Source organism: Nocardia sp. NPDC127579 (assembly GCF_042672005.1).
Classification (GTDB): domain Bacteria; phylum Actinomycetota; class Actinomycetes; order Mycobacteriales; family Mycobacteriaceae; genus Nocardia.
Map to the genome: position 1 here is coordinate 1 of NZ_JBHXVZ010000015.1, position 56,409 is coordinate 56,409.

The 56,409-nt window shown below is 67.2% G+C and carries 60 protein-coding genes and 1 pseudogene (1 of these 61 only partly in view); 38 read left to right on the top strand and 23 right to left on the bottom strand.

What is annotated here, in order from left to right:
• Positions 1–45: 45 nt before the first annotated feature.
• The 6 genes from ACFVMC_RS32155 to ACFVMC_RS32180 all read right to left on the bottom strand — a co-directional run bounded on the left by ACFVMC_RS32155 (position 46) and on the right by ACFVMC_RS32180 (position 5,068).
• Entirely contained in the window at positions 46–183 is a 138-nt protein-coding gene (locus ACFVMC_RS32155; RefSeq protein ID WP_379216598.1) for a hypothetical protein, read from the bottom strand.
• Positions 184–276: 93 nt separating this feature from the next.
• Positions 277–1,155, bottom strand: a complete 879-nt coding sequence (locus ACFVMC_RS32160; RefSeq protein WP_379216600.1) for a phosphoribulokinase — start codon at positions 1,153–1,155, stop codon at positions 277–279.
• 15 nt (positions 1,156–1,170) lie between these two features.
• A complete protein-coding gene (locus tag ACFVMC_RS32165; RefSeq protein WP_379216602.1) occupies positions 1,171–2,220 on the bottom strand; it encodes a class 1 fructose-bisphosphatase in 1,050 nt (349 codons plus the stop codon).
• Positions 2,147–3,133, bottom strand: a complete 987-nt coding sequence (locus ACFVMC_RS32170) for an AAA family ATPase (protein WP_379216604.1) — start codon at positions 3,131–3,133, stop codon at positions 2,147–2,149. Before ACFVMC_RS32170 ends, ACFVMC_RS32165 begins: the two co-directional genes overlap by 74 nt.
• A gap of 58 nt (positions 3,134–3,191) precedes the next feature.
• Positions 3,192–3,614 (bottom strand): ribulose bisphosphate carboxylase small subunit, encoded by a 423-nt coding sequence (locus tag ACFVMC_RS32175; protein WP_379216605.1) that lies wholly within the window; start codon positions 3,612–3,614, stop codon positions 3,192–3,194.
• Positions 3,615–3,625: 11 nt separating this feature from the next.
• Complete coding sequence (locus tag ACFVMC_RS32180) at positions 3,626–5,068, bottom strand: form I ribulose bisphosphate carboxylase large subunit (RefSeq protein WP_379216607.1); 1,443 nt, start codon at positions 5,066–5,068, stop codon at positions 3,626–3,628.
• A gap of 113 nt (positions 5,069–5,181) precedes the next feature.
• Here ACFVMC_RS32180 and ACFVMC_RS32185 point away from each other — a divergent pair, with 113 nt between their 5' ends.
• The 4 genes from ACFVMC_RS32185 (at position 5,182) to ACFVMC_RS32200 (ending at position 10,904) form a co-directional block, all read left to right on the top strand.
• Positions 5,182–6,051 carry a LysR family transcriptional regulator gene (locus tag ACFVMC_RS32185; protein ID WP_379216609.1) on the top strand — a complete coding sequence of 290 codons (870 nt, stop codon included), beginning with the start codon at positions 5,182–5,184 and terminating at the stop codon, positions 6,049–6,051.
• A gap of 21 nt (positions 6,052–6,072) precedes the next feature.
• The gene (locus ACFVMC_RS32190) at positions 6,073–6,660 is read left to right on the top strand and encodes a hypothetical protein (protein ID WP_379216611.1); all 588 of its coding nucleotides are present in this window, start codon (positions 6,073–6,075) and stop codon (positions 6,658–6,660) included.
• 114 nt (positions 6,661–6,774) lie between these two features.
• The gene (locus ACFVMC_RS32195; protein WP_379216612.1) at positions 6,775–7,137 is read left to right on the top strand and encodes a hypothetical protein; all 363 of its coding nucleotides are present in this window, start codon (positions 6,775–6,777) and stop codon (positions 7,135–7,137) included.
• A gap of 80 nt (positions 7,138–7,217) precedes the next feature.
• Positions 7,218–10,904: an AAA family ATPase gene (locus ACFVMC_RS32200; protein WP_379216718.1), complete on the top strand. Its 3,687-nt coding sequence runs from the start codon at positions 7,218–7,220 to the stop codon at positions 10,902–10,904.
• Positions 10,905–10,967: 63 nt separating this feature from the next.
• Here ACFVMC_RS32200 and ACFVMC_RS32205 read toward each other — a convergent pair whose 3' ends face one another.
• A complete protein-coding gene (locus ACFVMC_RS32205) occupies positions 10,968–12,542 on the bottom strand; it encodes an ADP-ribosyltransferase domain-containing protein (RefSeq protein WP_379216614.1) in 1,575 nt (524 codons plus the stop codon).
• Between the two features lie 102 nt (positions 12,543–12,644).
• Between ACFVMC_RS32205 and ACFVMC_RS32210 the strand changes: the two genes are divergently transcribed.
• The 6 genes from ACFVMC_RS32210 (at position 12,645) to ACFVMC_RS32235 (ending at position 16,052) form a co-directional block, all read left to right on the top strand.
• Entirely contained in the window at positions 12,645–13,301 is a 657-nt protein-coding gene (locus ACFVMC_RS32210) for a macro domain-containing protein (protein ID WP_379216616.1), read from the top strand.
• 110 nt (positions 13,302–13,411) lie between these two features.
• The gene (locus ACFVMC_RS32215; protein WP_379216618.1) at positions 13,412–13,870 is read left to right on the top strand and encodes a response regulator; all 459 of its coding nucleotides are present in this window, start codon (positions 13,412–13,414) and stop codon (positions 13,868–13,870) included.
• Positions 13,871–13,977: 107 nt separating this feature from the next.
• On the top strand, positions 13,978–14,103 hold the full coding sequence (locus ACFVMC_RS32220; RefSeq protein WP_379216620.1) for a hypothetical protein: 126 nt from the start codon (positions 13,978–13,980) through the stop codon (positions 14,101–14,103).
• A gap of 202 nt (positions 14,104–14,305) precedes the next feature.
• A complete protein-coding gene (locus tag ACFVMC_RS32225; RefSeq protein WP_379216622.1) occupies positions 14,306–14,944 on the top strand; it encodes an MspA family porin in 639 nt (212 codons plus the stop codon).
• A 25-nt stretch (positions 14,945–14,969) separates the two neighbouring features.
• Positions 14,970–15,626, top strand: a complete 657-nt coding sequence (locus ACFVMC_RS32230) for an MspA family porin (protein WP_379216624.1) — start codon at positions 14,970–14,972, stop codon at positions 15,624–15,626.
• Positions 15,627–15,698: 72 nt separating this feature from the next.
• On the top strand, positions 15,699–16,052 hold the full coding sequence (locus ACFVMC_RS32235; RefSeq protein WP_379216626.1) for a hypothetical protein: 354 nt from the start codon (positions 15,699–15,701) through the stop codon (positions 16,050–16,052).
• Between the two features lie 30 nt (positions 16,053–16,082).
• Here ACFVMC_RS32235 and ACFVMC_RS32240 read toward each other — a convergent pair whose 3' ends face one another.
• Complete coding sequence (locus tag ACFVMC_RS32240) at positions 16,083–16,685, bottom strand: CatB-related O-acetyltransferase (RefSeq protein WP_379216720.1); 603 nt, start codon at positions 16,683–16,685, stop codon at positions 16,083–16,085.
• A gap of 178 nt (positions 16,686–16,863) precedes the next feature.
• Positions 16,864–18,636 carry an ABC-F family ATP-binding cassette domain-containing protein gene (locus ACFVMC_RS32245; protein WP_379216628.1) on the bottom strand — a complete coding sequence of 591 codons (1,773 nt, stop codon included), beginning with the start codon at positions 18,634–18,636 and terminating at the stop codon, positions 16,864–16,866.
• 123 nt (positions 18,637–18,759) lie between these two features.
• Here ACFVMC_RS32245 and ACFVMC_RS32250 point away from each other — a divergent pair, with 123 nt between their 5' ends.
• Positions 18,760–19,404, top strand: coding sequence for a TetR/AcrR family transcriptional regulator (locus tag ACFVMC_RS32250; protein ID WP_379216629.1), 645 nt, complete (start codon positions 18,760–18,762; stop codon positions 19,402–19,404).
• Here ACFVMC_RS32250 and ACFVMC_RS32255 read toward each other — a convergent pair.
• Positions 19,382–19,732, bottom strand: coding sequence for a VOC family protein (locus ACFVMC_RS32255; protein WP_379216631.1), 351 nt, complete (start codon positions 19,730–19,732; stop codon positions 19,382–19,384). The genes ACFVMC_RS32250 and ACFVMC_RS32255 overlap by 23 nt on opposite strands.
• A 99-nt stretch (positions 19,733–19,831) precedes the next feature.
• Between ACFVMC_RS32255 and ACFVMC_RS32260 the strand changes: the two genes are divergently transcribed.
• The gene (locus ACFVMC_RS32260) at positions 19,832–20,974 is read left to right on the top strand and encodes a hypothetical protein (RefSeq protein WP_379216633.1); all 1,143 of its coding nucleotides are present in this window, start codon (positions 19,832–19,834) and stop codon (positions 20,972–20,974) included.
• A gap of 73 nt (positions 20,975–21,047) precedes the next feature.
• Here ACFVMC_RS32260 and ACFVMC_RS32265 read toward each other — a convergent pair whose 3' ends face one another.
• Positions 21,048–21,977, bottom strand: a complete 930-nt coding sequence (locus ACFVMC_RS32265; RefSeq protein ID WP_379216635.1) for a hypothetical protein — start codon at positions 21,975–21,977, stop codon at positions 21,048–21,050.
• Between the two features lie 90 nt (positions 21,978–22,067).
• A complete protein-coding gene (locus ACFVMC_RS32270) occupies positions 22,068–23,231 on the bottom strand; it encodes an FHA domain-containing protein (protein ID WP_379216637.1) in 1,164 nt (387 codons plus the stop codon).
• 165 nt (positions 23,232–23,396) lie between these two features.
• Between ACFVMC_RS32270 and ACFVMC_RS32275 the strand changes: the two genes are divergently transcribed.
• The 19 genes from ACFVMC_RS32275 to ACFVMC_RS32365 all read left to right on the top strand — a co-directional run bounded on the left by ACFVMC_RS32275 (position 23,397) and on the right by ACFVMC_RS32365 (position 44,095).
• Positions 23,397–23,807: a hypothetical protein gene (locus ACFVMC_RS32275; protein ID WP_379216639.1), complete on the top strand. Its 411-nt coding sequence runs from the start codon at positions 23,397–23,399 to the stop codon at positions 23,805–23,807.
• Between the two features lie 407 nt (positions 23,808–24,214).
• A complete protein-coding gene (locus tag ACFVMC_RS32280; protein ID WP_379216641.1) occupies positions 24,215–24,589 on the top strand; it encodes an NADH-quinone oxidoreductase subunit A in 375 nt (124 codons plus the stop codon).
• A 7-nt stretch (positions 24,590–24,596) separates the two neighbouring features.
• Entirely contained in the window at positions 24,597–25,151 is a 555-nt protein-coding gene (locus ACFVMC_RS32285) for a NuoB/complex I 20 kDa subunit family protein (protein WP_379216643.1), read from the top strand.
• Positions 25,148–25,909 (top strand): NADH-quinone oxidoreductase subunit C, encoded by a 762-nt coding sequence (locus ACFVMC_RS32290; protein ID WP_379216644.1) that lies wholly within the window; start codon positions 25,148–25,150, stop codon positions 25,907–25,909. Before ACFVMC_RS32285 ends, ACFVMC_RS32290 begins: the two co-directional genes overlap by 4 nt.
• 8 nt (positions 25,910–25,917) lie before the next feature.
• The gene (locus ACFVMC_RS32295) at positions 25,918–27,225 is read left to right on the top strand and encodes an NADH-quinone oxidoreductase subunit D (protein ID WP_379216722.1); all 1,308 of its coding nucleotides are present in this window, start codon (positions 25,918–25,920) and stop codon (positions 27,223–27,225) included.
• Positions 27,222–27,899, top strand: a complete 678-nt coding sequence (gene nuoE, locus ACFVMC_RS32300) for an NADH-quinone oxidoreductase subunit NuoE (protein WP_379216646.1) — start codon at positions 27,222–27,224, stop codon at positions 27,897–27,899. Before ACFVMC_RS32295 ends, nuoE begins: the two co-directional genes overlap by 4 nt.
• On the top strand, positions 27,896–29,218 hold the full coding sequence (nuoF, locus tag ACFVMC_RS32305; protein ID WP_379216647.1) for an NADH-quinone oxidoreductase subunit NuoF: 1,323 nt from the start codon (positions 27,896–27,898) through the stop codon (positions 29,216–29,218). The genes nuoE and nuoF overlap by 4 nt, the downstream gene beginning before the upstream one ends.
• Positions 29,215–31,764 (top strand): NADH-quinone oxidoreductase subunit G, encoded by a 2,550-nt coding sequence (locus ACFVMC_RS32310; protein ID WP_379216648.1) that lies wholly within the window; start codon positions 29,215–29,217, stop codon positions 31,762–31,764. The genes nuoF and ACFVMC_RS32310 overlap by 4 nt, the downstream gene beginning before the upstream one ends.
• Positions 31,757–33,526 (top strand): NADH-quinone oxidoreductase subunit NuoH, encoded by a 1,770-nt coding sequence (gene nuoH, locus ACFVMC_RS32315; protein ID WP_379216650.1) that lies wholly within the window; start codon positions 31,757–31,759, stop codon positions 33,524–33,526. The genes ACFVMC_RS32310 and nuoH overlap by 8 nt, the downstream gene beginning before the upstream one ends.
• Positions 33,523–34,344, top strand: coding sequence for an NADH-quinone oxidoreductase subunit J (locus ACFVMC_RS32320; protein WP_379216652.1), 822 nt, complete (start codon positions 33,523–33,525; stop codon positions 34,342–34,344). The genes nuoH and ACFVMC_RS32320 overlap by 4 nt, the downstream gene beginning before the upstream one ends.
• The gene (gene nuoK / locus ACFVMC_RS32325; protein ID WP_194813637.1) at positions 34,341–34,640 is read left to right on the top strand and encodes an NADH-quinone oxidoreductase subunit NuoK; all 300 of its coding nucleotides are present in this window, start codon (positions 34,341–34,343) and stop codon (positions 34,638–34,640) included. The genes ACFVMC_RS32320 and nuoK overlap by 4 nt, the downstream gene beginning before the upstream one ends.
• Before the next feature lies 1 nt (position 34,641).
• Positions 34,642–36,528, top strand: a complete 1,887-nt coding sequence (nuoL, locus tag ACFVMC_RS32330; RefSeq protein ID WP_379216654.1) for an NADH-quinone oxidoreductase subunit L — start codon at positions 34,642–34,644, stop codon at positions 36,526–36,528.
• Positions 36,529–36,568: 40 nt separating this feature from the next.
• Positions 36,569–38,188, top strand: coding sequence for an NADH-quinone oxidoreductase subunit M (locus ACFVMC_RS32335; protein WP_379216656.1), 1,620 nt, complete (start codon positions 36,569–36,571; stop codon positions 38,186–38,188).
• A complete protein-coding gene (gene nuoN / locus ACFVMC_RS32340) occupies positions 38,185–39,792 on the top strand; it encodes an NADH-quinone oxidoreductase subunit NuoN (protein WP_379216657.1) in 1,608 nt (535 codons plus the stop codon). Before ACFVMC_RS32335 ends, nuoN begins: the two co-directional genes overlap by 4 nt.
• A 137-nt stretch (positions 39,793–39,929) precedes the next feature.
• Positions 39,930–41,276 (top strand): hypothetical protein, encoded by a 1,347-nt coding sequence (locus ACFVMC_RS32345; protein WP_379216658.1) that lies wholly within the window; start codon positions 39,930–39,932, stop codon positions 41,274–41,276.
• Entirely contained in the window at positions 41,273–41,995 is a 723-nt protein-coding gene (locus ACFVMC_RS32350; RefSeq protein ID WP_379216660.1) for a TniB family NTP-binding protein, read from the top strand. The genes ACFVMC_RS32345 and ACFVMC_RS32350 overlap by 4 nt, the downstream gene beginning before the upstream one ends.
• Positions 41,979–42,206: a hypothetical protein gene (locus ACFVMC_RS32355; protein ID WP_379216661.1), complete on the top strand. Its 228-nt coding sequence runs from the start codon at positions 41,979–41,981 to the stop codon at positions 42,204–42,206. The genes ACFVMC_RS32350 and ACFVMC_RS32355 overlap by 17 nt, the downstream gene beginning before the upstream one ends.
• 53 nt (positions 42,207–42,259) lie before the next feature.
• The gene (locus ACFVMC_RS32360; RefSeq protein ID WP_379216663.1) at positions 42,260–42,910 is read left to right on the top strand and encodes a hypothetical protein; all 651 of its coding nucleotides are present in this window, start codon (positions 42,260–42,262) and stop codon (positions 42,908–42,910) included.
• Between the two features lie 354 nt (positions 42,911–43,264).
• On the top strand, positions 43,265–44,095 hold the full coding sequence (locus ACFVMC_RS32365; protein ID WP_379216664.1) for a hypothetical protein: 831 nt from the start codon (positions 43,265–43,267) through the stop codon (positions 44,093–44,095).
• 127 nt (positions 44,096–44,222) lie between these two features.
• Here ACFVMC_RS32365 and ACFVMC_RS32370 read toward each other — a convergent pair whose 3' ends face one another.
• The 6 genes from ACFVMC_RS32370 to ACFVMC_RS32395 all read right to left on the bottom strand — a co-directional run bounded on the left by ACFVMC_RS32370 (position 44,223) and on the right by ACFVMC_RS32395 (position 47,301).
• Positions 44,223–44,699 (bottom strand): hypothetical protein, encoded by a 477-nt coding sequence (locus ACFVMC_RS32370; RefSeq protein WP_379216666.1) that lies wholly within the window; start codon positions 44,697–44,699, stop codon positions 44,223–44,225.
• Positions 44,700–44,861: 162 nt separating this feature from the next.
• Positions 44,862–45,116 (bottom strand): hypothetical protein, encoded by a 255-nt coding sequence (locus ACFVMC_RS32375; RefSeq protein WP_379216668.1) that lies wholly within the window; start codon positions 45,114–45,116, stop codon positions 44,862–44,864.
• Between the two features lie 17 nt (positions 45,117–45,133).
• Positions 45,134–45,361 (bottom strand): hypothetical protein, encoded by a 228-nt coding sequence (locus ACFVMC_RS32380; protein ID WP_379216670.1) that lies wholly within the window; start codon positions 45,359–45,361, stop codon positions 45,134–45,136.
• Between the two features lie 13 nt (positions 45,362–45,374).
• The gene (locus tag ACFVMC_RS32385) at positions 45,375–46,661 is read right to left on the bottom strand and encodes a hypothetical protein (RefSeq protein ID WP_379216672.1); all 1,287 of its coding nucleotides are present in this window, start codon (positions 46,659–46,661) and stop codon (positions 45,375–45,377) included.
• Between the two features lie 5 nt (positions 46,662–46,666).
• Positions 46,667–46,966 carry a WXG100 family type VII secretion target gene (locus ACFVMC_RS32390; RefSeq protein WP_379216674.1) on the bottom strand — a complete coding sequence of 100 codons (300 nt, stop codon included), beginning with the start codon at positions 46,964–46,966 and terminating at the stop codon, positions 46,667–46,669.
• Entirely contained in the window at positions 46,963–47,301 is a 339-nt protein-coding gene (locus ACFVMC_RS32395) for an ESX-1 secretion-associated protein (protein ID WP_379216676.1), read from the bottom strand. Before ACFVMC_RS32395 ends, ACFVMC_RS32390 begins: the two co-directional genes overlap by 4 nt.
• 248 nt (positions 47,302–47,549) lie before the next feature.
• On the opposite strand from ACFVMC_RS32395, the gene ACFVMC_RS32400 reads away from it, so the two are divergent.
• From ACFVMC_RS32400 to ACFVMC_RS32410, 3 genes are all read left to right on the top strand, one after another.
• Entirely contained in the window at positions 47,550–48,095 is a 546-nt protein-coding gene (locus ACFVMC_RS32400) for a hypothetical protein (protein ID WP_379216678.1), read from the top strand.
• A gap of 761 nt (positions 48,096–48,856) precedes the next feature.
• Positions 48,857–49,375 (top strand): copper chaperone PCu(A)C, encoded by a 519-nt coding sequence (locus ACFVMC_RS32405; RefSeq protein ID WP_379216679.1) that lies wholly within the window; start codon positions 48,857–48,859, stop codon positions 49,373–49,375.
• Positions 49,368–50,555, top strand: coding sequence for a Dyp-type peroxidase (locus ACFVMC_RS32410; protein ID WP_379216680.1), 1,188 nt, complete (start codon positions 49,368–49,370; stop codon positions 50,553–50,555). The genes ACFVMC_RS32405 and ACFVMC_RS32410 overlap by 8 nt, the downstream gene beginning before the upstream one ends.
• Positions 50,556–50,618: 63 nt before the next feature.
• On the opposite strand, the gene ACFVMC_RS32415 is transcribed toward ACFVMC_RS32410, so the two are convergent.
• The 3 genes and pseudogenes from ACFVMC_RS32415 to ACFVMC_RS32425 form a co-directional block, all read right to left on the bottom strand.
• Positions 50,619–50,969: a hypothetical protein gene (locus tag ACFVMC_RS32415; RefSeq protein ID WP_379216682.1), complete on the bottom strand. Its 351-nt coding sequence runs from the start codon at positions 50,967–50,969 to the stop codon at positions 50,619–50,621.
• A gap of 272 nt (positions 50,970–51,241) precedes the next feature.
• Positions 51,242–51,811 (bottom strand): annotated as a pseudogene (locus ACFVMC_RS32420) (HdeD family acid-resistance protein); the annotation flags it as partial.
• A gap of 75 nt (positions 51,812–51,886) precedes the next feature.
• Complete coding sequence (locus ACFVMC_RS32425; protein WP_379216683.1) at positions 51,887–52,300, bottom strand: VOC family protein; 414 nt, start codon at positions 52,298–52,300, stop codon at positions 51,887–51,889.
• A 192-nt stretch (positions 52,301–52,492) separates the two neighbouring features.
• Between ACFVMC_RS32425 and ACFVMC_RS32430 the strand changes: the two genes are divergently transcribed.
• Positions 52,493–53,473 carry a glycosyltransferase family 9 protein gene (locus ACFVMC_RS32430; RefSeq protein ID WP_379216685.1) on the top strand — a complete coding sequence of 327 codons (981 nt, stop codon included), beginning with the start codon at positions 52,493–52,495 and terminating at the stop codon, positions 53,471–53,473.
• Here ACFVMC_RS32430 and ACFVMC_RS32435 read toward each other — a convergent pair.
• Entirely contained in the window at positions 53,470–53,799 is a 330-nt protein-coding gene (locus tag ACFVMC_RS32435; RefSeq protein ID WP_379216687.1) for an ArsR/SmtB family transcription factor, read from the bottom strand. The genes ACFVMC_RS32430 and ACFVMC_RS32435 overlap by 4 nt on opposite strands.
• Positions 53,800–54,027: 228 nt before the next feature.
• Here ACFVMC_RS32435 and ACFVMC_RS32440 point away from each other — a divergent pair, with 228 nt between their 5' ends.
• Entirely contained in the window at positions 54,028–54,696 is a 669-nt protein-coding gene (locus ACFVMC_RS32440) for a M23 family metallopeptidase (RefSeq protein WP_379216689.1), read from the top strand.
• A gap of 173 nt (positions 54,697–54,869) precedes the next feature.
• The gene (locus ACFVMC_RS32445; protein WP_379216690.1) at positions 54,870–55,907 is read left to right on the top strand and encodes a hypothetical protein; all 1,038 of its coding nucleotides are present in this window, start codon (positions 54,870–54,872) and stop codon (positions 55,905–55,907) included.
• Here the strand turns inward: ACFVMC_RS32445 and ACFVMC_RS32450 are convergent.
• A complete protein-coding gene (locus ACFVMC_RS32450; protein WP_379216691.1) occupies positions 55,879–56,205 on the bottom strand; it encodes a hypothetical protein in 327 nt (108 codons plus the stop codon). The two genes, ACFVMC_RS32445 and ACFVMC_RS32450, sit on opposite strands and share 29 nt — an antisense overlap.
• A 169-nt stretch (positions 56,206–56,374) precedes the next feature.
• Between ACFVMC_RS32450 and ACFVMC_RS32455 the strand changes: the two genes are divergently transcribed.
• Positions 56,375–56,409 carry the start of an RNA polymerase-binding protein RbpA gene (locus tag ACFVMC_RS32455; RefSeq protein ID WP_379216692.1) on the top strand. The gene runs 301 nt beyond the window's last position, so only the first 35 of its 336 coding nucleotides appear in the window; the start codon lies at positions 56,375–56,377; the stop codon falls past the right edge of the window.

The following is a 56,409-nucleotide window of genomic DNA, read 5'->3' on the forward strand; positions in this document are numbered from 1 at the left end:
AACACAACCCCGAAACTGGCACGCACCAGAAATCGTCGGCAGACATCATGCACTCAAATCGCCTGCGACGTAGGCATATTGAGTGCCGTCCAACACCCGGGCCAGCAGCCTGCGTGCTCCGAACACCGCGCCGCCGCTGAACACCAGCAGCACCGGCGCGAGTTTCACCAGAGTCCCGGCCACGGCGCCAATCATCACATCACCCGCTCAATTCACCGCACACTGCGGATCATTCTGCCCCGCGGCCGGCGGGGCCGGGTGTGCCCGGCCGGCGGATCAGTGGGATCGCTTGGGGCGCTTGTCCATCAGCCGCAGGATCAGCGGGGTGAAGATGAGCTGCATGGCCAGATCCATCTTCCCGCCCGGCACCACGATGCAGTTCGGCCGCGACATGAACGAATCGTGCAGCATCGACAGCAGGTACGGGAAGTCGATCACCTTCGGATCGGCGAACCGGATGACGACGAAACTCTCGTCCGCGGTCGGGATGGTCCGGGCGATGAACGGATTCGAGGTGTCCACCGTGGGGACGCGCTGGAAGTTGACATAGGTGTGGGAGAACTGCGGGCAGATGTATTTCACGTAGTCGGGCATGCGGCGCAGGATGGTGTCGATCACGGCCTCACTGGAATACCCGCGTTCGGTCTTGTCCCGGATCACCTTCTGGATCCACTCCAGATTGACGATCGGCACCACCCCCACCAGCAGATCCGCGTACCGCGCGACATTGACCGTCTCGGTGATCGCCGCGCCGTGCAGCCCCTCGTAGAACAGCAGATCGCTGCCCGGCGCCAGATCCTCCCAGGGGGTGAACGTGCCCGCGGGCTGCCCATAGGGTTTCGCCTCGTGCTCGTCGTGCAGATACTTGCGCACCGAGCCGACGCCGGTTTCGCCGTAGTCGCGGAACAGGGTTTCCAGCTCGGTCAGCAGATTCGCCTCCTCTCCGAAATGCGAGAAGGTGAAATTGCTGTTCTGCTCGGCCTCGGCCATGGCCAGCTTCATCTCGTTGCGATCGAAGCGGTGGAACGAATCACCCTCCACGATCGCCGCGTAGATACCCTCGCGCCGGAAGATCTCCTGGAAGGTGCGCGTGACACTGGTCGTGCCCGCACCGGAGGATCCGGTGATGGCGACGACGGGATGTTTGACCGACAAGGCGCCTCCTAGGTGCTACACGGGCTTGGCGCGGCCCGCGGGGCGGAACAGTGAGCGGGTACCGAACAGGGAGCTGTCGAACCGCGGCCCCTCCTCCGGTTCGCTGTGGTAGTGCTCGATGCGCTGGACTTCGTTGCGCGAACCGAAGATCAGCGGGACCCGCTGGTGCACGTCGGTGGGCGTCACCTCGCGCACCCGCGCGCCGCCGGTGGTGGCCCAGCCGCCGGCCTGTTCGACGATGAACGCGATCGGGTTCGCCCCGTACAGCAGCGCGACCCGGCCCGGCCGCTGCGGCGGCCGGGTGTCGTAGGGGTACAGGTAGACCCCGCCGCGGGTCAGGATGTGGAAGGTGTCCGCGACCAGCGAGGCCACCCAGCGCATGTTGAAGTCGCGGGCGCGCGGGCCGTCCACGCCGTCCAGGCATTCGTGTACATAGCGGCGCACCGGCCGCTCCCAGAACCGCTCGTTGGCGGCGTTGATCGCGAAACCCGTTGTCTCCTCCGGGATGCGCATGCGCGGATGGGTGAGCACGAAGGCGCCGATCTCACGCTCCAGGGTGAATCCGTCCACGCCGTTGCCGGTGGTCAGCACCAGCATGGTGGCCGGGCCGTAGAGGGTGAATCCGGCGCACACCTGCTGGGTGCCGGGTTGCAGAAAGTCGGCGTCGCACGGAACATCGCCGGCGTCCGGCGGGGCGCGCAGCACGCTGAAGATCGTGCCGACGGGCAGGTTCACATCGATATTGGACGAACCGTCCAGCGGGTCGAAGGCCAGCAGATACTTGCCGCGCCGCCGGGTCGGCACCGGGCGCACCGCGCTCATCTGCTCGGACAGCACGGCCGAAAGCTGGCCGGTCGACAGGGTTTCCGACACCATGATGTCGTGGGCGACCGCGTCCAGCGTGCTCCGCGAGCCCGCGATCGCGCCCCGGGTCACCTGATTGGCGATCAGTTTGGTGGCGGTGGCCACCACATTGACCAGCGCCGAGAACTCACCGGAGGATCCCGGATGGCGGTGCTCCTCCTCGATCGTGTAGCGGGTCAGGGTCTTCAATCGGTGCGGCATGGTTCGCTTCCTCCAGGCGCTCGCCGTCGAATACGCTGCTGCCGTAGACATCCCGGTCGGTCAGCGTCATGAGATCGGATCTGGTGAGCGGACGGTGGAGTTCGACCAGGCGCTTGGCCTGGCGCAGACGGCACCGATCCAGGGCGTTGCGGACGCTGCGGGCATTGGAGAACCGCGGACGCCGCATCCGGCGCGACAGATATTCCGCGAACGCGCTCTGCGCGGCGTCGTCGAAGCGGAAGTTCTGCTCGGCCACCATCAGCGCGGCGATGGCCAGCAGTTCGGCATGGGTGTAGTCGTCGAACTCCAGATGGTGCGCCACCCGCGAGGACAGGCCGGGATTGGCGGAGAAGAACCGCTCCATCCGATCCGGATACCCCGCGAAGATCACCACCAGGCTGGCCCTGTCGTTCTCCATTTCCTGGAGCAGGATCTCGATCACCTCCTGCCCGTAGTCGCGCTCGTTCTCGGGGCGGAACAGGTAGTAGGCCTCGTCGATGAACAGCACGCCGCCGGCGGCCTTGGCGATGGCCTCCTTGGTCTTGGGGGCGGTGTGCCCGATGAACTGGCCGACCAGATCGTCGCGGGTCACGGTGTGTACCTTCGGTTTCCGGATATAGCCGAGGGTGTGCAGCAGTTCCGCCATGCGCAGCGCGACGGTCGTCTTCCCGGTGCCGGGGCCGCCGGTGAAACTCATGTGCATGGTCGGGCGGGTGGAGTCGAGCCCGAAACGCTGCCGGGCCCGGTCGATCAGCAGCAGCGCCGCGATCTCACGCACCCGCCGCTTCACATTGGCCAGGCCGACCAGTTCCGCGTCCAGCCGGTGCAGGGTCGACTCCACATCGTCCCCGGCGATATCGCAGGACAGGTCCAACAGGGCGTCGTCGTCGAGGATCGGCGGTTCCTCCGGCACGGCCGGCACCGGCGCAGGCCCCGTGACGCTCGGCCGGTGCAGCCGGAAACCGTTGCCCTCAGGCGCCATACCGCGCGCCCTGTGGCTGCTCGGTCGCGTAGGGGCGCAGGCCGTAGCGCTGCCGCCGGTCCGCGCCCTCGGTGCGGGTCAGTTCGAAACCGGGCTCGTGTTCCGGGCGCTGCACCAGGAAACTCAGGGCCGTGGTCTGTCTGCCGTAGCGAGCGTCGTAGGCCAGGACCCGCACATAGTGCCGCGGGAAGGTGGCCCGGCAGGCGTCGATCTCGGCGAGCACGCCGTCGGGTTCGTCGAGATCGAACAGCGGCAGTCCCCACATCTGCCAGTAGGCGTTGCGCGGATGCGGATCGTCGGTGTACTCGATCGAGACCGGCCAGCTGTTGAGCAGGGCGTAGCGCACCTGCGCGGCGATCTCGGCGTCGCTGAGTTCCGGCAGATAGGAGAAGGTTCCGTGCCGCAGATACATGGCGGTGCCTTTCAGTGGGTTGCCGTGGGCACCGCGTCGGGTGCGTCGGTGGAGGTGTAGTCGAAGGTAACATCGCCCCAGGTGGCGAGCGCGACCTCGAGCGGGCGGCACCACTGCGCCGCGTTGCGCAGCACCTCGGGCCCCTCCTTCAACAGATCGCGGCCTTCGTTGCGGGCCTGCACCACCGCTTCCAGCGCCACCCGGTTGGCTTCCGCGCCCGCCGCGATGCCGAGCGGATGGCCGATGGTGCCGCCGCCGAACTGCAGGATCACGTCGTCGCCGAACAGATCGAGCAGTTGGTGCATCTGGCCCGCGTGGATGCCGCCGGAGGCGACCGGCATCACGCCGGGCAGGCTGGCCCAGTCCTGGTCGAAGAAGATGCCGTTGCCGAGGTTGGCGGGAATGTGGTTGTCGCGCAGGGTGTCGTAGAAGCCGCGGGTGGTGGCCGGGTCACCCTCGAGCTTGCCGACCACGGTGCCCGCGTGCAGATGATCCACCCCGATCAACCGGCACCATTTCGCCAGCACCCGGAAGCTCACGCCGTGTGTCTTCTGCCGGGTGAAAGTGGAGTGCCCGGCCCGGTGCAGGTGCAGCAGCACGCCGTTGCGCCGCGCCCAGTGCGACATCGACTGCATGGCGGTATAGCCCACGGTCAGATCCATCATGATGACGACGCTGCCGAGTTCCCTGGCGAATTCGGCCCGCTCGTACATCTGCTCCATGGTGGCGGCGGTGACATTGAGATAGTGCCCCTTGAGCTCGCCGGTATCGGCCATCGCCCGGTTCACGCCCTCCATCGCGTAGAGGAACCGGTCGCGCCAGCGCATGAACGGCTGGGAGTTGATGTTCTCGTCGTCCTTGGTGAAATCCAGCCCGCCCATGCACGCCTCGTAGACGACGCGGCCGTAGTTGCGGGCGGACAGACCCAGTTTCGGTTTCACCGTCGCCCCGAGCAGCGGGCGGCCGTACTTGTTGAGGTATTCGCGTTCCATGACGGTGCCGTGCGGCGGGCCCTGGAAGGTCTTCACGTAGGCGACCGGGATGCGCATGTCCTCCAGGCGCAGTGCGAGCAGTGGCTTGAAGCCGAAGACGTTGCCGATCACCGAGGAGGTCAGATTGGTGATCGAACCCTCCTCGAACAGATCCAGGTCGTAGGCGATGTAGGCGAAATATTCGCCCGGGCGGCCCGGTACCTCGTCGACGCGGTAGCACTTGGCCTGGTACTGGGTGTGCGCGGTGAGCCGGTCGGTCCAGACGACGGTCCAGGTGGCCGTGGAGGATTCGCCCGCCACCGCGGCCGCGGCCTCGATCGGGTCCACGCCGCGCTGCGGTGTCACCCGGAAGACGGCCAGGACATCGGTGTCGGAGGGTTGGTAATCGGGTGCGTAGTACCCCATCGACGCATACGACTGCACGCCCGGATCCCAGCGATCCCGTTCGGTGTTGTCCGCCATGAATCCTCCTGAGCTGGTGGGGAATTCCAGGATGCGGCCGTCGAAGATCACAAACAATTTGATTGTTTCTGCGAATACTCAATGCTTTCTTTAAGTTTGGTACCGTCGAGAGCATGGGCACGGTGAGCGCGACGCGGATGGAGACCTTCCTCGTCGTCGCCCGCCAGAGCAGTATCCGCAAGGCCGCCGGGCAGTTGCACGTCACCGAGGCGGCCGTGTCCGCGGCGGTCGCGCACATCGAGAAACAACTGGGCGCCAAGCTGATCGCCAAGACCGGACGCGGTATCGCGCTCACCGAAGCCGGCCGGGTGTACGCCGGATACTGCCGCAGCATCCTGGGGCTCATGCAGGAGGCACACGCCGCCGTCCAGCAGGCCGAGACCGGGCGGCTGCGGATCGGCGTGGTCGCCACCGCCGGCGAATACGTGCTGCTGCGCCCGCTGGCGTCGTTCCGGCGGCGCTATCCGGATGTGGAACTCAGTCTCTCCGTGCACCCGCGCGACGTGCTGTTCGTCGAATTGCAGCACCACGAAAGCGATCTGGTGATCGCGGGGCGGCCGCCGCGCGACGCCGGACTGGTCACGCGGGCCCGGCGGCCCAGCCGCCTGGTGGTGGTCGGCGCGCCGGACCGGCATCCACTGCGCAGCACCTGGCTGCTGCGCGGGCGCGGCTCCGGCACCCGCGACGCCACCCTCGAACTGCTCGCCCAGCTCGGCCTCGAACCGCCGACCCTCACCCTCGGCTCGCACGGCGCGGTGCTGGCCGCGGCACGAGAAGGCCTCGGCGTCACCCTGATCCACAGCGACGCGGTCGGCCAGGATCTCGAATCCGGCGCGCTCACCATCCTGCCGGTCGACGGCACCCCGCTCGATCGCCCCTGGCACGCCATCACCACCGGCACCCCCACCCCCACCACCCGCCTGTTCCTGGCGCACCTGCTCGATCAGGGGCAGGTCGGCGGGGACGCGTTCTACCCGCCCTAGCAGCTCGGGCATGATGCGGTGATGGGTGTCTACTGCGAAAGAATCGTCGACCTCGAGGCCACCGCCGCGGACGCGCCGCGCCTCGCGACCCGGATCATCGATTGGCTTGTCGCCGAACACATTCTGACCCGTGAGCTATCCCGCGACCGGATGTACAGCGACTACGCCGCCGAAGGCTATGTTCCCGGCCCGAACTGGCAGGCCATCACCGGCGCGGACTGGGGGAACGGCCCCGTGGCGATCGCTCTGGGCCGCAACATCTTCGTCGAAGGTCAGGGTAGCGACACCCCCGCCCACGCCACGTGCCCCGCCTGCCGGACCGATACCGTCGTCATCGACTACCCCGGCGGCTCCTGGGAACCCGACCGCGAGATCTGGGCGCCCTTCGCCGCCGCCCTGAGCACCTGGCGCACCACCGGCGCCGCCACCGCCACCTGTCCCACCTGCACCGCCGCCACCTCCGTCACCGACTGGCGCTGGTCCTCCGATTTCACCCTCTCCTGCCTCGCCTTCGAATTCTGGAACTGGCCGCCGCTGACGGATGCCTTCCACCAGGAACTCGCCGCCCGACTGGGCCACCCGCTCCGGCGTCAGGTGGTCAAGCTCTGACCCTTCGGGGGTTACCCGAATATCAACTGCCACAGTAGCTTTGAGCACGCAGCAGACTACATACCGATCGTCGGCTAATCTTGGGGTCGTTGTCCACCTGGGGAGGCTGCGATCGTGGAACCTTTCAGCATCATCGCAACAGCACTGCTTGCCGGGGCGGCCGCCGGCGGTCAGGATGCCGCCACGGCCGCCGTGCGTGATTCCTATAACGCATTGCGGAATCTGCTGCGGCGCAAGACCGCAGCCACTCCCGAGGCCGCGGCAGCAATCGAAGCCGCCGAAGCTGGAACCGATGCAGAACGGCTCGAAGCCGCGCTCGCCGACGCCGGATTGGACGACACCGACGAGTTGCGTTCGGCCGCCCAGGCACTCCTCGACCGGCTCCCGAACGAAGATCCTGCCGCGACTCGGATCGACCTGCGTGCAGCGAAAGGCGTCCAGGTCGGCGACAACAACACCCAGACCAACCACTGGTGACACCAAATCCGGGTGCGTGCGACACACCGGAACCCACCCCGGCTCCGGGCGTAGACGCGCGCAGTGCAGCCGGAATCCAGGTGGGGGACCACAACACTCAGGTCAACTACACCTTCCACGGCCACACCGTCAGCGACGGAGTCGCACCGCCACCGCTGCGGCGAGTATCCGGTGAGGTCGACTCGCCCTACCGGGGTCTGGGGCACTACGAAGAACGTGATGCCGCGTTCTTCCACGGCCGTGACACCGAAATCGCCACGATATTCCGCCGCCTCCACACTTGCCTGAAGGAACCGGGCCTCACCATGGTGTCGGGTGTGTCCGGTGCGGGTAAATCCTCGCTGCTCCGGGCCGGGGTGCTGGCGCGGCTGCGTGGCACTGGACTCGCCGAAATCCCGGGCTCCCGAGCCTGGCCCGCGCTGGTACTGACACCCGGGCAGGCGCCGCTCGCCGAACTTGCTTTGCGCGCAACCGAATTCCTGCAGACCGATGCTGCCACCCTCACCGCCACCTTGACCGCCGACCCCACCCACTTCGCACTCGCCGCTGCCCAGATCGCCCGCACCGCCGACCCGGACCACGGTCGGCTGGTGCTGATCGTCGACCAATTCGAGCAGATCTTCACCCGCTGCGCCGACGCCACCGAGCGCGCTGCCTTCGTCACCGCACTACACGCCGCGGCCACTACCCGCCATAGCGAACGCGCCGCGGCACTCGTCGTCCTTGCCGTGCGCGCGGACTTCGAGGCCCGGTGCGCGAGCGAGTTCCCGCTCCTCCAGGACGTCGTGCAAGACCGCTACCTGATCAATGCGATGAACGAACAGAAACTTCGCGTCGCGATCAGCCAGCCACCCCGCACTCTTGGCGCCGATATCGAAAGCGATCTGATCGACCTACTCATCAGCCAGGCGAGCGCGAGCGCGGGCGTGCTGCCGCTGCTGTCGCACGCCCTCGACCAATCCTGGCGGCACCGCTCCGGCGACGCCCTTACCCTAGCCGACTACGAACGCACCGGCGGCATCGAACGCGCAGTCGCCGACAGCGCCGAACGCGCCTACGCCAGCCACACCGAACGCCAAAAGGCTGCCGCCCGAGTGATTTTCGTCCGCCTGACCGCCACGGACAGCAACGGAACCGACGCCGCCGACCGCGCCACCCGCACCGAACTCGCCACCCTCGCCGACCCCGGCGATGTCGCAGCCGTCATCGACACCTTCGCCGCCGAACGCCTGCTCACCCTGGCCGAGAACACCGTCGAAATCAGCCACGAAACCCTGCTCACCGCATGGCCTCTGCTCCGCGACCACTGGCTGGAGGAAACCCGCGCGGATCGACGGGTCCTCACGCATCTGCGTGACGAAGCCGGAAAATGGTCCGACAGCGCCGAAGACCCGACCTATCTCTACACCGGCACCCGCCTGGAATCCGCCACCGAAACCCTGCAGCGAGTCGCTACCAACCCGACCCGTTACCCGGCGGTCGCCGAATCGGTCCGCCGTTTCCACGAGGCGGGTCACAAAGCCTGGCGCCGCCGCACGCTGATACGCAGATCCCTCATCGTATTGGGTGTGGTGATCGCGTTGGTATTGGGAACGCTCACCGTAGTCACCTACCGAACCAGCCAAGATGCCACCGAGCAACGCGATTTGGCCATCGCCAGACAACTACTCAGCCAGAGCGGCCTGGTGCTGGAATCCGATCCTCGGCGGGCTAAGCTCATCGCGCTCGCAGCATGGAAACTCGCGCCGTCGGAAGACGCCGCCTACGCCGCTGTTCTGGCCGCCGCCAATTCCCCAGGGCGGGAGGTGCTTACCGGATATCCAGATGATCTCTCGTCGCTGATCTTCAGTCCGGACGGCAACACGTGGGCCACCACTGGTGACGACAAGACCGTACGGTTGTGGGCCGCTGGCAGCGGCCAGCAACTACACACCCTCGCCGAGCCCGGCTCGCCGCTGGCTTTCAGCCCCGATGGCAAAACCCTCGCCACGACCGGCTCCGACGACTCCGTCCGGCTCTGGGATACCCACACCGGACGGCTCCAGCTGACCCTTCCCACTCTCGAGACCACCATCACGTCAGTGGTATTCGGCCGCGACGACAACACTCTAACCACCGTCACGCACGATTTCGCCGTACGTTGGGACAGGGCCACCGGTAGATCGTTGGGGACCCGCACCGTCCCAGGGGCGGCGATGGTACTCAGTCAGGACGGCGCTACGCTGGCGTCCACCGACGGCGACACCATCAGTGTGGTCGACGTCGCTCGGAATACGCTCTTACACAGACTCACCGGATTCCCCCACAACTCCGCATCGGTGAAACTCAGCCCGGACGGCACACTGCTTGTAGCTATCAACGACGGCACCATCCGGGTGTGGAACGTCATCACGGGTGCTGCGCTGCATACCATCACCGCGCGCACCAACCGTATAGCGCCCAGCTGGTCGGCGACCTTCAACCCCGACAGCAGCATACTTGCCTCCACCGGCGGCGACACCATCCAATTGTGGAACGTCGGCACCGGCGAGGAGTTGGACAAGCTCACCAGCGACACAGGCACCCTCCAGTCGATGACATTCGGCCCTGACGGCACCCTGGCCAGCATCAGCTGGCCCGGCATCATCCGGCTATGGAACGTCACGTTGGGGCAGCCCAGGCATACGCTCGATGTGGTGCGGACACCATGGCGTGCCGCAGGCCACACAGACAGTATCGATTCAACGGCAATCAGCCCGAACGGCACCATTCTCGCGACGATCAGCAACGACGACAAGGACGTCATCCAGCTGTGGGACCTGCGCTCCGGCCGACGCCAGCGCACCCTTCCCGGACACCCCAGCACGCCAGAGCGAATGACATTCAGCCCGAATGGCTCCGCCCTCGCCACGACCAGCAATGATGTGGTCCGGGCATGGGACCTCGATGCCGACCGGGAGATCGATACTCGCGAAGTTCGGTCGTCGACGACATCGAGCGCGGACGGCACCACTGTCGCCGCCATCATCGACAATCACACCATCCGGACCTGGGACCCACACACAGGCCAGACCCGTCACACCTTCTCCGGCGACACTTCCGGAATCTCGTTGATGGCCCTGAGTCCGGGTGGCGACACCCTGGCCACACGTGGTCGCGACAACTCGGTTCAAATCTGGAACCTCGCCACCGGCAAACAGCACACTCTCTTTGGGCCCACCGCTTCGGCCCAGTCGATAGAAATCGGTCCGGACGGCACCACACTCGCCACATACGACGACAAAACAATCCAGCTGTGGGACCTCACCACCGGCGAGGCTCGGCATACCCTGACCGGCGCGTTCTCGACGCTCGCATTCAGCCCGGACGGCACTGTGCTCGCTACCGCCAGAAACAAGGACACCCAGCTCTGGAACGTCGCGACAGGTGAGCTCGAGCACACCATCACCGAACCTCTCGGCACCACGCCCGTCGACCAGAGTCAGCTTGTATTCAGCCCCGACAGCAAAACTCTCGCGACCGCTGGGGGCACCGCCACCCCGCTCTGGGACGTGGTCACCGGCAAGCTCCTGCATACCCTCGACAGCCGGGCCCAAGAGGTGCTGTGGCTTCCGGACGGGCGGACTGTCGCCATCGTGAACGTACGGACGGTGGAGGTGTGGGACGTGTCCTACCTGCGGGATGGAATCGAGGCATATCTGTGCCAGCGGGCCGGCCGGCCGTTTCTCGCCGACGAATGGGAACGGTTTGTCCCCGCCGGGCCCGAGAAGCGCGAAATGTGCCGTTGAAACCCGCTTTCACACCGAAGCCGCGGTAGACCGAAAAGTTCCATTGCACACTCTTCGGCCGCGTCAGGACACCAGGGGCTGGTCGGCGGATTCGGTCAGGTGGACGATCGACAGCCCGGCGGGTCGGGTTTCGATGCGGGTCACCTCGAGTTGCGTGCCGGGGAGCAGAACGTACTCCTCCTCTCCGGTGAAACGCGAGTAGTCGCGGATGCTGACGGCGCGGGCGGGATGGACTTCGAAGAGGGTGCGTTTGCCGCGGCCGCCGAGGAAGCCGCGGGCGACGGCGGGATCGGAGGTGCAGGAGGAGACGCCCCACCAGGTGATGGTCTTGCCCTCGGGATATTGGGCGCGCAAGTCCAGCGAGACGCCGCGCCACAGGGGCCGGGTGTGGACCGGGAGGTCGGAGACGGCAGCGAAGAGGAGGCGGAGATAGGGCAGGTACGGGGCGAGCTTGCGGCGGTCCCAGTCGCGCAGGACGCGGTTGATCACGCGGTAGAAGGCCGATTCGCAGGTGTAGAGGTAGAGGGCGGCGATGGCGTCGGCGGACAACGTTTCCGAGGACTCGTCGGCCCGGCGCTTGCCGTAGTCGTGTGACATACGGGCATAGACGTCGATTCCGCCGAGCTCCTTGACGACCGGGGCGATGGCGTCCGGGAAGTTCGACAGCGGGGTGTCGAAGACGCCGGTGATCGGCGCCAGCTCCAGGCCCTCGTCCTTGACGTCGGCCAGACGTTCCAGATAGAGCTGGTGCAGTTCCATGGTGGAGGCGATGAACGCGCCCATGCGCTCGGCGTCGCCGGAGTTCTCGGCGTTCCAGCCGACGCTGGGCAGCCAGTCGATCCCGTCCGCGCCCATGGCCGCGAGTGCCCCGTTGACCGTCTCGAAATGTGCTCCGTCGCAGAACAAGTCGCCCTGCGCGGCCGGATTGGCGTGGTCGACGTGGCGGACCTGCACGCCGGGATACTTCTTCGCCAGCCGCCGCACCACGGGCTTCAGATTCCGGGCGTGCGCACCCCACCAGGCGAAGACCACCGCGCGATCGCCCGGGTCCGCGGCCTGCTGTTTGGCGCGCAGGATCTCCTCGATGATCCGCTCGATCACCGGCCGCCAGAACGCGGTGTGCTCCTCGGTGCCGCGCGCGCCGTCGCTGCTGGCGGTGAGCGCGGCATTGAGCAGCAACACGCCCTGGGTGAGCATGGCCTGGAACCATTCCGGAGGCTGGACGGTGTCCTGCTCGGCCAGCAGCTTGCGGATATCGGCGATCGGAGTCTTCTTCGGGATGCCGTATTTCCACATCGCCGCGGCCTTGATCAGGCAGCGGACACTGATGGTCTTGCCGAACTGGCTGTCCTTCCAATGGTGAAAGGTGTTGTCGAACATCGCGATACCGGTGGCGCTCTCCGGCCGCGGGTACGGGTTCTGCCCGAAGGCGACGACTTTCCATTTGTGCGGCGGGTTGGGTTTGAGTGCCTGAAAGGTCAGCTCCCGCACGGGAACCACGTGCTTGCCGCGTCCCGGGGCGATGAACTGCGGCGCGTCCGCCCGCGCTTCGATGACCGGTTGCAATACCGGCAACCACGGCTCGCCGCCACCGTCGAAGAGTTCGGTCAGGGACAGGGGGTCGTTCACATTCGGCACCGGGCCACTATTTCACGAAAAGATCTGTGGGAGATGACATGTCGGTGGGTCGGGGTAGCGTCTCGGGTAGTGGGAAGACCACACATCGATGGGAGATTTGCCGTGAGTGACCAGAAGCTGCGAGTAGTGCTGACCGATATCGAATCCGAGGTGGTGTCGGCCTGGTTGGCGGCCTTCGCCGATAATCCGGAGATCGAGATCCACCGGGGTTCGATCCTGGATCAGCGGGTCGATGCCTGGGTCAGTCCGACCAATTCGCGCGGCCTGATGGACGGCGGCGTCGACGGGGTGATCAAGCGCCATCTCGGCGCGGGCATCCAGCTGCGGGTGCAGCGCGCCATCCGGGACCAATTCGACGGTCGCCTGCCGATCGGCAGCGCGGTATGCGTGTCGTCGGGCGCCACCAACCCGAAGTTCCTGATCTCCACACCCACCATGGAAACCTCGGCGGAGAACGTCAGCGAAACGTTGAATGTGGCGCTGGCGTGCGCGGCCGCTTTCCAGGCGATCCATCAGCAGAACAGCGCCGAGCCGGGCAGCATCCGGTCGGTGGCACTGGTCGGCCTGGGCGCTCGGACCGGCCAGGTGCCCGCGCGGGTCTGCGCCAATCTCATGTGGACGGGTTACACGCTCTTCCAGGATTTCCGCTTCGACAATTACGACGATCTGCGCCGGACCGTGCTCGCCCAGCTCGACGATATCGAGAACGCGCCGGTCGATCGGCGTGTCCGGATTGCGCGGCCCGCTACTCACCGATAGAACAGACCTTCCGGTCGGAAATCTCACTAAATGGTTGCTGAAAGATAACTGTCCGGATACTGTGAGAAGCGCCTGTCAGCAGTCTTTGTCAAACGAAGGACCTGCTCGTCATGAACATTTTCCCGCCGCCACCCGATCGCCGCCGCCGTCCGCTCATCCCCCCGGACGGCGCCCGCCACCAGGGGCGCGTCCTGGTCATGGAGGTCGATCCGGCCGTCGCCGAGATGACCACGCTGGTGCTCGAGGCCGCGGGCCACGATCCGCTGCATGTGGCGCACAGCGCCGACGCGCTGGCACTGACTGCCGACTGGTCCCCCGATGTGGTCCTCGCCGACTCGTCGGTGCCCGGCGCATTCGAACTCGCCGACCGGAATCGACTACCCGGGGGCGGCCCGCCGCCCCACCTCATCGTCATGTCCACCCGGCGCGACCCCGATGTCATCACCCTCGCCCGCATCGCCGGCGCGTACGACTTCCTGATCAAACCGTTCCGCACGCTCGAACTGCTCACCGTCATCCAGACCGTGCTGGCCCTCCGGTACGCATCCAGACGGCCGACCGGTCTGTAACTCGACGATCCGGTCCCGCAGCCATGCGTGTCGCCCGCACCGAACCGCCCCCGCGCGACGTACTGTCGCAGCAATACGTTCGGCCGAGTGAGCGAAGGGGTTCGTCGATGATTCGTGCAGCCGTCGCCATCGTCGCGGTAGCCGCCGGGTTCCTGCTGGCGCCGGGAGTCGCCGCCGCCGCTCCGAGCCGAACCGCACTGCAACTACAGGTCGCCGGAGTGCGCCAAGGCTGAGCCCGCCTCGCCCGCCGCTCCCGGTACCCGCTCGATTCCCCGGACCTGTGGTTAGATTCAGGCGCCGAACCGGTTCGTATCTTCCGCTCGCGGTCTCCGCGCGAGGGTTTCGGCATATCCGAGCTTGACCTCAGTGAATGTTGGCGCAGCGCGGCCGTTCTCCGATTCGGACAACGGCCGCGCCACAATGAGCGAGGGGTGAATGAGCAGGTATCGAATAGGTCATTGGGCGGTCACCGCCCTCGCCGTGGTGGTGCTGATCGCACCGAACGGCGAGGCGGCCGCCGACACCGTGGTGCCGTTACCCGACGGCCACGTCGAAGGCCCCGGGATCAGAATCGACAGCCGGCATGAACGCGCGGTGATCTCGGCGTCCATGGCGGCCAACGGTATCGGGCGCACCTCCTGGGTATCCGGTGATGTGACAGCCGATGTGGAAACTCCGGACGGCACGGTCGGGCCCAACAACGGGCCGAAAAACTATCCCGGCACCAACAATTCGGGTACGCACGGCTCGTCCAACCTCACCGTCGGCTATGTGGTCGGCTGCCAGGTGGCCCTGAGCAATCTGAGCGCGAACACGGCATTCACCCTCAGCGCGACGCCCAGTATCACCGGCGGCTTCAGCTTCCCGCTCGCCCCCGGCGAGATCAAGTGGGTGTCGATCAACAACATCGAGCTGGTCAAGAGCGGCAGCTACACCATCAACTACCAGGATGTGCCGATGGAGATCCAGGGGTGCGCCGGGTACGCCCAGGCCCGGATGGTCGCCGTGGTCGAGATCATCGGCACCGAATACGTGAAGGCCACCCTCTACGGCCACCCATTCAGCCTCGGCTGACGGCCGCTCCGACAGAAAGGATCACATGTTCGGCAAAATCCTGGCTGCGGCGCTGGTCACGACGGCGTTCGGGATCGGCCAGTCGGCGGTGTCCACCGCCGACACCTTCATACCGCTGCCCGGCGGCACGATCACACGCGAACTGGGCGACGGCACCACCGTGACGGTCTCACTGGAAGGCGAATCAGCGCGGATCGTTCCATCCATGGGTGCGACTCCGCTGCATCGCAATGTGTGGGTAACCGCCCGCGCGAATGTCGACCTCGCCGGTCCGAGCGCATCGACCGCGACAATCAAGATCAGCCCCGGCTATCTCGTGGGTTGCCAGGTCGATATCAGCGGCGTCAGCGGCACCAACAACGAATCCGCGACCGTGCAGTCGGGCACCATGCCGATCGCACCGACCGAATCCTTCGGCGCCGGAATCACCTTCGGCCCCGGCGCCTCGATCGGCCAGCTGATGCTCGATCTGGAACGGCCCGACGACTACGGGCAGGAATCGCACAAGCGCTACAACAAGATTCCGGGTCCGCACACCAGCGTGACCTGGATCGACGAGACTTTCGCCGTGAACGGCTGCGGCGGTTACGCGCAGGCCCGCGCGTTCGTGGCCGCCGAGATCGACAGCAGCAACTACATCGGCAACGTCGTGCTGTGGGGTCAACCCTTCAGCATCGGCTGATCCGAGCTCTACGCTGGTGAGCGGCGGGCCTGCGGTCCGCCGCTCACTGTCGTCCCGGTGTAGGAGAACCACGTGGCCCCAACAGCTCTCAGCCGGATTGCGGCGCCCACCGCCGCCACCGCTCTCGTCTCCACGGGCTTGGCGATCGTCGTCAACTTGGCCACCGGAAGCATCGATTCGGTGTGGTTGTGGCTCGCCGTCGCCGCCCTGACCGCACTGAGTTTCGGCGTGTCACTGTGGCTGCACAGCCGTCAGCCCGCCGCCGCTCCGGCCGGCGGAATCGTGTTGCACGATGTCGAGGGTGCGGGGGTGACAGCGAAGAACATCCGCTCGACCGGAACCGGTGCCGAGATCACCGGTGGACGGTTCACCGGTGATCTGACCTTCGACGGGATCACCGCCGGGGAGGATCCCGGTACACCGTGAGTGTGGTGACGAGAAGGCAAGGGTGATTGCTCATTTCGGGTTCGCGGCTTCGAGGTCGTCGATGCTGCCGGACATGAGCGTGGGGATATGGGTGGTGAGGTGGTCGATCGGCCAATCCCACCAGGCGACGGCCAGGAGGCGGGCGATGTCCTCCGGGGAGTATCGCGTGCGGATGAGGCGGGCGGGGTTGCCGCCGACGATGCCGTAGTCGGGAACATCGGCGGTCACGACAGAGCTTGTGCTGATGATGGCACCGTGACCGATTCGCACGCCGGGCATCACCGTGACGCCGTTGCCGAACCAGACGTCGTTGCCGACAACGGTGTCGCCACGGCTGGGCAGTCCGGTGAGCAGGTCGAAGTGGTCGGCCCACGACCCGCCCATGGTCGGGAACGGGAAGGTGGAGGGCCCGTCCATACGGTGGTTGGCGCCGTTCATGATGAACCGGGTGCCGGTGCCCAGCGCGCAGAACTTCCCGATGATCAGTTTCTCGGGCCCGTAGTGGTAGAGCACATTGCGGGTTTCGAAGGCGGTCGCGTCGTCGGGGTCGTCGTAGTAGGAGTACTCGCCGACTTCGATCAGCGGCGAGGTCACCAGTGGTTTCAATTGCACGACCCGCGGCTGCCCGGGCATCGGGTGCAGCACGTCCGGATCGGCGGGAACATTTCTCGGCACAGCGAATCTCCTCGGATCAATGGGTAATTCAGATGGACACCGACGGGGCCGGAGCCAGCCGCGCGCGGAACCCATGCAGCGTGGCCGTCCGACTGGCGCATTCAGGGCCGCGAATCTCCTGGGACCAGCAGGCAATTCAGACCGCCGCGGACGCGGCCAGATCCAACTGGGTGCCCCGCCAGCGGGCACGCAGCCGGCGATCGTGACTGACGATCACGATCGCGCCGCGGAACTCCTGCAGCGCGGCCTCCAGTTCCTCGATCAACCCCGGCGACAAATGATTCGTCGGCTCGTCGAGCAGCAGCACATCGACAGGCGCGCTGACCAACCGCGCCAGGGCGAGTCGCTGCCGCTGCCCCGTCGAGAGATCCGCGACGCGAGTGCCGAACTGCTCGCGCTCGAACAGGCCGAGCGACAGCAGCGCGGCATCCGCGCCGTCATCGAGTCGGGCCCAATCGAGGTCCGCGCCGGTCGTGTGCCGCTCATCGGCCGATCCGCCGCCGACCCGAGCCCGGGCCCAGGTCGCAATCGGCCTCTCGGACAGTGCATTCGAGGTCTGGCCGGAGTCGGTCGGTTCCACATCGTGGTGTCGGTGCGATTGCGTGCGCTCGCGATCCGGCACATAGGTTTCGGCGAACGCGGCGAGCAGGGTTTGCCCGGGGACGGCGGGTGGCGGCTCCTGGCCGAGATAGCCGACGCGGCCACGGTGGCGCACCACGCCGGTGTCGGCGCGCAACTGTCCGGCGAGTACACGCAACAGCGTGGTCTTGCCTGCGCCGTTGGGACCGGTGACCAGGAGCCGGTCTCCTGCTGCGAGCGCCAGGTCGATGCGGCCCAGGCGTCCTTCGACGCCTGCGTCGACGGCTTCGAGGAGGGTGCCGCCGACACCGCCGCGCAGGTTCGGCGCGAAGCGCAGCGGTGGCGGGGGCGGCGACACCGGGTCGGCGAGCAGGCGGCGCAGCCGTTCCTCCGCGTTGCGGACGCGGCCGGCCAGCGACTGCTGCACGCGGCCGCCTGCCCGGTCGTAGGCCATCTTGTTGTTGTCGGTCATGGCCCGGCCGGGCGCGACCTGACGGGCGGTGGTGGCCGCGACCTCACGGAGCCGTTCCGTATCGGCGCGCCACCGCGTGTATTCCTGCTCCCACCGGTGACGCGCGGCCGCCTTCTCGGCCAGGAAGCCGCGATATCCATTGCCGTAACGGACAACTCGACGACGATCGGCGTCGACCTCCAGCAGGGTGGTCGCGATCCGTTCGAGGAAGGTGCGATCGTGCGATACGGTCACGGTGGTGCCGCGCCGGCTGCGCAGGTGCTCCTCCAGCCAGGTCAGGGCAGTGTCGTCGAGATGATTGGTGGGTTCGTCCAGCAGCAGCACCTCGGTGCCCGCCGCGAGTACGGCCGCCAGGCGCAGCCGCACCTGTTCGCCGCCGGACAGGGTGGCGACGGTCCGGTCTCGGCCCACCAGGCGCAGACCCAATCCGTGCAGCGCGCGTTCCACCCGGGCATCGGCCTCGTAGCCGCCGCGCAGCTCGAAAACTGTGGTCAGGCGGCTGTATTCGGCCAGCAGCGACTCGTCGTCGGACATGGCGGCTTCCAGCTCACGCAGGCGGCGCTCGATCGAGCGGAGCTCCGCGAGCGCCCGATCGATCACTTCCTGCACCGTCAGACGCGGCGAAAGTCGTTCTTCCTGCGCGAGATAGCCGACGCCGCCATCGGCCTGGACGACGATCGCACCCTCGTCGGGCCGCACCCGCCCGGCGAACAGGCGAAGCAGGGTGGTCTTGCCGGATCCGTTCTCGCCGACGATGCCGGTGCGCTCACCCGCGGTGAGCGCACACGTCACCGCCTCGAGCACCGGCTTCCCGCCGAAGGATTTGCTGACCGCGTGCGCGGTGATCTGGGTTCGCATGGACACACTCCGAAGCATTCGAGGACGAGACGGTCAGGGACCGCAGGACGTGAACACTTCGCAGGAGCATCGGCATAACCTCACTTAGTACGACAACTGTCGCACTAAGGTATCGTCGAGTCGTTGGTTCGTCAAGCGATCGGAGCGTTCCCCGCCGTGCCCTCCCCCGATTCCGTCCGTGCCCGCCCGGGCGGGCGCACCGCGCGCATCCGCACCCAGGTGCTCGACGCGGTGGGCGCCGTCCTGACCGAGCAGGGGTTCGACGCGCTGAGCATCGATGCCGTCGCCGCCCGCTCGGGTGTGCACCGGGCCACGGTGTATCGCCGCTGGCGTGATGTGGGCGGTCTGCTCGCCGACGTGGTGGACGCCGCGGGTGATCTGCCCTGGCAGCCGCGCGATACCGGATCCCTGCACGGCGATCTGACCGCGCTCAATGCCGAGATCCAGGATTCGATGACCGAAACACCGTCCATCGCACTGGCTTTGATCGCGGTGTCGTTCCGGTCCGAGGAAGCCGCGCGGGCCCTGCGCCGCCTGTGGGACGACCGCTACACGCAGTCGGAAGTCATTGTGGAGCGCGCGATCCGGCGCGGCGACCTCCCGCCGGAGGTCGATGCGCGGGCACTGCTGATCGCCGCGACCGCGCCGCTCTATCACCAGCTCGTGCTGCTGCGCACCCCGCCGGACCCCGCACTCGCCGACCGAGCGGCCCGCACCGCCGCCCTCGCGGCGGCCGCGGGTGCGTTCAGCGGTGGGTCAGCACATTGATGACGGCCCCCTGCGGATCGCGGAAGAAGAACCGGCGCACGCCCCACTCCTCATCGGAGAGCGGATGCACGATCTCGAATCCGGCCGCGACGGCCTCCGCGTGCGCGGCGTCGACATCGTCCACCTCGATCGACACCGCCGGATTACAGGGCGCTGTCCGATCTTTCGTCATCAGGCCGAGCTGCGGCGTCGAGGCGTCACCCGGGGACAGCGTCGCGATCCAGCCGTGATTCATGATCACGTCCAGATCGAGTACCCGGCGATACGCCTCGATCGCCTGATCCAGGTTCTCGACACTCACGATCGGCATGATCCGGTGCACGCGCATGCCCCGAATGTAGCCGAACCCTCAGAGTTCTCTCACAGTGCGCGAGCCCGGGAATCCCGGGTCGACGCGGTACCGTCCGGAGGAACGATGAGGAGATCGATGATGACCGGAGCACGCAACGGATTCCTGCTACTCGGCGGGGTGACGTCGCTCGGCGCGGGCGCCCTGCACCTGTTCGCGGCGGGGCTGCACACCGAGCACGCGGCGCTCGCCCGGCTGATGGTGGTGCTGGCGGCGCTCCAGGTCGCGGCCGGGCTGCTGGCATCGGTGAGTACGCGAAAGCCGGTGCCGCTGTCGGTGATCGGGGTGAACCTGGTCGCGGTGGTGGTGTGGGGTTACACGCGGTTCGCGGGGCTGCCGTGGCCCGACGGGCTGGATGCGGCCGAGGCTCCGCAGTTCCTGGACAGCACCTGCGCGGCGCTGGGGCTGCTCGCGATCGCGGGTGCGGCGGTCGCGCTGCTCCGGCCCGAGGCGAAATTGCCGACCGTATCGACGGCGACGGCGGCCGGGCTGGCCGGCGTGCTGGCCGTGGCGGCCATGCTCGGCGGGGCCGGGCACGTGCACAGTCACGACGGCGGCGGCGACCACACGCACGCGGCCGGCGGGGAACACTCGCACGACGGGACCACGTGGCCGCGTCCCTTCGATCCGAAGGCCGCGATCGACGTGTCCGGTGTGCCCGGTGTGACCGCCGACCAGGAGCAGCGGGCGGCCGCGCTGATCCGCAATACGCTCGAGCGCCTGCCCGCGTTCGCGGATGTGTCCACCGTCGGCGCGCTGGGTTTCCGTTCCATCGGTGACGCGGCCACCGGCTACGAGCACTACATCAACATGTCCTACATCCGCGACGACTACTTCCTCGACCCCGCCTACCCCGAGTCCCTGGTCTACAAGGTCGACGGCGACAGCCGAACCCTGGTCTCCGCCATGTACATCGCCAAGGGCAAGAAGATCGACGACCCGGACCTGGTGAACTACGGCGGCTCCCTCATGCAGTGGCACGTCCACGACAACCTGTGCTGGAAACAGGGCGCGGGCGGGCCCGTGGTCGCCGGTGTCACCGACGCCCAGGGCAACTGCCCACCCCAGTCGGTCAACCCGGGCTCCGGCAACCCCATGGTGCACGTCTGGATCGCCGCCCACCAATGCGGCCCCTTCGCCGCCCTCGAGGGCCACGGCGCCGGCCAGGCCACCGGCCGCCGCACCGACACCTGCTCCCACGAACACTCCGGCCACAACTGACCCGAAAAACCCGGCCGCCCAACCATTCCGGGCGGCCGGGCCCGTCAGTCACGAATCGACGGTGTACGACTCACTATCCCGAAACATCCGCGGCGGATTCGAGAAACTGCGCGGCGGTGTCCACCTCCAGCGCCAGGTCCTGCCACTGTGTCAGCTGCTCGAGATCGGAGCAGCCGGTCACTCGGGCTGTGACCGCAGCGTCGACGACGATTCCGCGTCGTTCCAAAATCCGCAGAATCGACTCTTTGATCATGTCGACCCGGCCTTCCGCATGTCCTTTGGCATGCCCTTCGGCCCGGCCGATGGCCTGGTGTTCGTGGGCGAAGTAGCTTTCCCAGTGGTAGTTCTCGATCGCCATGGACACGAGCTCCTCCCACTCCTTTCGGTACCTCTTGGGTACGCATGTGCTGATGTAGTCATGGTAAAGGACGCGCTTGTCGGGCTCGAGGTGTTGCATGGCTTCCAGCGCCATGGCGAGGACATCGTGGCGTTCGGACTCACCGAGGTGGCCGGGAGCCGAGAGCAAGGCAAGCTCAGGCCACTGGTCCGCTTCGGCGACGGTGGTGACAGCGGGCAGGACGCCGGGCCAGTAGGTGCGGGGGCTGAAGACGAAGCCGGGGTGGCCGGTGTCGATCGGGGTGGCGATCTTGGTGGCGCTCCGTTCGTCGGGGCAGAAGGCGAGCAGGACGACCGGGCAGTGCAGGCGTTGGCGGACGTGCGTGATGTAGGCGGGCCAGCTGAATGCGATGCGGTCGAGTTCGTCTCCGGTACAGGAATTCTGGACCTCGTGGATGATCGCGTATTCGGGTTTGTCGGCGCGGCTGCCGACCACGACAATGTCCAGGTGCAGCTCGCCGGGTGAGAGCAGGGTGACGGTTTCGGGCCCGGGACGCCAGCAAGGTAGGTCGGGTACCGGTAGCCCGAGCATGGTGGCGATCCGCGGCGCGACCTCGGCGCGGTTGCGCAGCAGTTGGAGTGGGATTTCGTGGCGGATCGATGGCACGGAGGAGAAGGTAGCCACCGGTTCGAACGCATGTTCTGAAATCCGCTGAAGCTGCCCGATTCGTCCCGCGAGTCGAATCGGCCCGGCGGGTTATCGGCCGTGCTGGGAGTCGAAGGTGGCGGTGCGGGCGCCGAGCAGGAGTTGGGCGCCGGGGTGCAGGGGGTGAGGATGGCCGGGTGGGACGCGGAGCCAGTCGGCGCCGGGGGTGCGCAGGTGGGTGCCGTTGGCGGAGCCGAGGTCGACGACGGTGACGTCCCAGTCGATCAGGCGGATCTCGGCGTGGGTGCGCGACATTCCGCTGGAAGTGTCGTCGAGGCGGACGGGGCGGGCGCCGCGCCGGGCAGCGGCGGAATGCTCGGGTTCGCGGCCGAGGACGCAGTCGGCGTCGAGGATGACGATCGTGCCGTCGTCGAACAGCAGCAGGCCCAGCGGCGGGCGGATGCCGTCGATGAGCGACTCGGACTGGCCCATCCGGATACCGCAGACCGCGCAGAACGCGGCGCGCGGATCGTTGTGGTGCTGGCGGGCACACCGGTGGCCCGCCACGATCGGCGGGCCTCCGGTGGCGGGCGCGAGCACATCACGGAACGGGTCGCGCCGCACCGCCGAGAGCGCGGCGGGCGTGGGCGGCGCGGGCGACACCGGCTCATGGCGCGCCTTGGTCAGCGAATGCGCCCGCGCCACCGCCCGATCCGCGGCCGGGCGGGCCGGATCCCGGGTGGTCAGCCGCTCGTCGGGCACCCGATACACCGGCTCGCCGTACCAGAGCACGCCCCCGGAGCCGGGCACCGCGCCCGCGGTCAGGGTGCACACTCCGCGCACACCGGGCAGATCGAACTCCTGATCCCCCTCGTCCACGAAGACGCCCGCGCCGACCGCGGGCGCGGGCCGCACCAGCCGGTCCACGGTGAACCCCGCCTCGCCGCCGCGCAGCACCTCGCTGCGTTCGGCGCCGGTGAGCACCGCCGTCACCCGCCCGTGCAGGAACACCGCCACCCCGTCGCCGGTCGGCGACAGCACCCCGAATTCGAGCGCGTTGTCGTCACCGAGCCCCATCAGCCAGGTGGTGGCCAGCCGCGCGAAAGCCTTTCCGGTGCGCTGCTTCTCGGATTTCGCCGCCGCCCGCACCAGTCCGCGCAGCTCGAGCAGGGCCGCACCGGCGGCCGACGTCGCGGTCGCGGGCGCATCATCCCGGTTGGCGACCACGATCAGCACGCCGTCCATCCCGGCGACCAGGTGTGTCCCCGCGAGCACTTCGATTTCCGGCAGATCGGTGATGGCCGCCCCCTTCCTTCGTGCCGGATGCTACCGGCAGAAAGCGAAGCGACGCTTGGCATCCAGGGGCCGTCGAGGGCGACGCGGCGGCGAAATCCACCGAACCTGCCACGCCGCCTGCCTTCTCGGACGTACCATCCGTGCGTGGCCGACGCGAACCGTTCCACTCCGCTGCGAGTGCTGGTCTACAGCAACGATGCCGATACTCGGCGCCAAGTCACCATGGCGCTGGGCAAACGCCCGCATCCGGAACTACCGGAACTCGAGTACCTCGAGGTCGCCACCGGCCCGGTGGTGATCGAGCGGATGGACGCGGGCGGAATCGATCTCGCCATCCTGGATGGAGAGTCCGCGCCCACCGGCGGTTTGGGCATCGCCAAGCAGCTCAAGGACGAAATCGAGCACTGCCCACCGGTTCTCGTGCTGACCGGCCGCCCCGACGACGCCTGGCTGGCGAGCTGGTCGCGGGCCGAGGCGGCGGTGTCGCATCCGATCGATCCGATCCAGCTCACCGATACCGTGGTCGCCCTGCTGCGCGAGCGCGCGGCCGCGTGACCCCGACGGCAATAGCCGTTGCACATCAGTTGATCATCGCCGCCCGACCGGCACCTGTCAGCGATCTATGAGCAAACTCGGTCAATTAGGGTGGTCGCGGGCGTCGGTGGTCGATTGCGTCGCACGCAACTCATCGGTAACACCGATACTCACGAGTAGCTCCGACATTCCCGACACCCTGGAACCACCTCGCGGTTCGTCACGTGACACCGCCCGTGGATTACCCCCGTTTCTGTCATGAATCGCAGTTCCGAATTCGATCAAAGACGGGAACCAATCGGGTAGCCTGCCCCGGGTTCAGTTGTAGTCTGTGCCGTAGCTCACACGAGCGCGGGCACGGTATCGAACCCGCTCCGACCGACCGGTCGACATTCACAGTGGCCCCAGCTCACAAGGAGGGGAAACCAATGGAGATGCCCACCCTCGTATTGGGCGCGGTAGCAGCCGCGTTCGCGATCTTCTCGATCATCATGGCGTCGCTCGTCGGCCCCAAGCGCTACAACCGCGCGAAGATGCAGGCCTACGAGTGCGGTATCGAACCGACGCCGCACGCCGTCTCCGCTGGTCCGGGAAACAATGCGGGGCAACGGTTTCCGGTGAAGTACTACCTCACCGCCATGCTCTTCATCATCTTCGACATCGAGATCGTCTTCCTCTACCCGTGGGCCGTGCACTTCGACGCGCTCGGCGTCTTCGGCTTCGCCGCCATGGCCCTGTTCGTCGTCAATGTCTCCGTCGCCTATGCCTACGAGTGGAGCCGTGGCGGGCTCAGTTGGGACTGAAACAGCAATGGGTCTCGAAGAAAAGCTGCCCAGCGGATTCCTGCTGAGCACCGTGGAGGATTTCGCCGGCTACCTGCGCAAGGGTTCGCTGTGGCCGGCCACCTTCGGCCTCGCCTGCTGCGCCATCGAGATGATGGCAACGGGCGCAGGCCGTTTCGACATCGCCCGGTTCGGCATGGAAGCCTTCCGCGCCTCGCCCCGCCAGGCCGATCTGATGATCGTCGCCGGGCGGGTCAGCCAGAAGATGGCGCCGGTGCTGCGCCAGGTGTACGACCAGATGACCGAGCCGAAATGGGTGCTGGCCATGGGGGTTTGCGCCTCCTCGGGCGGCATGTTCAACAACTACGCCATCGTGCAGGGCGTAGACCACGTGGTCCCGGTCGACATCTATCTGCCCGGCTGCCCGCCGCGCCCGGAGATGCTGCTGAACGCGATCATCACCCTGCACGAGAAGATCCAGCAGATGCCGCTCGGCGTGAACCGTGAGGAGGCGATCCGGGCCGCCGAAGCCGCCGCACTCGCCTCGACCCCGACCATCCGGATGGAGGGGCTGCTGCGATGACCTTCGACTCCCCCGACAACACCCGCTCCGAGATCGACGCCGCCGCCACCGCGGGCCCCGAGGGCACCCTGCCGGTGGACCAGCCTCCGGTCACCGCCGAGGAGGTGATCGGCGTGCGGCGCGGCATGTTCGGGATCAGCGACACCGGCGACACCTCCGGGTACGGCCGGCTGGTCCGCCCGGTCGCGCTGCCCGGCGGTAGCCATCCGCCCTACGGCGGCTACTTCGACGAACTGGTGGCCACGCTGCGAGCCGCGCTCGGCGGCGCCGATCTCACCTTGGAGACCGTGCTGGAAAAGGTCGTGGTGTTCCGCGGCCAGCTCACCCTGCACGTGCGCCGCGAGCACCTGATCGCCGTCGCGCGGACGCTGCGCGACGATCCGGCCCTGCGCTTCGAGCTGTGCCTGGGCGTCAGCGGCGTGCACTATCCGCAGGACACCGGCCGCGAACTGCACACGATCTATCCCCTCATGTCGATCACGCACAATCGCCGGGTGCGGCTGGAAGTGTCCGCGCCCGACGCGGATCCGCACATTCCGTCGCTGTTCGAGGTGTATCCCACCGTCGATTGGCACGAGCGGGAAACCTACGACTTCTTCGGCATCCTCTTCGACGGACATCCGTCGCTGACCCGCATCACCATGCCGGACGACTGGCGCGGTCATCCCCAGCGCAAGGACTACCCGCTCGGCGGGATCCCGGTCGAATACAAGGGCGCGCGCATCCCGCCGCCCGACGAGCGGAGGGCATACAGCTAGTGAACGACATCGACACACTCCCCGCGGTGACCGTCGCCGGTCAGGACTGGGGTCAGGTCAGCGCGGCGCTGAAGGAATCGGCCGGCGAGGGCGCGGCCGAGGAACGCATCGTGGTCAATATGGGACCGCAGCACCCGTCCACGCACGGTGTGCTGCGGCTCATTCTGGAGATCGAGGGCGAGACCGTCGTCGAGGCGCGCTGCGGCATCGGTTATCTGCACACCGGGATCGAGAAGAACCTCGAGTTCCGGAACTGGACCCAAGGCGTCACCTTCGTCACCCGGATGGACTATCTCTCGCCGTTCTTCAACGAGACCGCCTACTGCCTCGGGGTGGAGTCCCTGCTCGACATCACCGAGCAGATTCCCGAGCGCGCCAGCGTGATTCGCGTGCTGCTGATGGAGTTGAACCGGATCTCCTCGCATCTGGTGGCCCTGGCCACCGGCGGGATGGAGCTGGGCGCACTGACCCCGATGCTGTTCGGTTTCCGCGAGCGAGAACTGATCCTGGACGTCTTCGAGACGATCACCGGTCTGCGCATGAACCACGCCTACATCCGCCCGGGCGGGCTGGCCCAGGATCTTCCGGACGACGGCGTGCAGAAGGTCCGCGAATTGCTGGACCTGATGCCGAAACGCCTGCGGGACATGGAGCATCTGCTCACCCAGAACCCGATCTGGAAGGCACGCACCCAGGACATCGGGTACCTGGATCTGACCGGCTGCATGGCGCTGGGCATTACCGGCCCGGTGCTGCGCGCCACCGGATTGCCGCACGATCTGCGCAAGTCGCAGCCCTACTGCGGATACGAGAACTACGAATTCGACATTCCCACCACCACCGGCTGCGACTGCTACGGCCGCTATCTGATCCGGGTGGAGGAGATGAAGGAATCGCTCAAGATCGTCGAGCAGTGCCTGGACCGGCTGCGGCCGGGCCCGGTCATGGTGGAGGACAAGAAGATCGCCTGGCCCGCGGATCTGGAACTGGGCCCGGACGGACTCGGCAACTCCCCCAAGCACATCGGCAAGATCATGGGCACGTCCATGGAGGGACTCATCCACCACTTCAAACTGGTTACCGAGGGCATTCGGGTGCCTGCGGGCCAGGTGTACACGGCCGTGGAATCCCCGCGCGGCGAGCTCGGCGTGCACATGGTCAGTGACGGCGGCACCCGGCCCTATCGCGTGCACTACCGCGACCCCTCGTTCACGAATCTGCAAGCGGTGGCGGCGATGTGCGAGGGCGGGATGGTCGCTGACGTCATCGCCTCGGTCGCCAGCATCGATCCGGTGATGGGTGGTGTGGACCGATGACGGAGATACTGCTGAAACTGTCGACTCGGCCCGAGCCGTTCCCGCTGTTCGTGCGGGAGCGGCTCGAGGTCGACGCCAAGGCGATCATCGCCCGGTATCCGGTGGCCCGCTCGGCCCTGCTGCCGATGCTGCATCTGGTGCAGGCCGAGGAGGGTTTCGTCTCCGGCACCGGCATCGAATTCTGTGCCGACATGCTGGGTTTGACGGGCGCGGAGGTGACCGCGGTCGCCACCTTCTACTCCATGTTCCGGCGCACCCCGACCGGTACGTACCACGTCGGGGTGTGTACGAACACCCTGTGCGCCGTGATGGGCGGCGACGCGATCCTCGCCCTGCTGGAAAAGCACCTGGGGATCGAGCACGGTGACACCACCGCGGACGGCGCGATCACCCTCGAGCACATCGAATGCAACGCGGCCTGCGATTTCGCGCCTGTGGTCATGGTGAACTGGGAATTCTTCGACAACCAGACCCCGGAATCGGCGCAGGCCCTGGTCGACGCGCTGCGCGCGGGTCAGCCGGTCACGCCCACCCGCGGCGCGACCTTGTGCACGTTCCAGCAGACCGCCCGCATCCTGGCCGGTTTCCCCGACGAGCGCCCCGGCGTGCTCGACGGCCCCGCGGGCGAGGCGACGCTGGCCGGCCTGCGGAGCGCGCGGGAGGAGAACGCATGACCACCGCCCTCACACCGGTCCTGTCCCGGTACTGGGATGATCCGCAATCCTGGACCCTGGATACATACACCCGTCATGACGGGTACGAGGCACTGCGCAAAGCACTCCGGATGGAACCGGACACCGTCATCCAGACCGTGAAGGACGCCGGGCTGCGAGGTCGCGGCGGCGCGGGCTTCCCCACCGGTCTGAAATGGGGATTCATCCCGCAGGGCCCGGGCCCGGACGGCATCACCAAACCGCACTACCTGGTGGTCAACGCCGACGAGTCGGAACCGGGGACCTGCAAGGACATTCCGCTCATGCTGGCCAGCCCGCACGCCCTGATCGAGGGGGTGATCATCGGCTCCTACGCGATCCGGGCGAACACCGCGTTCATCTACGTGCGCGGCGAGGTGGTACCGGTGCTGCGCCGGTTGCAGGCCGCCGTCGAACAGGCCTACGCGGCAGGCTATCTCGGCAAGAACATCCTCGGCTCGGGCTACGACCTGGATCTGGTCGTGCACGCGGGCGCGGGCGCCTACATCTGCGGTGAGGAGACCGCGCTGCTGGACTCCCTGGAGGGGCGGCGCGGACAGCCGCGGCTGCGCCCGCCGTTCCCGGCGGTCGCCGGGCTCTACGCGTGCCCGACCGTGGTCAACAATGTGGAATCGATCGCGTCCGTACCGCCGATCCTGCTCAACGGCATCGAGTGGTTCCGGTCCATGGGCAGCGAGAAATCACCCGGATTCACGCTGTACTCGCTGTCGGGCCACGTCGCGCGGCCGGGGCAATACGAAGCGCCCCTGGGGATCACGCTGCGGGAACTGCTCGACTACGCGGGCGGGGTGCGTGCCGGGCACACGGTGAAGTTCTGGACCCCCGGCGGATCCTCGACCCCGCTGTTCACCGACGAGCACCTCGACGTCCCGCTCGATTACGAGGGCGTGGCCGCCGCCGGATCCATGCTGGGCACCAAGGCATTGCAGATCTTCGACGACACCACCTGCGTGGTGCGCGCCGTGCTGCGCTGGACCGAGTTCTACGCGCACGAGTCCTGCGGCAAATGCACCCCGTGCCGCGAAGGGACCTACTGGCTGGTCCAGCTGCTGAAGCGGGTCGAAGCGGGCCGGGGCACCGAATCGGATCTGGCCAAACTGCTCGATATCAGCGACACCATCAACGGCAAGTCGTTCTGCGCGCTCGGTGACGGCGCGGCCAGCCCGATCGTCTCCTCGCTGAAGTACTTCCGCGACGAGTACGTCGCGCATCTCGAGGGCGCGGGTTGTCCGTTCGATCCGGCGCGCAGCACCGCGTGGGCGGAAGGAGAGGCGAAATGACTGCATCGCGCAGCGATTCCGTGCGGGGTGGTGGTCGGGCGACAGGTGGGCCATCGACGGTCGGTTCGAACGATAGTGGTGTGTTGCCGGCCGAAATGGTGACCGTGACCATCGACGGCACCGCGGTCAGCGTGCCGCCCGGCACCCTGGTGATCCGGGCCGCCGAACTCGTCGGCATCCAGATTCCGCGCTTCTGCGACCATCCCCTGCTCGATCCGGTGGGTGCCTGCCGGCAGTGCATCGTGGAGGTGGAGGGCCAGCGCAAACCGGTCGCCTCCTGCACCCAGGTGGTCAGCGACGGCATGGTGGTGCGCACCCAGCTCACCTCCCAGGTCGCCGACAAGGCCCAGGAGGGTGTGATGGAGCTGCTGCTCATCAACCATCCACTGGACTGCCCGGTCTGCGACAAGGGCGGCGAATGCCCGCTACAGAATCAGGCCATGTCCTCCGGGCGGCCGGAGACCCGGTTCGACGGCGTGAAACGCACCTACCCCAAACCGATTCCGCTGTCCTCGGCGGTGCTGCTGGACCGGGAACGCTGCGTGCTCTGCGCACGCTGCACCCGCTTCTCCCAGCAGGTCGCCGGCGACCCGTTCATCGAGCTGATGGATCGCGGTGCGCTGCAACAGGTCGGCACCGCCCAGGCCGAACCGCTGGACTCCTACTTCTCCGGCAATACCGTGCAGATCTGCCCGGTCGGCGCGCTCACCGGCACCAGCTACCGGTTCCGGGCCCGCCCCTTCGACCTGGTCTCGAGCCCCAGCGTCTGCGAGCACTGCGCCTCCGGCTGCGCTCAGCGCACCGACCATCGGCGCGGAAAAGTCCTGCGCCGCTTGGCCGGTGACGATCCGCAGGTCAACGAGGAATGGAACTGCGACAAAGGCCGCTGGGCCTTCACCTACGCCACCGAACGCGACCGGATCACCACGCCGCTGGTGCGCGGCTGGGACGGCACCCTGCAACCGGTCTCCTGGTCGGAGGCGCTGGCCGCCGCCGCCGAGGGGCTGGCCGCGGCGTTCGGCAACGCGGGCGTGCTGGTCGGCGGACGGGTCACCGAGGAGGACGCCTACGCCTACAGCAAGTTCACCCGAATCGCCCTGGGCAGCAACGATATCGACTTCCGCACCCGGGTGCATTCGGCCGAGGAGGCGGACTTCCTGGCCGCCCGGGTGGCCGGGCAGGGTGTGCGCGTCGACTACGACAGCCTCGAGCGCGCGCCGATCGTGCTGCTCGCCGGTTTCGAACCGGAGGAGGAGTCGCCGATCATCTACCTGCGCCTGCGCAAGGCCGCCCGCAAGCGCGGCCTGCCCGTCTACTCGCTGGCGCCGTACGCCTCGCGCGGCCTGGAGCGCATGTCCGGCACCCTGCTGAGCACCGCGCCGGGCGCGGAACCGCATGTGCTGGAGGCACTTCGGACCGGCGCCGCCGAGATCGCCGACACCGCCGGGCGGCTGCTGCGCCGGCCCGGCGCGGTCATCCTGGTCGGCGAACGGCTGGCCGGGATTCCCGGCGCGCTCTCGGCGGCGGCTCATCTCGCCGAGGAGACCGGGGCCGCGCTGGCCTGGGTGCCGCGCCGCGCCGGTGAACGCGGCGCGGTGGAGGCCGGCGCGCTGCCCGGGCTGCTGCCCGGCGGTCGTCCGGTCGCCGATTCCGCTGCCCGCCACCAGGTTCGGGAAGCATGGAACGTCACCGAGCTGCCCGCGACACCGGGCCGCGACACCGCGGGCATCCTGGATGCCGCCGCCGGGCTGGGCGCATTGGTCATCGGCGGCGTCGACATCACCGACCTGCCCGATCCGAGCGCCGCGCTGGCCGCCATCGACGCCGCCCGCTTCGTGGTGAGCCTGGAATTGCGGCACGGCCCGGTCACCGACCGGGCCGACGTCGTCTTCCCGGTCGCCACCGCGATGGAGAAATCCGGCACCTTCCGCACCTGGGAGGGCCGCCCGCGCCGATTCGAGGCGGCCCTCGGCGAATCCATGGTGACCCGTGCGCCCGCGCAACTGTCCGACGGCCGGGTGCTGCACGCCATCGCCGACGAGATGCGGGTGCGGCTCGAACTGCCCGACGCCGCGGCGGCCCGCGCCGAACTCGCCGAACTCGGCGTGTGGGACGGCCAGCCCGTGCCCGCGCCCGAGCATCGGCCGCATCCGATCACCCAGCCCACCCAGGGCTCGGCGGTACTGGCGTCCTGGCACATGCTGCTCGATCAGGGCCGCATGCAGGACGGGGAACCGAATCTCGCCGGTATCGCCCAGCCCGCGGTGGTCCGCCTCTCCCCCGCCACCGCCGCGGAAATCGGTGCAGCACAGGACGAACAGGTCACCGTCGGCACGCGGCACGGACAGATCACGCTGCCGCTGCTGATCACGCCGATGCCCGACCGGGTGGTGTGGGTGCCACAGAATTCGCCGGGCTGCTCGATCACCGAACAGCTCGCCACCGTGCCCGGCGGCGTCGTCGAGATCCGGCGCGGATCGCACGCGCGGATGGCAGGAGCGCAGCCCGCGGAGCGACCAGAAGCAAAGGAACACCGTCATGAGTGATCTCAGTCTTTTCGGCCACGATCCATTGTGGCTGGTGGTCGCGAAATCCTTGGCCATCTTCGTCTTCCTGCTGCTCACCCCGATGATCGCGGTGGTCGCGGAACGAAAGATCGTGGCGCGCATGCAGATGCGCGTCGGACCCAACCGGGTCGGCCCGAAGGGCTCGCTGCAAGCGGTCGCCGACGGCGTGAAGATGGCGCTCAAAGAGGACATCATCCCGGCCATCGTCGACAAGCCGATCTACATCCTGGCGCCGATCATCTCGGTGATCCCGGCGTTCATGGCGTTCGCGGTGATCCCGCTGGGCGGAGAGGTCTCCATCGCCGGGGAGCGCACCGCGCTCCAGCTCACCGACCTGCCGGTGGCGGTGCTCTACATCCTGGCGATCACCTCGATCGGCGTGTACGGCATCGTGCTGGCCGGCTGGGCCTCCGGATCGACCTATCCGCTGCTGGGCGGGCTCCGCTCGACCGCGCAGGTGATCTCCTACGAGATCGCGATGGCGCTGTGCTTCGCCGCGGTGTTCCTGCACGCGGGCACCATGTCCACCTCGGGCATCGTCTCCGCGCAGCATCCGACCTGGTTCGTGTTCCTGCTGCTGCCCTCGTTCCTGATCTACTGCGTGTCCATGGTCGGCGAGACCAACCGCGCGCCCTTCGATCTGCCCGAGGCCGAGGGCGAGCTGGTCGGCGGCTTCCACACCGAGTACTCCTCGCTCAAGTTCGCCATGTTCATGCTCGCCGAATACGTGAACATGGCAACGGTTTCCGCGCTGGCCACCACCCTGTTCCTGGGCGGCTGGCACGCGCCGTGGCCGTTCACCATGATCCCGGGCGCGGACGCCGGCTGGTGGGGTCTGCTGTGGTTCGTCGCGAAGGTGTGGACGTTCCTGTTCGTATTCATCTGGCTGCGCGGCACGCTGCCCCGCATGCGCTACGACCAGTTCATGAATCTGGGCTGGAAGCTGCTGATCCCGGTGTCGCTGCTGTGGGTGATGCTGGTGGCCGGGGCCCGGGTCGCCGAGGCCGAAGGGCTGCGCATCCAGACCCCGCTGCTGGTCGGCGGCGGCCTCCTGATCACGGCGCTGATGATCGGCATGTTCCTGCGGGCCGGACGGAGGCCGGGGCTGCCGCCGCTGCCCGAGGAACCGGTGACGACCGCGGAATCCGGTGTGTTCCTGGGTTTTCCGACTCCTCCGCTGCCCGCGGGCCAGAACCATATCGACGCCACCAAGGGCAATATCCTCGAACCGCTGTCCGGATTCGCGGTCACCGCGGCGACCATGTTCAAGAAGCCGAACACCGAGTACTACCCGGAGAAGAAGGAGCCGACCGCGCCGCGCTACCACGGGCGGCACCAGCTCAACCGGCACCCGGACGGCCTGGAGAAGTGCATCGGCTGCGAGCTGTGCGCGTGGGCCTGCCCCGCCGACGCGATCTTCGTCGAAGGCGCGGACAACACCGAGGACGAACGCTTCTCGCCGGGTGAGCGCTACGGGCGGGTCTACCAGATCAACTATCTGCGCTGCATCGGCTGCGGCCTGTGCATCGAGGCCTGCCCGACCCGGGCGCTGACCATGACCAACGACTACGAGCTCACCGACGACAATCGGGCCGACCTGATCTACGAGAAGCAGAACCTGCTCGCGCCGCTGCAACCCGGCATGCAGGCCCCGCCGCACGCCATGCACCCCGGATCCACCGAGGGCGACTACTACCGCGGCACCATCCCCGCGAGCGAGCCCGAAGGAGCGGCCCGGTGAACGAATTCCTGCTCGCCGCAGAGCCTTTGACCCGCGCCGACACCGGCGAAACCGTACAGTTCTGGATTCTCGCCCCGCTGGCCGTGCTCGGCGCGCTCGGCATGGTCTTCGCCGCCAAGGCGGTGCACTCGGCGATCTGCCTGGCCGCCACCATGATCGCGCTGGCGGTCATGTACATCGCCCAGGACGCGCTGTTCCTGGGTGTGGTGCAGATCGTGGTCTACACCGGCGCGGTGATGATGCTGTTCCTGTTCGTGCTCATGCTGGTCGGCGTCGACTCCGCGGAATCGCTGAAGGAGACCATCCGAGGTCAGCGCGCGGCCGCGGCGGCGGTCGGGGTCGGGTTCGGCATCCTGTTCATCAGCGGAATCGCCAACGGGATCCGGGATTCCGGAATCACGTTCCCGGCCGAGGGATTCGCCGGGCGCGACGTGATCGGCGAACTCGCCGAGCTGATCTTCGTGAAGTACGTCTGGGCTTTCGAGTTGACCGGCGCGCTGCTGATCGCCGCCACCATCGGCGCCATGGTGCTGGCGCACCGCGATCAGCTCGAACCGAAGCTGGGGCAGCGCGAACTGTCGCGGCTGCGCTTCCGCGACGGCAAGAGCCGCGCTACCCCGCTGCCCACCCCGGGCGTGTACGCCCGGCACAACGCGGTCGATGTACCGGCGCGACTGCCCGACGGCTCCTTCGCCGAACAGTCGGTCAGCACCATCCTGCGGCAACGCCGCGACAAAGCACTCACCCAGGCAGCCGTGGTCTCGGTCGGCGCGGACGCCGCCGAGATCACCCAGGCAGACGAGGAAGGCACGCGGTGAACCCTGAGAACTACCTGTTCCTGTCCGCCCTGCTGTTCACCATCGGCGCGGCCGGAGTGCTGTTGCGGCGCAACGCCATCGTGGTGTTCATGTGCATCGAGCTGATGCTCAACGCCGTGAACCTGGCGTTCGTCACCTTCGCCCGGCTGCACTCCAACCTGGACGGTCAGGTCTTCGCGTTCTTCACGATGGTCGTCGCGGCGGCCGAGGTCGTGGTGGGACTGGCGATCATCATGACCATCTTCCGCGCCCGCCGCTCGACCTCGGTCGACGACGCCAACCTGCTGAAGTTCTGATATGGAGACGGCAACGCTCTGGCTGATGCCCGCCCTGCCGCTGGCAGGCGCCGTAATCCTCTTGCTCACCGGTCGTTTCAGCGACAAGTGGGGTCATCTGCTCGGCACCGTCGCCGCGCTGGCCTCCTTCGGTTTCGCCGCGGTCGCCTTCTTCGGGATGCTGGGCCGCGCCGACGCCGCCCGCGCCGTGCACACCGAACTGTTCCAGTGGGTGCCGGTGGCGGGCCTGAACGTCGGCTTCGGGCTCCAAGTGGACCAGCTGTCCATGTGTTTCGCGCTGCTGATCACCGGTGTGGGCTCGCTGATCCACATCTACTCGATCGGCTATATGGCCCACGATCCGAACCGGCGCCGATTCTTCGCCTACCTGAACCTGTTCCTGGCGGCCATGCTGGTGCTGGTGCTGGCGGACAACTACCTGGTGCTGTTCCTCGGCTGGGAGGGCGTCGGCCTGGCCTCCTACCTGCTGATCGGGTTCTGGCACGAAAAGCCCACCGCGGCAACGGCGGCCAAGAAGGCGTTCGTGGTCAACCGGGTCGGCGACATGGGGCTGGCCATCGCGCTGTTCACCATGTTCGCCACCTTCGGCTCGATCGACTTCGGCGAGGTCTTCGCGGCCGCGCCGCGCGCCACCGAGGGCACACTCACCGCGATCGGGCTCTTGCTGCTGCTGGGCGCCTGCGGTAAATCCGCGCAGGTACCGCTGCAATCCTGGCTCGGGGACGCGATGGAGGGTCCGACCCCGGTGTCGGCGCTCATCCACGCGGCCACCATGGTCACCGCCGGCGTCTACCTGATCGCGCGATCCGGGCCGATCTTCGACCTGGCGCCCGGCGCGCAACTCGGCGTCGTCGTCGTCGGGGCGGTCACCCTGCTGTTCGGCGCGATCATCGGCTGCGCCAAGGACGACATCAAGAAGGCCCTGGCCGCGTCCACCATGAGCCAGATCGGCTACATGTTCCTCGCGGCCGGACTCGGGCCCGCCGGCTACGCGTTCGCGATCATGCACCTGCTGACCCACGGCTTCTTCAAGGCGGGGCTGTTCCTCGGGGCCGGCTCGGTCATGCACGCGATGAACGACGAAACCGATATGCGCCGCTACGGCGGACTGCGCACCCTGCTGCCGGTCACCTTCGCCACCTTCGGGCTCGGGTATCTGGCGATCATCGGCGTGCCGCCGTTCGCGGGGTTCTTCTCCAAGGACAAGATCATCGAGACCGCCTTCAACGCCGGTGGCGCCAAAGGCTGGACGCTCGGCACGGTCGCGCTGCTCGGCGCGGGCCTGACCGCGTTCTACATGACCCGGGTCATGCTGATGACGTTCTTCGGCAAGCGCCGCTGGCGCCCGGACACCCACCCGCACGAGGCGCCGGTCAGCATGGGCGGTCCGATGATCCTGCTGGCCATGGGCTCGGTATTCGCCGGTGTGCTGCTGGTCATGGGCTCGGCGTTGCAGAACTGGCTGGCTCCGGTCGTCGGCGAACAGCATGTCGAGCATGTGCTGCCCGCCTGGGTCGTCACGGTGCTGGCGCTGAGCGTGGTCGTGATCGGCGTCGGTGTCGCCTACCGCGAATACGCGCTGGGCGAGATCCCGCAGACCGCACCGGTTCCGGCGAGCCCGCTCACCGTGGCGGCCCGCCGCGACCTCTACGGCGACGCGTTCAACGAGGGCGTGTTCATGCGGCCGGGCCGGCACGCCACCCGCGCGCTGGTCTTCCTCGACAACCGCGGCGTCGACGGAATCGTCAACGGGACAGCCGCTTTCATCGGCGGGCTGTCGGGCCGGATGCGGCGGGTGCAGACCGGTTTCGTCCGCTCCTACGCACTGTCCATGTTCACCGGCGCCGCCCTGGTCGCCGCCGCGCTGCTGGCGGTGAGGATCTGGTGACCGAACCCCGACCTGCTCCCCGAAGTGAAGGAAGGCTGCGGTGAACAACTACCCCTGGTTGACCACCCTGTGGTTGCTGCCGGTCGTCGGCGCGGCGCTGGTGTTCGTCCTCCCGGCCACGCGGCCGACCCTGGCCCGCGGCGTCGCATTCGTCGTCGCGCTGGCCACGGTGGTGTTCGCCGTCGTGCTGGCCGTGCGCTTCGAACCCGGCGGCGCGCAGTACCAGTTCGTCGAATCCCACGAGTGGATCCCGGCTTTCGGCGCGGGCTACACCCTCGGGCTCGACGGTATCGCGATGGTCCTGGTACTGCTCACCACCGCGCTGGTACCGCTACTGATCCTGGCGGGCTGGCACGACGACCGCGAGGTGGGCGACGGCAAGCGGGTGATCCACACCTACCTGGCGCTGACGCTGCTGGTCGAGGCCATGGTGCTGGTGTCGTTCGTCGCGCTGGACATCCTGCTGTTCTACGTCTTCTTCGAAGCCATGCTGATCCCGATGTACTTCCTGATCGGCGGCTTCGGGCCCAGCGGCGCGGACACCGCGCTGCGGCGTCAGCGCGCGCGGGCCGCGGTGAAGTTCCTGCTGTACAACCTGTTCGGCGGACTCGTCATGCTTGCCGCGGTGATCGGCCTCTACGTGCTCACCGCCCGCGAATCCCTCGGCCCCGGCGGCAGCGGCAGTTTCGACCTGCGGGTCGTGGTCGCGGCCGCCAACTCCGGTCAGCTCGGCGCGGGTCCCGCGGTGCTGAACGCGCTGTTCCTCGGCTTCATGTTCGCCTTCGCGGTGAAGGCGCCGCTGTGGCCGCTGCACACCTGGCTGCCCGATGCCGCCGTCGCCGCCACACCGTCGAGCGCGGTACTCATGATGGCCATCGTGGACAAGGTCGGCACCTTCGGCATGCTGCGCTACTGCCTGACCCTTTTCCCCGACGCCGCGCAAACCTATGCGCCGCTGGTGATCACGCTCGCGGTGATCGGCATCATCTACGGCGCGGTCCTGGCCATCGGCCAGACCGACGTGATGCGCCTGATCGCCTACACCTCGATCTCGCACTTCGGATTCATCATCCTCGGCATCTTCGCCATGACCAGCCAGGCCCAGACCGGCGCCACGCTCTACATGGTCAACCACGGGATCTCCACCGCCGCGCTGTTCCTGGTGGCCGGATTCCTGGTGTCGCGCCGGGGCACCCGCCTGATCGCCGACTACGGCGGCGTCCAGAAGGTGGCGCCGATCCTGGCCGGCACCTTCTTCATCGCCGGCCTGGCCACCCTGTCACTGCCCGGGCTGGCGCCGTTCGTCAGCGAATTCCTGGTCCTGGTCGGCACATTCAGCCGCTACCAGGTCGCCGCGGTGGTCGCCTCGGCCGCGCTGGTCCTGGCCGCACTGTATGTCCTGTGGCTCTATCAGCGCATGATGACCGGGCCGGTGACCAAGGACAACGATCGCATCCACGACCTGGTCCCCCGCGAACTCGCCGTCGTCGTCCCGCTGATCGCCGCGCTGATCTTCCTCGGGCTGTACCCGAAACCGGTGCTGGACTTCATCGATCCCGCGGTGGGCCACACGCTCAGCACCATCGGACGCAGCGATCCCGAACCGTCCGTCCCCGCCGTCACCGAGGCCGGACCCAGCCACGGAGGTACGCACAAGTGAGCACCGCAGTTCTCGCGGCCACCGTGCCCGCGCCCAGTATCGAATACCACCTGATCCTGCCCATGCTGCTGGTCTTCGGCGCGGCCGTGGCCGGCGTGCTGGTCGAGGCGTTCGTGCCGCGGCCCGCCCGCTACGTGACGCAGGTGGCGGTGGCCGTGCTCGGCCTCGGCACGGCGCTGGCCGCGGTGATCGGACTGGCCGGCACCTCCGCGACCGCGATCGTCGACGCGGTGGCGATCGACGGGGTCGGCCTGTTCCTCCAGGGCACCATCCTGGTGGTCGCGCTGTTCGGGATCGCGTTCATGGCCGAACGCCGCGGCCAGCCGATCATCCGGCGCTCCGGCCCCGGCACCTGGACACTCGATGCCGCCCGCCCGCGCCTGGTCGACGCGTTCACCCCGCAGGCCTCCGCGGTGCCCGGCAGCGCCGCCGAACGCACGGCCGAACGGTCCGGGCTGGCCACCACCGAGGTGTTCCCGCTGACCATGCTCACCGTCGGCGGCCTGCTGCTGTTCCCCGCCGCCAACGATCTGCTCACCATGTTCGTCGCCCTCGAAGTGCTGTCGCTGCCGCTGTATCTGCTGTGCGGACTGGCCCGACGGCAGCGGCTGCTCTCCCAGGAGGCGGCGCTGAAATACTTTCTGCTGGGCGCGTTCTCGTCCGCGTTCTTCCTCTACGGCGTCGCCCTGCTCTACGGCCAGGCCGGCACCGTGCGCCTGGCCGGGATCTCCGACGCGCTGATCGCCCATCCCTCCAACGCGCTGCTGGCCCTGCTCGGCGTGGCCATGCTGGCGGTCGGGCTGCTGTTCAAGATCGGCGCAGTGCCGTTCCAGTCCTGGGTGCCCGATGTCTACCAGGGCGCGCCGACACCGGTCACCGCGTTCATGGCGGCCGCCACCAAGATCGCGGCGGTGGGCGCGCTGCTGCGGGTCATCCAGATCGGCGTGCCCAGCCTGCGCGACGACTGGCGGCCGGTGCTCGCGGCCGTCGCCATCGCCACCATGGCGGTGGGCGCGGTACTCGCGATCACCCAGACCGATGTCAAACGCATGCTCGCCTACTCCTCGGTCGCGCACGCCGGTTTCCTCATGGTCGGCCTCACCGCCGCCACCGACGCGGGCACCGCCGCGATCCTGTTCTATCTGGCCGCCTACGGACTCGGCACGATCGGCGCGTTCGCGGTGGTCAGCCTGGTGCGCGCACCCGACGGCACCGAGGCGACCGCACTGGGGCAGTGGGCCGGGCTCGGCCGCCGTTCACCGTGGCTGGCTTCGCTGTTCGCGCTGTTCCTGCTCTCGTTCGCCGGCCTGCCCCTGACCTCCGGCTTCGTCGGTAAGTTCGCGGTGTTCCAAGCGGCGGCCGCCGACCACGCCCCGTACCTGGTGATCGTCGGTGTCGTATGCAGCGCCATCGCGGCATTCTTCTACATCCGGGTGATCGTGCTGATGTTCTTCACCGAACCGCCCGCCGAACCGCCGATGATCGTGACACCTCGGCTCACCTGGTCGATCGTGCTCGCCGCAGGCGCGGTGACACTGGCCCTCGGCCTGTTCCCCCAGCCGCTGCTCGATCTCGCCGAGAACGCGGCGGTGTTCGTGCGCTGAACCGGCTCGAAGACCGCTAAATACTGCAATGCCACCAGATCCACAGGTCTTGACAACATTTCGCCGCCACAGCAGAGAATACCCAAGAATGGAGGAAGTGGAGACCCGCCCTGCGTGTTCGACGAATCGGTGAGCAAATGACTGGTATTGATGTTTCGCTACCCGGGGTGGGTCTGCTGGCAATCAAGGAATCCCGTGTCAAGCGCCGCGCATGGTTGAACGACGCGATCAGTGCCCTGGAGGAGGACTTTCGGATCACGGCGGAAATGCTCGGGAAGGACGAACGCGGACTGCCCAACGTATACGAAACCAAGTATCTGACCATGGCCGGAGCCGACAGCCTGCAACCGATGGCAGGCGAGTTGATCACCCAGATCCACCTGGGTGTAAAGAGAATGGAACGACAGGGCCGGAGCCTGCTATCCGAGCGCACCGACATACTGGGCCATATCAAGAAGCGGGACGTGGGGCTCACAACGGAGACAGCGGATCTCCGTGAAGGTCTGAGTCTCGTGGCGAAGCTCATCAATGGGCTGCCCTGGCATACCTTGTTCTCCAGACCATGGACCGACACGGTGATACGGACTATTCAGTCGAACCACTTTCGCCTCAAAGACATTCGCGAGGGCATCATCACTCTGGTCCGTACCGTCGTCCGCAGTGTGGACTGGGCCGAGACCGTCGCGGCCAACCCGCACGATCTCACTCCGGATCAAGCACGGGACGAGAACCAGAAGAACCTGCAGCTGATCGGGAAGGAGTTGGGGACCGTTGTCGACGGAAGGTTGGTACGTATCGGCGACCCCCAACTCCCCGATGCGGGTCTCGCCGTCGCGCGGGTCGCTGGACGCGCAGGCAAGAGCCTCGCCCTCGGTGAAAGCCACGGAATGAACTCGAGGGTTCGCCCGTGGCTCGCGCAGCACATGGCCGAATTGAAAGGCGCGAATTATCGGTTCGTACAGTTGGAGTTTCCACGGTCCCTACAAGCTGACGTCAATCGGTACCTCGAGAGTTCCGGCGACCGACCCGATCAGACAGCGCTCCTGGTCAGCTTCGACAAGGCCGGAATCGGCAGATACGGCCACCGACTCCTGGATGTGCTGAACGCGGCCAGAATCGAACGTATGCCCGTCGTCGCCGGCGACACCGATCTGGGAAGCACAGCGAGGAATCCCTTCGAGACGAGGACCCTCCGAGACGGAAGGGTCTTCCGAGCACCATATATGGCGGCGGTACACCACGACGCCGTCCGCCAGTACGGCGGACCCGGAATCCTGTTGACAGGCCTGGCACATACCAACCTCGTAGACGGCCTCGAGAAGTACATTCCCGGTCTCGTCTCGATGGACGAGCGCCAGGAATGGGACGAAAGCCAACTTCCGATGGGCAAGGGTGAAGCGGTCGTCACGCCGTGGGACGGCAGGCACGAGGACTTGCTTGCCCGCACCGATCTCCAAGATGACCACAGAAGGGCCGCCGGTTGACCCTGCTCAACCGGCACCCGGTCAGCGCGCGGCGCGGAATGATCCTGTCCGGAGCCGCCGGAACCGGCAAGACCACCGCGATCACGCAGTTCGGCAAGATGCACGAGGCCGCCGACCAAGCCCGTCACCCGCACCGCAGCGACCGCATCCCGGTCCTCTACGTGACAGTCCCGCCGGCTGCGACACCACGGATGCTCGCAGCGGAGTTCGCGCGGTTCCTCGGCCTGCCGGTCACCCACCGCGCGAACCTCACCGACATCATCGAAGCCGTCTGCGGCGTCTGCTGCGACACATGCACCAGTGTCGTGATCTGCGATGAGCTACACAACATCTCGCTGGCGACCAAGTCCGGGGCCGAAATCTCCGGCACTTGCAGCGAACAGATCGCTGGCCGATTCACCATGATCCGCACCTTCGGCTTCCCCTATACCGCTGACTGGCGCGCCGTCGTCGCCACCCTGGAGAACACGCTCCGCCTGCACGACCACACGCCGGGAACGCTCATCGACTTGGACCGCTACCTGCACAAACGCGCCAACGGGATGATGGGTAGCCTTTCGGCGCTGATCCGCGAAGCAGCACATCGCAAACCACCTGCGACCCAGCTACCTTCGCCGACACGTCACTCCGGGCCGATATCGAACCGGCTGCATCGATCCAGCCAAGCTCGCCGCGGTCTCGGGCCGCACACTCCCAGCTCTCATGCGCATGTTTCCTGAGCTGGCCGAACGACGTCGTACCAAACAGCAGGGCATAACCCAGGCCAGACGAGAAGCCAAGCAGCGCAACGAATCGATCAAGCAGACTCTCTACGTCAACATCCGCCGCGACGCAGACAAAGGACTCTCCGGCCGCGAGATCCAGCGCAAGCACAATGTCGGATATCGACCCATCCGCGCAGCACTCACACCGGCACCGGCACGCTGCTAAGTTGGCTGCCAACGTCGGCGGCCGCCACGCGAAAACAGCAGGGGGACAGCGCAATGACCTCGGAAACCACGCCGCCCGCCAGTGGTGGCAGCGCTTCGGGCAGTGAAACTGGACCCGAGAACGGAGACGAAATGGCCAGCGAGGGATGGAGCAGCTATTCGACCGTCGAACGAGCGACCATTATCGGCACGGCAGGCACTATCGTCGGTGTTCTGATCGCCGTGATTGCCCTGTTCGGCCCCTTCGGCTCGGACGACAAGAATACCGGCACCGGCACGTCGACGAGCCCTACATCGACTACGACGACTTCGGTTTCCAGCACTGGTCCGGCACCGACGCAGGACAAGACCGCCCGACCCCAACAAGGCGACTTCACCCTGCAAGATGGTGAAAGTGCGGACCTTGAAACCGGGGTGGTCGGCATAGCGGTCCCGAACCATGACGTGTCTTTGTCAACATCATCGACGGGCATACTTCAGTACTTGAACCCATCGAGCGGGGCCATAGCCGAGATCTCCACGGGAGCCGACCCGGAAAAGTGCGCTCAACGCCTCGAGGCCAACTCGGCGTCGACGAACATGATCGAATCCGGCGAGGCTTACTGTCTGCGGACCGTCGAAGGAAACATCGCCTCACTGCAAATCGTCAAATTGAGTTCTTACCCCAGCGTGATCTCGCTTCATTACATCCTGTGGCAACAGTAGGCCGCGGCGGCTGCACTACTCCGGTCGCTGACCACGACGAGGCCCCCTCGAGGGGGCGCGCGCCGCGCGACCTTGCGTTCGGTTCGGCAGAGTTCTCAGTGGAGCGCCTCTTCTCGGAAGAGATCGCCGAGGGTCCGAGTCTTCGGCGTGCCGGACCGCCGGAGGGATGCGCGGCTGGAATGATGAGGGAACTCGAACTGTATTCGCCGCAGCCAATTTCGCCCCCGGGAGGTCGCTGTGCCGCTGTACATGGTGGGTCGTCACGCTTCGAATATCGACCAGCGCTACTGGTGGTCGGCTTGTACGGACGGGAGGTCCTGGGGTGATTACCATGTGATCCCCGGAGCTAACGGCGTGGGACAGTCGCTGATGGCGTGGAACAACCGGCTCTACCTCGCCTGGCGGGGCGTGCACACCGACGACGAGGATGATCCGTCGCTGTGGTGGACCAGTTTCGACGGCAATCAGTGGGATACGGTCCAGCACTTCGGCAGCCGCAGTCAGGCCGCGCCATTCCTGATCGCGCATCGAGACAAACTGCACATGTATTGGCGTGGGGAACTGGATTTGGCCGGGAACGAGGACAAGCGGGTCTATCACGCGGCGTTCGACGGCACCCGGTGGGAGCAGGGCGCCATCCTCGGTGGCCGGAATGTCACCGAGACGAACATCTACGTCACGAATGCCTTCGCGTCGCGCATCTACATGGCCGCCCGAGATGCCAACGGCGACAATATTCTCTACTGGTCCGAGGACGGTTACTACTGGGACGTGAACGACCGGTATGTGCTGCCCGCCAACCTGGGGAACCTTCCCCCGAGGGTGTACGGATTTCCCGGATTCGAGACCTCGACCCTCATGCTCTGCTACGTGCGGACGGGCGACGGACAGCTGTACGCGCGTACCTCGGATGATCGAGGCCGGAACTGGTCGGCGGAATTCGCCGTCAACGGTATGCAGAATGCCAGCTGCCCCCTCATCGCGACCTGGGGTTCCGCCGACCCGTACGGCGTGTACGTCCGCACCCAGGACGGGGTCGGGCGCATCTACCAAGTCCGCCTCAACCCCGGCGCGACCTGGTTGGACCCCGCCACCGGCACCACACCCGGCCCCGACAGTCCGCCGATCCCCAACCTCCCCCGCATCGGCGTCGTCGCAGCCTACGGCGACATGCTGTTCCCCTAACCGATCGTCGCATTCACGCTGAACGATCTCCGGTCGGCGCGGGGCACACAGGGGCCATGAGCGCGACGGTATTCGTGCGCTGATCCGGGCGAAATGCCAAGGGCCACCGAGCCCAGCGGTCATTGCCCTAATCGTTGATGTCGTCCGAACCATAATTGAGTCGTAGGTCGGCGGGCCTCCCCGGCCAGGGCGGCGCGACTATTCGCCTTGCAGTCCATTTATCGACCTGGATAATCGGATACTCCGGGGGACACGACCAACCCGACCGCGTCCAGACCCCGTCGGCCCCGAATCGCAATACCGCACCGGCATTTCCCGGACGACCCGAGACGAACACGTTCCAACCGTTACGCAATCCAAGCCGCACATTGCCGGTTTTGAAGAGCACCGGCGAAACAACGGTTGTCCGGAAGATCTCCTCGACCTCGGTATTCGACCAGTGCCGGATCGGGTGCCGATCCGGATCATCCGCCGCAAGCGATCGTGACGAAAGCTCCACATCGTCGTAGGCGACAGTCAGCACCGCCGCGGAGCCGAGCCGGATATCTGCAGTCTCGTCATTCCAGTCGACACCGGAGATGTGAACCCCCCGAATGGGTTCCATGATCCACCGGTCCTCGTACTCCTTGATATACCGAGAAATGTTCGATTCCCCTCCAGCTCGTCACGCATATTACCGATGCTATCCTCAGAAACCGTGCCGTCCTTCGGGTACACGTCTCCGGAATCCAGATCAACAACCACATCGGGATTTAGATACACGCCGTCACCCCGGAGCTATCACTTCGGGCTTGCTCGAAGAGCCGTCGCCGCCCCCGTAGCCTTCAGCCCAATAGCTCCTGTCTATCTCGAACCGCTGGATGACGAAATCTTCAGGGCGATCACGAAAACCTGGCTGCAAACGGAGCCGACCGATTCTGAATCGAGCATCCTCCTCCGACAGGTACACACCTATCCGCTTGCGTTCCTCCACACCGTTGCCGATCTCATATACATGCTCGAGCAGAAACACCGAATCCATTTATGCCTCCGAGGTACTCAATTACCTGCCGTGAAGAATCCCTCGACCCAATGGTCCTCGCCCAGAATATACCGCTCGACATGAAATTCGTCAGGATGATCGCAAAACCCTGGAAGAAGCTTCATTCGATCGGCGGCGCGCCAGGCCTTCGATTCGGTCGAATACATGCCGATCGTCTTGACGATCTCATCCCCGTTCTCCAATTCGATCCAATGATCCAGGATAAAAACTTCACGTATCGACATACTCACCACCCATCTAGTTCGGATTCTTCCACGAACGATCGCCGTACTTCTTTATCTTACTGAACTCGGTGCCAGGTCCCGTGCCTTGCCAGTTACCCGGACCATAGTGTTCATCCATCAAACGCCGCGCATAGGCATTTCCGCTTTCTCCGACATATGGAGGCTTTCCTTTGGCCCAGCTCGGCGCATCCGAAGCCTTTTCCTTACCGGTGCCAGTGTTGGGAACCTTTGTCGGCCGATCGGTCTCAGCCGGCACAGCGTCGTCGCTGTCGACATAAACCTTCATTGCGATGATAGCGCCGAGTTTGGCTGCGTGCCCGAGCATTTCGTCCGGCGCGACGCCATCGAAAGCAGTGACCACGAACGCCGTGCCTCCCGCTGCCGCCGATGCGAGACCGATGATTTTGATGAGTTTGCTGATGTCGTAGGTGGCCTTGATGGTCCGAGCGGTAGTGCCCGCGATGGCGACCACACCGCCGGCCGCGCCGGCCGCGCTGAGGCCAGCGGTGATCCAGGCGGCGGCGACACCGATTACGACGGTCGCCCCCGCGGCGATCAGTGCATTGTCGACAGCCGTTTTGAACTTGTCGCGGACTTCGCCGGTCGCCTCGCTGTAGCTGGCGACCGGTGCGGCGAGGTTGGTCGTGGCCGCCGTGAGCTGGGTGGCGCCGGTGTTGAGTGTGCCCAGGTGGCCGAGCATGGCGTCCAAGCCGCCGCTCTTGTCCTGGATGTCGGCGAACAAGTTGCTGATCTCGGCGATCCGCCCGGCAGCGCTGGTGATCGTCGCGTGCTCGGCGAACGTCTTCCATGTCGATGCCGCCGTGGCGAGGGTGTCCTTGTTTCCGTTGGGCAGGCTACTGCCGAAAAGTGATTGGATCTCCTTGACCAAAGCGTCGTAGAAGCCGGGAATACCGCCACCGTCGCCGAGACCGTCGCCGTCGGCGCCGACCGATGTCGGCAGTGACAGCTTGCATTCCGACATCGCAGCCACTGTCGGCCGATCAGGCATCGGGTTCGAGTTGTTCGCCAACGCCCAGTTGTACCCGGCCGCGTAGAGCATGTATCCCATATTGGTCAGCGCGTCAGCCAGATTCGTACAGGTCTGCAACGTACTCTGGGCGGCTTTGTCATATGCCTTACCCCATTTGGCGCAGGTCTCGGTATCGCCTGCCATACCCTTGCACGAACCCTTGACCGCATCATGGACCGGTTTGTCCGCAGCGCGGAGGTCGGTGGCGAGAGCGTGGCATTTCCCGGCGGCGTCGTAATAGGTTTGCCAGTTGATAACCAACACGCCCATGAGTTTTATCCCCCGTTGAACATTTTGTTGTTCGTATCTGCTGCGCGGGTATATCGACCAAGGGCCGACTTGGCGGCCGCGCTCATGTCGGCCACTCCCTCGACGAACTCTCGCGCACCACTCGCCCACTGTGCATGCGCTTCGGAATAGGCTTGGGCGGCAACGCCTTCCCAGCCGCTACCGGCCAGAGTAGCCACCCGATCGTCTATCTCGTCGAGATGCTCACCGACGAACCCCGCCAACCCCGCCAACCGGGCCACGATCTCATCGAGATGGTCCAGATCGACCTTGAATTCCGAGCTCACGGCAACTCCAGACTCGACCCGGACAACGGCGCGGCATTGCTCTCATCGCGCGCCTGATAGGTGTCAGCGGTGACACCCAGCTTCTCCGCCATTCCGGTGAGAGCGGTCATGATCTGGGTACCGCCGTCACGGACGTCGGTCCATCCTTCAGAGAACTCCGCCGCCGCGTCACCGGTCCAGCTGCCATCCAGCAGCGACGCGACGTCCTTTGCCGCGGAATCCAATGCTGTGCGCAGGGATTCAGCCAGCTCGTAAACATACTTGCCGACATCTCGCACCTGCTCCGGCACCACCGAGAGATTCTGGCCCGACGTCGGCACACCCCCACCAGTCATGCCGAGAACGCTACGCGGTCGAGCACTGGAGTCCAACCGGCATAAGGGAATTCGGGATCGTACTCGGCGAGGTGGCGTGCGCATCGACGGTCTCGGCGACCCACCCCACACCGGCGACCTGGTATGCAGATCGCCATGATCCTCGCCGAAATCGATGAGGCCGGTGGCGCCGGCGCCGGCTTCCATCCGGCCTGAAGTCACCTCGGCCCACCCCTGACCCAAACTACGACGAGCAGTAGTATGCCCTCGTGCGACATCCGGCGGCAGCAGCGACGCGAGCTTGCGCGCGCCCCGGGCGTGGGGCGTTCGTCGGAGCCGCGTCGGGTGCGGTGAGTATCGCGGCGCACGCGATCGGCGGCGGAGTCGTCGCACCCGGTGACGCCTCGGTCGCGATGCTGGTCGGCGCGTGCGCGCTGATCGGTGTGGTGGTCGGTGTGCTGTCACGGGGGCGGTCCGGGCTCGGTGGACTCGCGCTGCAACTGATCGCCGGTCAGGCGGTCGGGCATACCGCGCTGACTCTTGGACCCGGGCATACGCACGGCTCGCACGCCGAGGCGCGCATGCTGGTCGCGCATATGGTGGCGATCCCGGTGGGGGCGCTGTTGATTCGCGCCGCCGAAACCGCACTCGCGGCCGCCGCGGCCGGCGTGCGCGGGATCGTGCGGGTACTCAGCACCCGGCCTACCGCCGCACAGCCGGTCCGCTCGATCAGCACCGGAGCCCCGGCGCGCATCGCGCGACGCCTGCTGCTCAGCTCCGGCCTCGGGACCAGGGGGCCGCCCGCGTATACCTGACCGGTCCTGCGGGACCCGTCTCCCGATCCGCCGCGCGTCACACGCACTGCCATCCGGCAGTCGATGCACCAACGCACCGCACGCCACTCGTGCTCACCCCGTCGGATCGGGCCATGCACCATGGCAACTCGCCGCACCGCCCCGCTCCACACAGCGCCGGTGCACCCCTTGCCTGACACTCCCGCCGAGCACGAACACAGCAGGCCCGTGGAAGTCCGCTGAACCAGCCCGGCGTCGTGGGCGCGTGAAGGGACCGGAACCCAGCGAGCACGACACTGGATACCGGTACCTCGAATGCGCGGGCGCGTCGCGCCGGACCGATCCAGCGCGCACCGATCAGCCGGTCGGCCCGAACAGCACACCAGGTCACCGGTCAGTACACATGGCCGCAGCCTTCACCGACGGGTGCCAGGCACCGGGCACTCCGGCCGACAAGTACCGCGGGCGGAGTCGTCGACATCCAGGCCGACGCGATCGACAGGCATGCTGCCGGCGCCGGAAACCTGTGCCGACTCGAAACGCCGAGCCGTGAGGGGGCCGAACCGCGGCAACGCGTGCGTCTCGCCCGGACCTGGGTCTGTCGGGCGCGACCAGCGACCGGTCAGGTCGGCAACCACTACGGCCGGTATGGGCGCTGCCGTTCACTCCGGAGTCCGGGGCCGCAAGGCCGATGTGCGGATCAGGCGGCGGGAGTGGCGGGTTGTCCCATCCTCGGCGAGTAGCGAACCGCGCTCGCCCACCTCGAGATTCGGAGTCCTGTCTTGTCCATATCCCGTACCCGGGTCGCCGCCACCGTGGCCGCGGCCTCGTTCCTGCTCGCCGGATGCTCGTCGACCGGGGATAACGCACCCGAGTCCGCGGCGGACGCCGTGTCCGTCACCGATCAGTGGGTGAAGGCTGCGCCGGAAGGCATGTCGGCCGCGTTCGGCACTCTCACCAACGACAGCGATCGGCCGGTCACCGTGGTGTCCGGCTCGAGCCCGGTCTCGGCCACGGTCGAACTGCACGAGATCGTCACCAAGGCCGACGGCACCAAGGTGATGCAGCCCAAGGCGGGCGGGTTCACCATCGCGCCGCATACCGGCCTGACCCTGTCGCCCGGGGCCGACCACATCATGTTCATCGGCCTGCACCAGGCGCTGCGCACCGGCTCGGACACCTCGATCACCCTCGTGTTCGACGACGGTTCGGCGGAGACGTTCACCGCGCAGGTGCGTGACTTCCCGGGCAATCAGGAAAATTACGACCCGGACGGCGAGCACGGCGGTCACGGTGCCTGACCACCGCACACGGTTCGGCGGGTTGTCCCGGCGGCGTCTGCTCGGCGGCGGTGCCGCCGCGGCGGGCGCGGCCGGAATCGGATGGAGCCTGCTCGACCGGCCCGAACCGGCGCCGCCGCCCGCGACCGAACCGTTCTACGGTCCGCACCAGGCCGGGATCAGCACCGCGGCACAGGATCACGTCGCGTTCGTCGCGTTCGACCTGCGCCCGGGCGTCACCCGGGACGACATCGCGGGCATCCTGCGTCTCTGGTCCGGCGACGCGGCCCGGCTGACACAGGGCACACCCGCGCTGGCCGACACCGAACCGCAGCTGACCGCGCGTCCAGCCCGGCTCACGGTCACCATCGGCCTCGGTCCGGGTGTCTTCACCGCCGCCGGTCTGGACCAGCGCCGCCCCGCCTGGTTGCGCCCACTGCCGTCGTTCCCGATCGACCGGCTCGAATCCCGGTGGAGCGACGGCGATCTGATGATCCAGGTGTGCGCCGACGAGGCGACCACGGTGGCGCACGCCGTCCGGGTACTGTGCCGGGCCGTCACCACGCTGACCACGGTGCGGTGGGTGCAGCGCGGGTTCCGCAATGCCGCACCCGGGCAGACTCCGCGCAATCTGATGGGCCAGATCGACGGTACCGAGAACCTCGCCGCCGCTGAACTGGACAGCCTGGTCTGGGACGACGGCGCGGCTCAGCCGTGGCTGTCCGGCGGCACCGCACTGGTGCTGCGGCGGATCGCGATGAACCTGGAGACCTGGGACGAGATCGATCCGGAGGGACGGGAACTCACGGTAGGCCGCACGCTCGCCACCGGGGCACCGCTGACCGGCACGGACGAGTTCGACGCACCGGATTTCGCGGCGGTCGACCAGCACGGGATTCCCGTGATCCCGGCATCGTCGCATATCGCGCGGGCCCGCCACACCCATGCCGGGGAACGTTTCCTGCGGCGCGGCTACAACTACGACGACGCGCCCGAGGCGGGGCAGGTCTCCAATTCGGGCCTGCTGTTCGCGGCGTTCCAGCGCGACGTGGACACGCAGTATCTGCCGGTGCAGCAGCGCCTGGCGGATTTCGACGCCCTGAATGTGTGGACCACGCCGATCGGGTCGGCGGTGTTCGTGATTCCGCCGGGGGTCACCGCCCCCGGCGGATATGTCGGGCAGTCGCTGTTCGAATCCTGAGGATCCGGCGCCGCGCTCAGGTCGACAGTGGCTGTGCTGTCGACCAGAGCGTCGGCGCGGCGCCTAGGTCCACAGCGTCGCGACCAGGACCGCGACCACGGCGAGGCCGCCCGCCGCGTGGGTCATCCACGGAATGTCCTTGCCGCGCTTGGCATCCGCCCGTCCCATCTCGGCGAAGGCCGCGACCAGCACGGAAAGCGCCAGCTTCACGCCGATCTTCACCATGTTCGGATCCTTGCCCAGCGAATCGATCGACTCGGCCAGCCCGACCAGCGCGATGCCGGTGATGAGCTGCGCCCGAGCGCCCCACACCATGATCTCGTTGACCTTGGGCTGCCCGGACGCGTACCCGCCGACCACCGCGGCCATGCCGAGCAGGTGGGTGACGACCACCAGGTTGTATACGAATTCCATGCGCTCACGCTAGTGGATCCCGAGCCGGTCTACTACGAAGTGTCGTGGATTTTCACTACTCAGCGAATCCGGTCCGGGTGGAGCGGTGGCGGCCGCCCCACCTCGGTACCGTCCGCTTACAGGGTGTCGCGGGTTTCGGTGGTGCGGCGTGCCGCGGGTTCATTGTCGCCGGAACGGTAGATCGTGGCGTCGTAGCTCGAGGGGCGGGCGGTACCCGAGCGGTATTCGGCGGCGCGATGCTGGCCGGAGCGTAGGTCCTCGGCCGCCACGTGCAGGCGACGGGCGTCCGAGCGCACCCCGAAGGCGGTGATGATCTCGGTGATGCCCAGCGCGACCAGCCAGATACCGGCCACCCAGGCCAGCGTGACCGCCGACTCCAGCGGCCAGATGATCAGCACGATGCCCGCGATCGCGGAGAGCAGGCCGAGGAAGCCCATCCAGCCGCGTCCCGGCAGCCCGGGCTCCGAGATGGCCGACATCAGCGTGCTGATACCGCGGAACAGCCAGCCGATGCCGATCCAGAGCGCGAGCAACCACACGGCGGTGAACTCGTCGCGGAAGCAGAACAGGCCGATGATGATCGACAGCACGCCGCTGACGAACGCCAGCACCCGCATCCCGGCGCTGGCCGGTGCGCCGAAGGCCGCGATCAGCTGCAGCACACCGCTGATCAACAGGTAGACACCGAAGATGACGCCGGCGACCAGGGCGGTCTGCCCGGGCCAGACCAGGATCAGCACGCCGAGCGCCACCGACAGCACGCCCATCAGCAGAATTGTTTGCCAGGCCCCGCGGGCGAGCGCCTGCAGCGGACCCTCGTTCGTAGCATTTGTCGTCGTCATGCCGCGATCGTAGGCCGCACCGATCTAGTTCGCTGAAGATTTGCCAGACAACGCGCCGGGCTGTGACCGAACCCGCTACGCGCCGGGCGGACTGATATTGACCAACCAGTCGACGCCGAACTTGTCCTTGCACTGGCCGAACTCGTCGCCCCACATCTGCTTCTCCAGCGGCACGCTGACCGTGCCTCCCGCACTCAGCTTCTCCCAGTACCCGCGCAGTTCCGCCGCGTCGTCACCGCTCAGGCTCACCGAGATGCTGCTACCCGGGGTGTACTCCATACCCGGAGGAGTGTCGGCCGCCATCAGGGTGAAACCGCTCGGCGTCTCCAACTGACCGTGCATGATCAGATCGGCGCCGTCACCGCCCGGATCGCCGAATTCACCGAAGGTACTGATCGTGAGCTCACCGCCGAGGACCTCGCGATAGAACTCGAGCGCGCTGCGCGCGCTGTCGCCGAAGCTGATGTACGGATTGAGCCGGGAGACCATCGGAGACGCTCCTTCGCCGTAGGTATTACTGCCGTACGTGCCACTTGCGAGGTTACTGCGCACCGCGCGGGTGTGCGATGGGTAACGCATCCCCCGCCCGTGGTTTATCGCCTGAGCCGCTGGGGAAGTCATTTCGCAGTGGCTCTGTGAGGGGTCGGGTTCGGTGCGTCTATCGGTGGCTAGGAGAAGAGGGTGGCGGTAGTACTCGTGCTACAGGCACGCGGCCTGGGCGATCTGCTCACCGCGGTCCCGGCGCTGCGCGCACTGCGCCGCGCCAAGCCACGCGATCACATCGTCCTGGCCGCACCCCATCGCCTCAAGCCGATCATCGACCTCACCGCTGCCGTCGATGCCATCGTGCCGACACCCGAATTGGGCGCGCTGCGCTGGGACGAGCCGCCGCCGCAGCTGGCGGTGAACCTGCACTGGCCGAGCACCGAGAGCATCGTCGAGCTGACCAAGACCGCCGCCGGCCGGATCCTGAGCTACCGCAACCCCGCCTTCCCCGATCTGGAGGGCCCGGTGTGGCAGACCGATATGCACCCGGTGGAGCGCTGGTGCAAGCTGCTCGAGTCCGACGGGATCACCGCCGACCGCCGCAATCTCGGTCTGGTGCCGCCGGTTTCGACCATCAGCCATCGCGACAGCGTCGTGGTGCACGTCGGCGCGGGAAAGAAGGCGCGCCGCTGGCCCGCGGACCGATTCGCGGCCGTGGTCCGGCACCTGCTGGTGCTGGGCCGGGAGGTCGTGCTCACCGGTGACGAGTCCGAACGCGATATCGCCCTCGGTGTGGCCGCGCGGGCCGGGCTGCCGAGCAGCCGGGTGCTGGCCGGTGATCAGAGCCTGCTGGAGTTCGCCGCCACCGTCGCCGAGGCCGCGCTCATGGTCAGCGGCGATACCGGGGCCGCGCACCTGGCGACCGCGTTCGGGACCCGAACCGTCCAGCTGTTCGGCCCGACGCCGCCGCGGTGGGGCGGGCCGCCGCCGCATCTATTGGGCCGGCATGTGGTGCTGTGGTCCGGGCAGATCGGCGATCCGGATGCCGACACCCCCGATGCCGGGCTGCTGCGCATCGGCGTCACCGAGGTGATCGGCGCCGTCGACAAGCAGCTCAGCCAGCGGCACTGGCCCGGCACCGAACGCCGCCGGTCCCCGTATCGCCGGGTCGGCTAGGGCTGCTGCCCGGTCTGCTCCTCGGCCGCGCTGAGTGCCGCCGAATAGGCGGCGATCGCGCTCGGCCAGAACTGTTCGAGGTAGTCGCGGGCGTCGGCGAGCCCGCGCGGGTCCAGGGAATAGAGGCGGCGCGTGCCGTCCGCGCGCATCATCACCAGCCGCGCCGCACGCAGGATCTTCAGGTGCTGCGACACCGCCGAGCTGCTGATTCCGACCAGCGCCGCGAGTTCACCGACCGCGCGCGGCGCCTGCGGCAGGGCCTCGAAGATCGCCCGGCGGGTGGGGTCGGCCAGCGCCTCCAGCGCCCGCACTCCTTTAGTGGCCACTTACATAGTGTGATCGTTTGGCATACTTTTGGCGAATTCGGGCAAAGCCCCTGTTTCCCCCGGTCGTTTCCGATTATCGACGCAACCGTTACCCCTTCGTGATCTTCGAACTGGGCTTTTAGGTGTCTGTGACGGTTGCCACATGATTACAGAAGCCTGAGCGAGCTCCCGTACGTTCAGCTCATGCCCGTAACCGATCCGTTATCTTCGCGGCGGACCGGCGGAATCATGACTGCCCGCCGCCGCATCGCCGCCACCAAGGTGGCCACCGTGTCAGCGGTCGTCACTGCTTCATTCGCGGTGCTGGCCGGCGCCGATCAGCACATGGCCGACACCGGCCGGATGGACGTCGCCAAGAGCGTCGACCTCGCCGCCGAATCGCGGCCGGCCGCTCAGCCCGTCGCCTTCGGCCTGCCCGAGATCCCGGGCATCCCCGGCCTCGACCCGGGCATCCCGCTGCCCTGGGAGGGCCACCTGCCCGCCGCCGACAACCGGCCGCGCACCGTGCGCCCCGTTGCCGGCGCGCTGACCTCCAACTACGGTAGCCGCTGGGGCGCCATGCACAACGGCCTCGACTTCGGCGACGCCCTGGGCGCCCCGATCGCCGCCGTCACCGACGGCGTCGTCATCGAGGCCGGTCCCGCCGCCGGCTTCGGCCTGTGGGTGCGCGTGCAGCAGGACGACGGCACCATCGGCGTCTACGGCCACGTCAACGAGATCCTCGCGCAGGTCGGCCAGCAGGTCCGGGCCGGCGACATCATCGCGACCGTCGGCAACCGCGGCCAGTCCACCGGGCCGCACCTGCATTACGAGGTGCACCACCCCGAGTTCGGCCCGATCGACCCCGCGCCCTGGCTCGGTGAGCGCGGCGTAGCCATCGAGAGCCTCGGCGGCTAGTCGCCACACCCTGAGTCGGCCGGTCGATGAGGGGCCGACCGACCCACCGGACAACCCCGCGGACACCGTCGTCCGCGGGGTTGTCCGGCAGCACGGGGCAGTACCCGGGTATGACGATCGAATGGCGCCACAGCGGGAGGTGCGCCGGCGCTCCCGATTCCTACCGTCGACGCATGTCCACGATCGAGATCCCTTCCGCAGCACCGGATTCCCCGCTCCCCCGGCGCCGCGGGGCCGATTCGGTCCGGATCAGCGGGCCGCTGCACCGCCCGCTGCTGGCCATGGTGGTCGCGATGTGCGGCCTGGTGGTGTGCTCGCTGGGCGGACTGCTCGTCGACGACCGGATGCTGCTCGGCGAATCGGTCTGGGTCAAGCCGCTGAAGTTCGGCTTCGCCTTCGCCCTCTACGGACTGACACTGGCCTGGCTGCTGGCGCTGCCGCACCGCGGGTCACGGGCCACCTGGTGGCTGGGCACCGTCTTCGCCGTCACCGGATTCGTCGATGTCGGCTTCATCGCCGTGCAGGCCGCGCGCGGCACCTACAGCCATTTCAACAATCACGACACCGACACGGTCAATACGATCGGCCAGCAGATCTTCATGTCCGGCGTGCCGGGGCTGTTCTTCGCGAATCTGTTCATCGTGCTGATCCTCGCGTGGCAGAAGCTTCTCGACCGGCCGATCACCCGGGCCATCCACGCCGGGCTGGCATTGGCCGTACTCGGCATGCTCCAGGCGTATCTGATGGGTTTCACCGGCACCCAGCGCGTCCTCGACTCCGAAGGCAACAGCGTGGAACTGATCGCCGGGCACACCGTGCTCGATCCAGCGAGCCGGACCGAGGCCGCCCGCGACGACGCGGGCATGCCGATCCTCGGCTGGAGCACGATCGGCGGCGACCTGCGCATCCCGCATTTCGTCGGACTGCACGGCATCCAGGTGCTGCTACTCGCGGTGGTGGCACTGACCTGGCTGGCGCCCCGCTACGCCTGGCTGCGGACCGAGAACACCCGCGCCGCGCTGATCGGCGTGCTGGCCCTGGGCTACACCGGACTGTTCGCGATGACCTTCCTCCAGGCCATGCGGGCACAGCCGCTGATCCATCCGGACGCGACCACCCTGGCCGGGTACGGCGGCGTCCTCGCGGGGACCGGACTGCTCGGCTACACGGTGTACCGGCGAGCTAGCGCAGGCGTTCGGCGTCACGGGTGAGTTCGAGCAGAGTCTTGCTCAGCACCGTCAGTTCCTCCGCTCCGGCGCCCTCCCCGATGGCGGTCGCCACATCCTCCGCGGCGCAGCGGGCAGCGAACCAGCGATCGGCCAGATCGGCCGCCTCCTGGGCGCTGAGCACCACCGAATCCTCGGGGATGCCGGTGCCCTTGAGGCTGGAACGGTGCTCGTAAGCGCGTTGGCGACAGGACTGACGGCAGTACCGGCGACGGCGACCGGCCTCCGAATCGACGATCTCCCGCCCACACCACAGGCAGGACGACAGCAAGCGGCGCGACATGAGGCAGAACAGTAACCCCTCGGGTGAGGCGTGGGAAAACCACGACACGCCAACAACTACAATGCTGAGGTTCACCGTCGCTGCCAGCCGTGCCGGGAACTAATCGTCACCGGCTGGCCGTTGTACTGATGGTCCAGCGAACACCCGAGCACACAGGGAGAGGCACACCATGGCAGATCGCGTACTCCGGGGCAGTCGGCTCGG

Bases quoted from the DNA above. Each gene is read 5' to 3' on its own strand.
- ACFVMC_RS32385 (WP_379216672.1), bottom strand. From the start codon at position 46,661: ATGGGCGTGTTGGTTATCAACTGGCAAACCTATTACGACGCCGCCGGG.
- nuoE (WP_379216646.1), top strand. From the start codon at position 27,222: ATGACGGAGATACTGCTGAAACTGTCGACTCGGCCCGAGCCGTTCCCG.
- ACFVMC_RS32380 (WP_379216670.1), bottom strand. From the start codon at position 45,361: ATGTCGATACGTGAAGTTTTTATCCTGGATCATTGGATCGAATTGGAG.
- ACFVMC_RS32440 (WP_379216689.1), top strand. From the start codon at position 54,028: ATGACTGCCCGCCGCCGCATCGCCGCCACCAAGGTGGCCACCGTGTCA.
- ACFVMC_RS32175 (WP_379216605.1), bottom strand. From the start codon at position 3,614: ATGTATCTGCGGCACGGAACCTTCTCCTATCTGCCGGAACTCAGCGAC.
- ACFVMC_RS32450 (WP_379216691.1), bottom strand. From the start codon at position 56,205: ATGTCGCGCCGCTTGCTGTCGTCCTGCCTGTGGTGTGGGCGGGAGATC.
- ACFVMC_RS32290 (WP_379216644.1), top strand. From the start codon at position 25,148: ATGACCTTCGACTCCCCCGACAACACCCGCTCCGAGATCGACGCCGCC.
- ACFVMC_RS32345 (WP_379216658.1), top strand. From the start codon at position 39,930: ATGACTGGTATTGATGTTTCGCTACCCGGGGTGGGTCTGCTGGCAATC.
- ACFVMC_RS32370 (WP_379216666.1), bottom strand. From the start codon at position 44,699: ATGGAACCCATTCGGGGGGTTCACATCTCCGGTGTCGACTGGAATGAC.
- ACFVMC_RS32310 (WP_379216648.1), top strand. From the start codon at position 29,215: ATGACTGCATCGCGCAGCGATTCCGTGCGGGGTGGTGGTCGGGCGACA.
- ACFVMC_RS32280 (WP_379216641.1), top strand. From the start codon at position 24,215: ATGGAGATGCCCACCCTCGTATTGGGCGCGGTAGCAGCCGCGTTCGCG.
- ACFVMC_RS32245 (WP_379216628.1), bottom strand. From the start codon at position 18,636: ATGCGAACCCAGATCACCGCGCACGCGGTCAGCAAATCCTTCGGCGGG.
- ACFVMC_RS32360 (WP_379216663.1), top strand. From the start codon at position 42,260: ATGACCTCGGAAACCACGCCGCCCGCCAGTGGTGGCAGCGCTTCGGGC.
- nuoL (WP_379216654.1), top strand. From the start codon at position 34,642: ATGGAGACGGCAACGCTCTGGCTGATGCCCGCCCTGCCGCTGGCAGGC.
- ACFVMC_RS32240 (WP_379216720.1), bottom strand. From the start codon at position 16,685: ATGCCCGGGCAGCCGCGGGTCGTGCAATTGAAACCACTGGTGACCTCG.
- ACFVMC_RS32395 (WP_379216676.1), bottom strand. From the start codon at position 47,301: ATGACTGGTGGGGGTGTGCCGACGTCGGGCCAGAATCTCTCGGTGGTG.
- ACFVMC_RS32445 (WP_379216690.1), top strand. From the start codon at position 54,870: ATGTCCACGATCGAGATCCCTTCCGCAGCACCGGATTCCCCGCTCCCC.
- ACFVMC_RS32215 (WP_379216618.1), top strand. From the start codon at position 13,412: ATGAACATTTTCCCGCCGCCACCCGATCGCCGCCGCCGTCCGCTCATC.
- ACFVMC_RS32230 (WP_379216624.1), top strand. From the start codon at position 14,970: ATGTTCGGCAAAATCCTGGCTGCGGCGCTGGTCACGACGGCGTTCGGG.
- ACFVMC_RS32220 (WP_379216620.1), top strand. From the start codon at position 13,978: ATGATTCGTGCAGCCGTCGCCATCGTCGCGGTAGCCGCCGGGTTCCTG.
- ACFVMC_RS32190 (WP_379216611.1), top strand. From the start codon at position 6,073: ATGGGTGTCTACTGCGAAAGAATCGTCGACCTCGAGGCCACCGCCGCG.
- nuoF (WP_379216647.1), top strand. From the start codon at position 27,896: ATGACCACCGCCCTCACACCGGTCCTGTCCCGGTACTGGGATGATCCG.
- ACFVMC_RS32165 (WP_379216602.1), bottom strand. From the start codon at position 2,220: ATGCCGCACCGATTGAAGACCCTGACCCGCTACACGATCGAGGAGGAG.
- ACFVMC_RS32375 (WP_379216668.1), bottom strand. From the start codon at position 45,116: ATGGATTCGGTGTTTCTGCTCGAGCATGTATATGAGATCGGCAACGGT.
- ACFVMC_RS32260 (WP_379216633.1), top strand. From the start codon at position 19,832: ATGATGACCGGAGCACGCAACGGATTCCTGCTACTCGGCGGGGTGACG.
- ACFVMC_RS32185 (WP_379216609.1), top strand. From the start codon at position 5,182: ATGGGCACGGTGAGCGCGACGCGGATGGAGACCTTCCTCGTCGTCGCC.
- ACFVMC_RS32425 (WP_379216683.1), bottom strand. From the start codon at position 52,300: ATGGTCTCCCGGCTCAATCCGTACATCAGCTTCGGCGACAGCGCGCGC.
- ACFVMC_RS32180 (WP_379216607.1), bottom strand. From the start codon at position 5,068: ATGGCGGACAACACCGAACGGGATCGCTGGGATCCGGGCGTGCAGTCG.
- ACFVMC_RS32355 (WP_379216661.1), top strand. From the start codon at position 41,979: ATGCGCATGTTTCCTGAGCTGGCCGAACGACGTCGTACCAAACAGCAG.
- ACFVMC_RS32225 (WP_379216622.1), top strand. From the start codon at position 14,306: ATGAGCAGGTATCGAATAGGTCATTGGGCGGTCACCGCCCTCGCCGTG.
- ACFVMC_RS32415 (WP_379216682.1), bottom strand. From the start codon at position 50,969: ATGGAATTCGTATACAACCTGGTGGTCGTCACCCACCTGCTCGGCATG.
- nuoH (WP_379216650.1), top strand. From the start codon at position 31,757: ATGAGTGATCTCAGTCTTTTCGGCCACGATCCATTGTGGCTGGTGGTC.
- ACFVMC_RS32255 (WP_379216631.1), bottom strand. From the start codon at position 19,732: ATGCGCGTGCACCGGATCATGCCGATCGTGAGTGTCGAGAACCTGGAT.
- ACFVMC_RS32285 (WP_379216643.1), top strand. From the start codon at position 24,597: ATGGGTCTCGAAGAAAAGCTGCCCAGCGGATTCCTGCTGAGCACCGTG.